Raw genomic sequence first — 42456 nt, forward strand, 5'->3', positions numbered from 1 at the left:
AAAGATGAGAACACAACACAAACTATCGTTGCATAGAGAGACACTTAAACATAGGAATAAAAAAAGAGCCAAGGTGACTGCGTCACCTGGCTCCTCGGTCCACCAACATCAAAAATTCATGAACCAAATTAACTTTCTAACTTAGTCGACAAATTAAAAAGGAAGACCCGCGTCTCCCTTTTAAGTCATTATTTAATTTCTTGAGTTGCTGCAAGTTCTTTGTACCAATAGGCACTCTTCTTAGGATAGCGTTCTTGCGTCTCAAAATCTACGTAGAATAGTCCATAGCGTTTTTCATAGCCATTAGACCAAGAGAAGACATCCATGAGAGACCAGATGAAGTATCCTTCAACCACAGCGCCGTCTCGTATCGCATCTGAAATGGCTTCTAAATGTTGTTTCACATAGTCAATTCGTGCATCATCATAGACAGTTCCATCAACAAAATCATCCTTATAGCCTAATCCATTCTCAGTGATATAGATTTTCTTGTAATTCGGATAATCTTTTTTAACGCGCATAATCTGATCATATAAGCCCTGAGGATAAATCATCCAATCCCAATCAGTACGAGGGACATCAACATCAAATTCTCGCTGGCCGACACCTTTAATCTGATATTTAGATCCACCTTTATCTCCTTTAGAGTTGTGTGTAATCTCTGTCTCACCTTCAAAGGCTTTCATCCAATCACTCATGTAATAATTAATTCCAAGGAAGTCATTCATATCTTTGGCAGCTTTTAAAGCTTCAAAGTCTTCATCTCTTAGGTCTAACTGTCCACCATTCACTGCAAGTATGTGATTCACACCATCCATTGTTTTCTCAGAATACTCTCCAAGATAAGTCGCATCCAGGATGAATTTATTATGGATGATATCCTCTAACTCCGCCGCACGTACATCTTCAGGGTTCTCTGGGTCTAGAGGATACTTAGTTGGCAAGGCATGCACTACACCTATCTCACCGCTATAGTCCGCTTCTTTATATAATTTGACCGCTCTTGCATGGGCAACCATCATATTATGATGTGATTGGAAGACTTTAGCTAGATCATACTTGATACCTGGCGGGAATTTACCAACCAGATATTGCCCATCCCCAATAGGTCCGATTTCATTAAAAGTAGTCCAGTACTTTACTTGAGTGAATTCTTTAAAGCAAAATTCTGCATAATCGACAAAGTGATCGATGTTTTCTCTGTTCAAAAAGTCACCTTTAGAATGAAGTGCTTCCGGTGTATCAAAGTGATGGAGTGTTACAAAAGGCTCCACATGTCGTTTATGACATTCATTGAATAGATTGTGGTAATATTCAACCCCTTTTGCATTCACTTCTCCATAACCCGTTGGAAAGATTCGTGACCAAGCAATAGAGATTCGAATACCATTCACACCAAACTCTTCCGCAAGCTGAAGATCAACGGGATACTTGTGGTAGAAATCACTTGCAGGTTCCGCAGTATACCAGTAATTATCCTCCAGATACTTATCCCAAGCAACAGGCCCTTTGCCATCCGTCTTGGTGGCTCCTTCTGCTTGATAAGCCGCAGTTGCCCCTCCGAAAATAAAGTTCTTTGGTAATGTTTTCATTAATTAGCCTCGATTCCTTATTGTAAATTCTCTTCAACAAATGCTAAAGCACCTTCACCATCACGCGTCAATGCTATATATTCCGCTCCGGCTGTCTTAGCCAGCTTGATGCCTAACTTATCCGTCTCTGCTTTCATATCCTCATAATTAGAAGCTACTTGTGGTGCTAGAATAACAAATTGATATTGAGGAAGTATCTCGCGGTGTGCTCCATAGCTTCCAGCTGTAGCCTTAATAGGTCTATCATATTCTTTGGCAGCCTTGTTCAAGGCATTGGCTAAAAGTCCACTCGTTCCACCACCTGCACATAGTACCAGTACATTAGTTGATTCTGTCGCTTTAACAGCTGTTGAAGGCTCAGCTTTCACTGTTGTAGTCTCTTCAACTTGACTCTTCTCAAGAATCGCTGTAGCTTTACGTGTATCAAAGCTCTGTTCAACTTTGGCTTTTAATTCATCAGACGATGATACTCCTGACTCTTCTTCCGCTAGAATCTGACGGTCATAGACCTTCAAGAACGGGTAGTAGATTAAGACATCCACGATGATTAAGACGGCAACCAGGACAAAGGATAAGAATTGGAAGTTCGTTCCTAACAAGATACCAAGCGGTGCTGGTGTTGTCCAAGGAAGATTCGTTGTAAAGCTATTCATTCCTAAGGCATCGATAAAGAATTTAAAGATCCAAACATTGGCAATCGGTGCAAAGATAAATGGCACAAAGAATACAGGATTCAAGACGATGGGTGCCCCGAACAAGATAGGTTCATTCACCCCAAAGAATGTGGGTATAACAGACGCGCGTCCAATGGCTTTGTTACGCTTAGACTTAGTCATCCACATAAACATGAATGGAACAACAAGCGTTGCACCAGTACCCCCCAGTGTGACAATGAACATCTGAGTTCCAGATGTTAAGATTTTATCCGCATGTTCACCTGCTTGTAGTAATTGTAAGTTCACATCAATGTTGGCATAGGTAATAGCTGCAATAGCTGGCTCAACAATTGAAGGACCATGAATCCCAATGAACCAGAAGAATGCATACGCACCAAAGATAAGGGTAATCCCCAAGTAACCATCTGCTGCTTGGAATAAAGGCGCAAGTAAGGTACCAATAGATTCAGCAACATTTACGCCCAGTGTGCTTCTTACAAATAACGAAACCGCATAAAGGATAACCACTGAGACAGTAAAAGGAATTAAGTCCTTAAACACTTGAGATATATTAGGTGGGACTTCTTCTGGCATTGGAATCGTCACATTATTCTTCACACATACTTTATAGACATTGACCGTCACGAATGCAGCGATAAAGGCTGTGATTAGCCCCTTCGTCCCCATGAATTCCGTTAAGAATCCACCTTCTTGGGCAGGATCGGCTGCCATCAATAAGAAGCCTACCATCGTTGCTAGCATAGTTGAGATATAGTTTATCTGATTAGTTGATTCCATGTCTCGATTCATAGAATCGGTCAATGACTTTGCTGTCGTCCCTGATACAAAGAAAGCTAAGATTCCCATAGAATAGTTATAAGGGACCATTAAGAAATTCTCTACTTCAGGACTCCAGTGGAATCCCCATGCGTTTGGCACATAGGCTAGTAGAATAAATATACTAGAGAATAGAATGACTGGCATACCCGCGATAAAACCATCACGGATAGCACGAATATAGATATTACGAGAAATTTTCTCGAAGAAAGGTTTGGCTTTTTCAATTTGAGCAATTAATGTATTCATAGCTTTTCCCTAGCCTTTCTTATAGAATCCAATTAAGTGATTAATTAGATCTTTAAGTAGTATGGTCGTCATCAGATGGTCTTGACCATGCATCATAATGACACTGTATTCAATCTCTTCGCCAGATGCTTCTTTAGCAAGAAGATCAGTCTGAGCATTATGTGCACCAACTATCCCTTCTTCAGCTTCTGCCACAAGTCTCTCAGCTTCGTCAAAGTCGCCATCTTTTGCTTTGTTCAAAGCATCTAATAGTTTAGATCGTGCTTCTCCTGCATAGGCAACAATTTCGAAGCCAATCATTCCCACTTCATCTTTGTTCATGTTAGTTCCTCCTTTTTCCAGAATACCTTTATTATAACCCAAAGTCGCAGGCTACTGCAGTACGATTAAGGACTTCATTCAGGTCTTCTATATTCTTTCTTCCTTCTGTCTGTAACCATTCACGAGCCGCTTCTTCCCCTTGTTCAATAAAGACTTGAACAGATCCTGCCCATGTTGCACGTCCACATAATACACCATTGAATCTCGCACCGGCTTCATAAGCGAATTCTAAAGTATCTTGGAATAATTTAGCGCTTACACCTGCACTTAGATAGATATAAGGTAGGTCTGTTGACGCATCTTGTTCTTTAAAAGCTGCTTTGGCCTCTTCTTGAGTATGTAATACTTCTCCGCTCGCAAATCCTTCTACATAATTCATATTCACTGGCACTTCCACTTTAAGCACATCAACTCCAAAGCGATCTTGAGAGAATACTTTCATCGCACCATTCACTTTATGCGCTTTCAATTTTGCGAATTCAAGACTTCCGTTATCTTCAATATTTTCATCGTATGTAAGAATTTCAAGGAAGAATGGAATATCCTCTGCCGCACATTCTGAACCAATTCTTTCCATGTAGGCTTGTTTTTGAAGATTAACAAACTCACTACCATCCACATCATAATAAAGTAGGAACTTAACAGCATCTGCTCCTTGTTCTTTAATGCGTTTTACTGACCATTCTACTAAGCAATCTGGTAAACGATCGGTCGTCGTAGCGTCATATCCAGTCTTTTCATAGGCTAGTAATAATCCAGCATTATCATCACGTACTTTCGCAGCTGGTAGACCGTATTCTGGATCAAGTAGAATTGATGACGCATACGGTGTAAGTTCTTCTGATACAATTTCTTTTAATCGTTCAATCTGTTCAACGGTTGGCTCCTCACTTTGATACTTACTCATCATTCTCTTTAGAGCACCACGTTGGTCAAAGGCTAGGGCTGAGATAACGCCCTTATCATCAGTCAATTTGTTTAGGTAATCTAGTTTAGTCATTTTTATACTCCTCTAACTTGAATTTTATTGAATAAGGCCTCATAGTTATTCAAATTAACATGGCCTGTTATTTCTTCTTGAGCATTTAACATTCCTAAGACATTCGCATGTTTCAGCAATGCCACATCGTCATAATTACGAGTGATTCCCGATACGATTCCTGCTACAGTCGAATCACCTGATCCAACCGGATTCACGATATCAATGGTTGGAATGTCTACTTTGTAATACAAATCATTATGTTTAGCAAAAGCACCTTCAGAACCGAGTGAGACAATGGCCCACTCCACACCATTGAATAAGCTGTCTTGCAGTGCTTCTTTTAATAGATTTAAATCTTTATCTAATTCTCTGCCTAGTAATTGTGATAATTCATCCACATTAGGCTTAATGACTTTTGGTTTATGTCCAGATAATAGAACTTGTCTTAAACTTTCTCCGGAGGTGTCTAATACCACTGGGACTTCCTTAGCATTAGCAATCATAATGAGTTCAACATAGTAATCTGTTGCTAAGCCTGAAGGGGTGCTACCCGATATTGACACAACTTCAGCATCCTTCAGCAAGCTTTCAAAATGATTTTTAAAGGCTTCTCCCTCTACATCTGAGATGGTCGGACCTGATTCAAGAATCTCTGTCTGCATTCCTTCATGTAAGATAGCAATGCAGTTTCTTGTATTTCCCTTAATCTGGTAAAAGTCATGATGAATAGCTCCTTGGTCTAATTGAGACTTAATATAATTCCCAAGGTCTCCTCCTACTAATCCAGTTGCTGTAAGATCTTCATCTATTTCTTCTAAGACTCTGGTTACATTCAAGCCTTTACCACCTGCAGACTTATTCACATTACTCACTCGATTGACATCATCCAATTTGAATGTTGGTAATTGATAAGCGATATCCACGGATGGATTCATTGTGACAGTTAAGATTGACATAAGGTCACCTCTTCACCTAATCTTTGTATTCGCCACGGTCCCATTTTTCAAGAAATTCTTTAAAGAAATCTGGGTCTGTCTGGTCTACTTCTGCATGATCTAAATGACTAATCTTGGCAATTAATTCTTTGTTTTCGTCTGTTTCTTTATATTCAGCTGCTATAAAAGCATCAATAATATCACACATGAGTAATTCACCCGTAATCTTGCCACCAAAACCAATTACATTCGCATTCAATTCTTCTTTTGCATAGATAGCTGTTGACATATCACGAACTAAAGCTGAACGGATACCTGCTACCTTATTTACGGCGTTATTAATTCCTACACCAGTACCACAGATACAAATCCCTAGGTCTGCTTGGCCACTCGCTACAGCCTCTCCCACCTTTTTCCCGTAGATAGGATAGTGTGTTCTGACATTGTCATATGTTCCAAAGTCAAGGACCTCATAGCCTTGTTTCTTCAAATAATCAACTACAGCAATCTTTTCATAGGTTACAATATGGTCGCATCCAATAGCAATTTTCATTTTTTCTCCTCCAGTTAATTCAATTAACACATCTTGTTCAACATATCTACACGCACTTGATGGCGTCCACCATCATAGTCTGCAGATAAAAATTCAGTAGCAATATTCTTTGCTAATTCAGGTCCTACCATATTGGCTCCTATGGTAATCATTCTTGAATTATTATGTTCACGCGTCATATAAGCAGATCGTTCATCAGAGACTTCAGCTGCAACCATCCCCTTAATCTTAGTCGCAACCATGAAACTCCCTGCGCCATACCCATCAATGACAATTCCTAAGTGTCCCTCTTCTTCGTTCACTTTCTTCGCAACAGCTAAAGTAGTATCTACAAAGTCAGCTGTTAATTCTTCACTGACGTCAATCACATCATAGTTCTCATCTAATAGATGGGCCTTCACAATCTCTTTTAACTGTTTACCGTCTCTATCCGCACCCAATATAACTTTCATCTTATTGCTCCTTTATGTCTGCTAATTTTGCTTTGCCTTTTTCCGTTCGATAGTAGAAACCGCTTTCTGATTTACTATACATATAATATATCACGAATGTTAAAAAAGTCAACACTTTTTAAACGTTTATTGTTTAAAAAGTGTTTATTAATTGTTTAAACGTTGATTTAATCGCTTTTATTGTCATAAAACTTTTTTATTGGTATGCAAAAAACTCCTTCTAAACTCAATTTACTTGAGTTTAGAAGGAGTTTACTTTAGTATTGTGTGTTTAGTTAAACAATTAATTCTGTGTATACTTGAATTGCTTGTTTTTTATCCTCATTAGATTCTTCCATAACTACCGCTGTTAGGTCAGATAAGTGACATAATTTAGAGAAATCCTCTTTCCCAACCTTTGACGAATCCAATAACAAATAACTCTCTACCGAGTGCTCTAATGCCATCTTTTGAGTGTAGGCTTCTGCGACAGATGACGTCATGACAATCCCGTCTTTAACACCATTACCACCAAAAAACATCTTCCCGAACCGCATATTCTCCAAAGACATATTCGTAATCTCACCTACAAACGACTGTGTGACACTTCTCATCTCACCACCGAGTAGATAGACATGGAATGTCTCGGACTTTTTCTTTAATAGAATATTAAAGATGGGAAGACAGTTTGTTACAACCGACAGGGCTTGGTAATTAATCACCTCTGCTAACAAAGCCGTGGTCGTTCCTGGCCCAATATAGATTACATCCCCTTCATCAATTAATTCAGAGGCTCTTTGAGCTATATATCGTTTCTGGTCCGTATTCTTATCAAATTTATCTTCATGCGCGATTTCCTTATATTGAAACGCACTATTACTACGAGCCCCACCATGGATTTTCTTTAATAGCCCCTGATCATCTAACTCTTCTAAATCTCTTCTCACTGTCATATCTGACACATTATAGCGAGACACAATCTCTGAAACCCTGACAGTTCCTTGTTCATTCACCCATCGAATGATTGCTTCATGTCTTTGATATTTATTCATACCCGTCCTCCTCATTTATAAACTCACTATACAACATTTCTTTAGAGAACTCTACACTTAATGTTTAATTTATAAACATTCACACATTAAAGCGTTCGCTAATGTTTGAATATAATCTATACGGATGTTTCCTTATTTCAATTGAAATAAATAGCTTATTAAGTCAGTGTACTATCTTTATTCAATCCGGATTTATTCACTAAAAAATGATATCCCCGACCAACCGCATCGTTGATGATTGACCGTCACGAACTCGATCACGAACAATTAACAGGTTAAATTTCTCCCTATTCAAACCATCAAAAAGTATTTCTTATCGTTTAGTAAAGTGCTATAAACCGCTTATTGTAGGCTTTGTTAAAAAAGTTGTGTTTTGTTCAATTTCGTTTTGGAGCTTATTGTTACTTAAAACACCAAGTTTCTCGCCATATGAACACTTATAAAAATAAATGTTCTGCAAGGTTTTAGTCTCCTTACAACACATTCTGAAATGCCCTGTGTACCCGATTTTGATACACTTTTATTTTGCAGATTCTCTCTTCATCAACTTCATCTTCGTAAAGAGCTGTAGCAGCCTTCTCAATTCCTATTATTCTTTCTTCAGATACTACTTCGTGTAGTCTTGCCTAGTTATCCTCATAGAAATCATTCAAAAGTATGCACATCAATATTCGGTATAAGCAATGTGTAAAGTCCTGAAAATACTAAGAAGCACTTATTAAGAATCAATAAAAAGAAATACTCAAAGCCAAAAAGATGATGATTTAGAATTAGAAAATATGATTATAGATACGTTTAATTCGAATAGAAAAAGCATTGGTACAAGACGAATTAAGATTAATTTAAATGATAAGGGTTTCACTGTATCCAGACGAAAGATTGGTCGTGTCATAAAGAAATATAATCTAGTTTCTGTTTATACAAAAGATAAATATAAACATCATTCAAAAGAAACTAATGGAAAATCATTTAAATCGCACTTTTAATAGAGAACAACCAATGGAGGGCATTGGTAAATGATTTAACATGTGTAAAAATAGCAAATACATGGCATTACATATGTTTACTTATTGATCTCATCAATAGAGAATTCGATGGTTACAGTGCAGGTAAAAATAAGGATTCAAATTTAGTGGTGAGAGCACATAGTAAAATTATAGGACTAAATAAAAAAAGTCAGTAGACCAAGCCCACTGACTTTTGAAGCCCTTGTTTTTAATGATTAACGGTTAGACATGATGACTTTAATTTCGTCTTCATTAATACCTACCATCGCTTCGCCTAAATCAGTTGAGATTTCGACTAATTTGGCAGCATCTTTGTAATTGGCTACTGCTTCAACTATGGCTTTGGCACGTTTTTCTGGGTTACCTGATTTGAAAATACCTGAACCAACGAAAACTCCTTCAGCACCTAATTGCATCATTAAAGCCGCATCAGCAGGTGTTGCCACCCCGCCAGCCGAAAAGTTCAACACAGGTAATTTACCAGTATCATGGACTCGCTTTAATAAATCATAAGAGACGCCTAATTCCTTAGCTTGGTTAAAGAGCTCATTATCTTGTAACGAAGCCACATAGCGGATTTGTTCATGGATTTTTCTTAAATGCCTAACCGCTTGACTGACATCCCCCGTTCCTGCTTCACCTTTAGTACGAATCATTTTAGCCCCTTCTTGAATACGGCGTAAAGCTTCACCTAAATCTCTAGCTCCACAAACGAAAGGTGTTTCAAATGGTTGTTTATCAATATGATAAACTTGATCAGCTACTGATAAGACTTCTGACTCATCAATATAATTAATTTGTAAACTTTCTAAGATTTGAGCTTCGACAAAGTGACCAATTCTTACTTTCGCCATGACTGGTATAGAAACTGCTGCTTGAATTTCTTTTATCATTTGAGGGTCACTCATTCGACTAATACCACCAGCAGCTCGAATGTCTGCAGGAACTCTTTCTAAAGCCATGACCGCTACGGCACCAGCTGCTTCAGCAATTTTAGCTTGTCCCACATTTACCACGTCCATGATTACACCACCAGCTAATTGTTTATGTACTTCTTCAATTGATCGTTTCATTTTGATTGCTCCTTTATAAATATTGTCTCCACTTTAACAGTCTTTTGGATGTTTCTTAAGATGCAAAAATGGATATTTTTATGGGTCCAAATAATTTTTTTATTGTATAATGGATAACACGAGAGGAGGAAAAGTATGATTACGGTGAACTTTAACGAAGACCAACACCTCTACTTACAAATAGTCGATGAAGTCATCCGGCAAATTGCCCAAGGACATTTAAAAAGTGGTGACCAACTACCCTCACGGCGGGCCTTGGCAGATCATTTAAAAGTCAGCCTTAATACGGTCATTAACGCATATGACCAACTGACAGATGAAGGCTATATAGTGCCGAGGGAAAGATCTGGTTATTATGTGGATTTACTAGAAATTGATATGTTGCCCTCTGAGGAAATTGAGACAAAATCGACAAAACATGAGCATTTTAAAATAAGTGAAGCCAGCCAATATACTTATGATTTTCACTTTGCCAACCGTGATATGTCTACTTTAAATCCCAAACAATTATTGCAGTATGCACCCGAAGCTCTAGCAAGAAGCGTGGTTAATTGTAATTTAAAAGATGACTTGGGTGCTCTCTCTTTACGCTTGGCTATTGCTAATTATTTACGTAAATACCGGGGAGTGATGACTTCAGCTGATAATATCATCATTACAGGTGGTCATACGGCTAGCTTACAGACTCTATTTGCCTTATTAGAAGATGCGATTTATGCCTTAGAAGATCCTGGCTATTATAAAAATTTAGATCTCTTTACAGACTATCAGCAAAAGACTATTCGAATTCCGATTGATAAATATGGTTTCTCAGTTAAAGATTTGGAGACTACCTCAGCTAACATCGTGATTACTACGCCCAACCATCAGTTTCCCACTGGCATTATCATGGGGATGCGTCGACGTCAGCGTTTATTAAAATGGGCCTATCAGGCAGAAAACCGTTATATTATTGAAAATGACTACTATAATGAGTTCCGCCTTAAGGGCCGTCCTGTTCCTGCTTTGACTAGTCTGGACGACCAGGAGCGAGTCATTTTATTAGGGGCCTTTCGTCAAAGTATGGGGTCAATTTTTAAGATGTCTTATTTAGTTTTACCCGATCAATTAATGAAAAAATTCCATCAAGCTAAATTAAAAACCAGTGATATTTCCAGCTTTGAGCAATATTTAATGACTGATTTTCTCAATTCTGCCCATTTTCCTAAATATATTAATAGCCTTCGGACTAATTACCGTCGAAAGGAAAAAGCGGTTCTAGCAGCGCTTAACCAAACCCAACTACCCCTAACCATTAAGGAAGCAGGGGCTGGACTTTTCTTTATTATTAACATTGAGGGTGAGATTCCACCGACTGACGTGATTCAAACTAGGCTAGCTGAAAATAAGATCCGCTTACAACCGGTCAACCATTACGCTAAATTAAAGAACCGGTTCGACCAAAGTTATATTTTAGGTTATGGTGGGCTAGAGCTTGATGAAATTGATCAAGCTATTCAAGCTTTAGTCACTATTTTTAAATAAAGTAAAAGAAATTCAACGAGATAAACGACGATTACTGATACCGTCATAACTGCTAAAGTCACATAAGGAACATAAAACAAACATACGCCTACATGTTCAAAACTATCAATGTAGGCTGTGAAATCAAGCTTATATAAAAGCTCTATAAGTAATGGCAAGTGTACCTGTACTCACGTGTTGACTACTTCCTTCATAAGTATAATAATTTTCCTATTCAACCTAACACCCTTGCACTTATTGACTAGTTCCCACGGTAATGGTTTCAACTTGACGACGATCTTGCACATCAAAGCGACTGAAATAAGCATTTAAAGACCCTTTTCGATGGTCTTCCACGACATCCACTAATTGATGAGAGAGGGCCTCGCAACAGATGAAGCTCATGGCACCTTTGGCAGAAGCGTCACTCTTAAATTCATCAAAACAGAGATTTTGAGGTAAGCCCCATCGAGGGACGCTGAGACAGGGTTAAGGCGACTTGATTGAAGACGCATCGCACGGTCTGGACGGAAACGGAAAAATCTTGGGCGATATCTTTCACACTCATTACACGGTCCGCTGGATTCATGATAAGATGTTTGACTTGATTGGCGATAAAACAATGTTTATCAATCAGTGAAGTCGCTGCTGAAAAGGTTCGTTGACAATGGCAACATAAAAACGTTATTTATTAAGGATTAAATAGGCAGTTAATCCGGATACCGGAGCTAAAGTAATCCGTGAGGAACGGGTTCCATTGATAACAATCCAATCACCCTGATTGATACATCCACAATGCTCACAAGCCTCAGGGACATGGGTTAATAAACCATGATAGAATAGGCTCTGACGACCTTTGAATTCCGTGACTTCAACAAGATTTGGATCAATATGAATACTAAGGTCTTTTATTTGCAAGGTTTTTAAGATAAAAATGATTCATGCGTAGATGCTCCTTTGTTAGGTTGTGGTGACTTTAATATAGTGAACATTTACGTTTTTGTGAATAGAAAGATGCGGTTGATGTTCGTTCATCAACCGCATTTATTATAGAGCCTATATTTTTAACTCTAACTTTGGGGGTCACATCATTTAAGGGGGTTCATTTGGTTTAATTTTTACCTGTTATCTATTAAATAAACAGGTAACAAAAACTAGCTATCTTTTTTATTTTTGTTCTCTAAATATTTACTAACGATGAAAGAAGATGATGTCATGGCTATGACAACCCACCATTTAAATTCTTTATTAGCTAGCAGTGTTAATACATACACCATCGTTAAAGTTAATAAGTTATAACCTACTAATTTTATTAAGTCTTTGCTCATTAAAAATTAATCCTTCCATTGTTAGGAACAGCATCGTTTTCGTCCCATAATTGAGCTAAATAGGTACCTGGTGATAGTAAATTCATTGCAAATTCTAATACAACATCATTCACAACCCAGCTTCCTAAATATTTTGCAATTGCTGAACGTATGGCACTTTTTGCTGCGTGTTTGCCTTTTACTTTTATTAAATTGGCTAGGGTAGCTGTACTTCCTCCTAGAGCTAATGCAATAGCAGTATCTAGGGCCGCTCCCATTTGATCTACAGTTATACCTTGCCATGATGATCTAGTTTGAGCCTGAGACGATGTATATTCTGTTTGTAACGAGTAATCACCTTGAAGTTGTTTGTATATTACTTCTATAATCCACTCTTTAGAAACACTAGGGTGTAATGCTTGAATTTCATTAGCAAGGGAGTTGATTTCTACCTCTGTTAATGAAAGAGATGTAGGCTCTACAATTTCAACTTCAGTGTATTCTTGTGTTTGTTGTTCATTTTCAGTAGCGTAAACAGTTGCAATATTAGGAAATATAGAAGCACTTAGAAGCATTATAGCGAAAGATAACGAAACGATTTTAAGTTTTTGATTCATAATTTCTCCCTTTTTTTAATGTTTATTTGTTTACTGTACAATGTGTTTGAATAATATAATCGATTTAGCCCCAACTTTTCTATTTAAAAAACGTTTCCCCCTACAATTGTATCTTAAAAAAAAATTTATCTTGTTGTCAAATGTCATTAAGATCGCTTTATAGTTAATAAGTTATTAGGTTGTAAACAAAGTGTAAAATTATTTTGTGTAACCCTTTTATCGAATCTACTCTACTAATATCGGTAGATATAACAGCATCATAGCAATCTATAGTTTGAAATAAAGCAGTCTTTTCATCTAAACCAGTTGCCTTTGGCCCTCCCCCTCTACAAATTAAGAAAGCAATTTCTTCAAGACTGGTTTCATCAATAGCTGAAATATTTTTTCCTTCTAGTAGATCTTTAAGTGAAAATCTCTCCAGTCGAATCCTTTGTCTCATATAAGCTCATTGGTTGCATTAACAGCCTAGATATTCTTTCCGTCCCTGTGTGCATAGATTCATCAAATTCATTAGGCACCGCTGAACCTGTTAATATAAATTGATCAAATTCATCCCGATTATCCACTTCATAACGGCTTTTTTGTCATTAAATTGTATCAAGTTGCCAGTTATCATTTTTCCACCTTATCACACCAATCGACCTGTTTCCCCAGACGTACCCCTATTTTTCTCTGGAAAATCAACTTCCAGGTCAAAATGTCCACTTCCCTAGCAAAAAACGAGGCCCTTAAACATCCATCAAACGTCCAGAAACCCGTCCATATACGATTTATCCTTTCATTTTTTCAATCAATACTACACACTCAACATGTGTTAAGAGGAAGTCATAGCTGTCAAAGGTCAATTTCCATTTTCCTTTTTTACTTAATTCTCTTTGAGGGAACATATCCATTGTGGACTTGCGTATGTGGGAAGATATCCAAGATCGAACCTTGTATGCAGGAACATATCCAGATAGGATTGTACTTATGAGAATAGTTTGCCAAGTAACTGAACTTAGTTTCATAGTGCTATCTTTTTCCATTTTCTTATCTTGGTTCTAAAAGTCCCAAAAGGAGCAACAGTATTAACGTGAATAAATTTATATACTTCCCATACTGCTGTTTTTGTAGCTTCATCAGCCCACTTTCTCATATGAGGTAAAAATAATTCTTCATCACTTAGTACATCAATCATTTTATTGATTGAAATAACATTTCTGTTTAGCCTATCCTTTAACTCCTCTAAGGATAAATTTGCATAGGTATCTGAAAACCACTGATATAATTCACCAAGCTGATTCCACCTAAACATATCTGATGGTGTCTTTACTGTTAAGCCATTTTTCTCATCGGCTTCCCATTGCAGGAGCAATGTTGTCCAGCCAACTTGATAAGCAAGGTTTTCAGATGGTGTTCTGTCAACTTCGTCAACGCTTTTGTCTTTCAGTGATTCTGGGATATTATTAAATTCAGAAATATACTTTTCAAAACTTTTATTTATCTCAAATTTTAGCTCTTCTTTATCTTTATATGTTCTCATAATACCTCCTGTTATTAATACAAGGTCTAATTGATAATAATCTTTCTAGAAAAATAGAATAATTACGATGGTAAACCTCTTGAACCTCTATGGCTCAAATTTGTAACATAAATGAAATCGGGGAATTAATCCACTGATGGCTTTCGTATGTGGGAATAGGTCAACATATTTTTAAATATTTATTCTGATTTCTGCATTCATGTCATGATAAGTTAATTATCTAAATCCTTATTTTTATTATAAGATTTCTTTAAAGATACCATTGTAAAGATACCAAAAAATATTGTAAATAATATTGGTACCATAATAATAGAAATATAATCAATTGACCCTTCTCTAAATATGTTAAGTAATAAAAAGAAAATAAAAAACATAATCCCAGTACCAAACGTTTGAATAATACCTTTCTTACGAGTCTTTTTATAACCCTCTTCATCCATCACATCATCATGTTCCATTCCAGATAAAACGTAACGTGTAGCAGGATAAATTATCATAAAGAAAGTTACACATAGTAAAATAATATCAAATCCATCACCTAAATCAAAGAAAAAAAGTTGAAGGACTGTTAGGAATATAAAGGCAAATAAAATAATTAATGCACATTCCGCAAGAAAATAAAGGGTTGACAAACGTTTATATTCATCCTTAGGAATATTTTATTAATAAAAGAATTAATCATTTATATCTTCCTCCCAAAATAAGTCATCTAAAGTTTTTCCAAGCGATTTAGCTATCGATATACAAAGCTGTAGGCTTGGATTATATTTACCCTTCTCAATCAAACCAATTGTTTGCCTGGTAACGCCTATTTTTATTGCCAACTCCTCTTGTGTAAGTTTCTTTTCCATTCTAGCAATTTTTATTTTATTTAACATGTACCACCCTCCTAATTGCAAATTATAAATTACATTTGCAACATAAATCTAACATAAACATTTAATAAAAGCAACATATATGTGTCATTATCCTTTTAATCACTTACTAAAAACACCTATTTCAGTCTATGAAATAGGTGTTTCTTTTATTATAATATTTATTTTATCAAACTGTTTTAGAAATTAATGTAACTAGCTCTTCATTTTTTTCCATTTTACAATTCGATTTCAACAATCATTTCCGATTTAAATTCTAACTCCAACTTTTCAGGATGAACAATATTTTTTTCAACCAGCCGCCTTACAAGTTGCTCATCATATATTTCTAATTCACATGTTTGCTCTTTCAATAAAGCTGCTATTTGTTCCAAACGCTCTCTTCCATTGGCTTGTTCTGCAATCTCTAGTTGAAGTTATTGTTTTTCTTCCCTCTGTTTGTAAACATTATAAACTACGTCATTATAGTCTTTGTTCGAGTTCGCTAGGCCGATTAAAGAATGTTTCAAGGCTTCCAGTTCTTCTTCAACTTTCATCAGTTTATCGTGTAACTGACTTGATAACGTTTGTGCAATATTTTGTTCTAAAGCTTTGAGAAAGTTGCTCCGATTTTAAAACAGTTCATTTATCGATTGGCTAACAGCTTGCTTTAAGCCCTCTTCTCTAACAGCTCGCGCATCACAAAATACTCCTTTATTTTCAAGCCTGCTGACGCATCACCAAACGATTAACCTCTTCCCTCGGTTATTCCAATGGATTCTTCTAAAGATTTCTCCACAATTTTCACAAAATACAATCTGAGCCGAACTGTGGTTGCTGCTGTAATTTCGCAGCTTATGTCTATCTCGTTTCTCTGGTTTGGTAGACTTTGCCAATATATCTGCAAATCGTAATGCATCTTTTACATTAACTCTCGGCTGATATTTTTTTATTTCATCATTCTTGGATAACTTCCCTCAAAGCAAAAATCCGTGATTATCCTTCCGGCTTAGAACCAGACCTCAAACCACGGAAAGCCTTTATTTACTTATCTTATTACACGCTTACTTATCAACCCTTGACATCAATACTACCGCCTCAACATGGGACGAGTTGATAGAATTGATGTATTTGCGATTTTTAATGAAATAGTCGTATGCGGGAACATATCGACTATTTTGTACGTTCGTGGGAACATATCCACCAATCGTACCGTTTACGAAAAGGGCACTCTTGCTAGGAGTGCCCTCAATCATAAAAATCGGTGTAATTAATAGTCTTTTTTCTTTACCGGAATCCAGATTTCGCTTCGATACTTTGGATTTCCAGTGTCTGGACTCTCGTTCCACAAAATTTCTGGGCCTTCAACTAACTCATAACTTGAAGACGGAAACCACTCTGAGTATATTCTACCCCATACATTTTGAAGTGTCTCTGGGAATGGTCCAATCGATTCAAATACTGCCCAGGTACAAGCATCAATTTTTAATACATCAAATTCTGCTGTTTCATCACCTGAAGTTGCTACCCCGATGTAATGATCCAACTCGCCCTTTTCTTCCATTCTTCCTTCTGAAAAATTAGTGGAAGCACTAATAATACCCATTGGTTCTACATTTGAGATTGCTTTTAATTGTTTAATAACCTCTGGTGTTAAAAGTTCGGTCATTTGTGCAATCTCTGGATTGACACCTTCAAAAATAATTGGGACTCTCTTCTTAAATCCTACTAACTTAAACGACTCTTTCTCAACAATACGATAATTCATCTCGCATCCTCCTTTAATTGATAATTGAAAGGTCATTCTAGGATAGGCTTTTAACTGCGTTTTCTCACTTCTTGCTTCTGAAGGAAGAATATCATGCAGGGAATGAAAAGCACGGGAAAACGAATCAGCCGAATTATAGCCATATTTGACAGCCACATCGATTATTCTCAAATTTGTATCTTTCAAATCAAGAGCAGCCAGCGTTAATCTTCTTCTTCGAATATATTCTGACAAACCAATTCCTGATAAAAATGAAAACATCCTTTTAAAATGATACTCTGAACAGTAAGCAATTTTCGACACTTCACTGTAATCAATTTCTTCAGTTAAATGCTCTTCAATATATGCCAAAGCTTTATTCATATTACTTAACGTATCCAACAAACAACCTCCTTTCAATTTCAATATTATCAAAGGATTTAATTACCCATCCGATAATCTGTGCACAATAAAGTCGACTAAATTTAAAAATATTACTTACAATTACAGCTATTTTAATGAACTGAACTTCATCTACAATTAAAGACTTAGGGAGTTCTTTCGCTAAAATGTTACAAACCATAAGCGTCTCAACATGTAACGTTATTAAGCTATTGATTGATTTAGGTGTGTTGCGTATGTGATTTAGATGATTTTAAGTTATCATTCAATCTTTTTTCAAATTGTATTTTAATTTCTTTAAAAATCAATCTTTAATATCTAACTATAATATTTTATTGACAAATAAACCACCAGTGTGTATATTGTATATGTACAGAAAAGGTGGTGAGGAATTGAATATTAATCTTTCTAAATACAGTAAGGAACCTCTTTATGAACAGATTATTAATGAGATTAAGCGGAATATTTTAAGTGGTGATCTTGAACCGGCTGTTCGTTTACCTTCCATTCGCCAATTATCAAAAGATTTAGAAGTCAGTGTGATTACTGTAAAGAAAGCATATGATACACTCGAAAACGAAAACTACATTGCCACCATTCCTAGTAAAGGGACATATATTGCAGAATTAGATGCCAGCATCATTAGGTCTAAGAAATTACTCAATATTGAAAAAGAGATCAATATATTAGTACAAGAAGCAAAATCAATTCAATTATCTAAAAGTGATTTTATAAATATCGTTGACGAAAAATATGAGGAGTGATGAGATGAGCAAATATGCCATAGAATTTAACAATATAAATAAAACTTTTAAGGACTTTTCGATTGATGACCTTAACTTAAAAGTAAACAAAGGATACATTACTGGTTTTATCGGGCCAAATGGAGCTGGAAAAAGCACATGCATTAATTTAATCATGGATTTAATCAAACCAGATAACGGAAGCATTAATATTCTAGGCTATGACCACATTCAAGAAGGTCAAATGGCTCGTGAAAATATCGGGTTTGTCTATGCAGAAAACGTCTTTTATGATCATTTAAGTGTTGAAACAACTGGAAAAACGATTGGAAAATTCTATAAAAATTGGAACCAACATGCATACAATCATTTTATTGAACAATTTAAATTACCTGCTAATAAAAAAGTTAAAAACCTTTCAACAGGAATGAAAGCCAAGTTGTTTCTAAGTGTCGCTTTATCTCATGGAGCTGAACTCATTATACTTGATGAACCCACCTCAGGACTTGATCCAATTGTTCGATCTGAAATCTTAGATATTCTTTACGATATCATTCAAGATGAGGCAAAAACCATCCTATTCTCATCCCATATTACGAATGACTTAGAAAAGATTGCTGATCATATTGTGCTCATCAATGATGGACAAATCATTATTGATTATAACAAAGACGATATCTTAAATACTTATAGATTAGTTAAGGGTTCTATTGAACTATTAGACAATGACTTACGACCATTATTAATTGGTTTGGAAGAAAAAAATACTGGTTTTACAGGACTAACCAAAGAGGGGCAAACATTTGAAGAAATATTCGGAGATAATATAATAATTGAACCAGCTAGTCTAGAGGATATTATGGTGCGTACAATTAAGAATGGAGGTTTATAATATGTTAGCATTATTAAACAAGGAATTTGTAGTTAACTTCTGGACAAACTTTATTGGTACTTTAATTTTAATATTCGCCTCATTAATTACTACTACTTATCAAACCCCTATTTATTTAAGTGTCTTTTTTGTACTGTTATTTGTTCGAAATGGAGATGGGAGGGATGAATTAAATCGTTCTGACCGACTAATATCAAGCCTTCCTGTTTCAAGAACCCAAATTCTAGCTTCAAAGATTATTTATGGTTTTTCTATTGGTCTAGTCTTTCTATTAATTCAAACCGCCTTCAATTATTTTATTCCTGGACTTACTTCTAATAGTTTAAGTGAGATCATTGGGATACTTATCCTTATTGTGTTTCTATTGACAGCTTATCAAATGTTCTATTTAATATTTGGTCCACAAATCATGAATTATATTATTATATTGATTTTCTTTGCCTTCATTACAATCATTCCAATAATGATTAACACCGGGCAATTTAATAGGTTTTTCGAGTTTATTTCTCAGTATAATTTAAACATTATCTTCATGAGCGTTAGCGTCTTAATGTTAATGCTTACTGGATTAATGTTCGCTATTAATATCAAATTATACAATTCAAAAGATTTATAAAAAAACTAAAAGAGAGACGCAGAACTATGCTTCTCCACCGCATAACTCTCCGCCTCTCTTATTTTTCTATGGTAATAAAATCTCCTGTCCTCAATTCCACTTCAATGACTTTTTCTTTAATGACTATGCCAGCTACCAACCGGTTAACTAAACTTTCATCATAATCTTCGAGTTGAATATGTTGGGGTTTTAGAAAAGCTTTAATATCGGATAACCTTCTTCTTTTTTCTTCATTCGTTGCATTGACAATCAACAACTGCTGTTTCTTCTCTCTTAACTGAAATATCTTTTCCGCGATCCGTTCGTAGTCTGTTTTTTGATTCGCAAACTGATACAATTTCTTCTGTAGACCGTGGAGTTGATCATCCACTTCTTCCACTGTTTCATCATACTGATCGTTGAGGACTTCGGTGATGTTTTCCTCCATGACTTTCAAGTAGTCGCCCTTCTCTCCTATAAAATTATTAATCGCCTCCACTACTGCTTCATGAAGGAGCTCTTCCTTAACCGTTCTCGCCTGACATTGCGTATGGTCAATAAGGCGAGTCACAAACCGCCAGACAGTCGCTTTACTTCCTCGACTGTTCCATTTTACTCGTCTAAAAATATCCCCACAGTGTTCGCAAATTACTTTGCCTGATAAGGCATACTTCCCTTGGTACACTCGCTTCTGCTTTCATTTGCCTGAATATAAATTACTTCTTCTAGCCTTTTCTTGTTGAGCCAAATGTAATAATATGAACAGGTGGATTTCTCCCCCTTTTACTTTTGTAATATCTCCTAAATGATGGATGTTAGGAAAATGTCGTTTCGTTATAGATATGGGAGCTTTTTCAATTTCACTTGCCCATATTGGTTGAATCCCATAACGAGAAGCAGCTAATGGAAATACACCAATCCCATCAAATAAACTTCCTAAAGTTAGTTTTGTCATATTTCACCTTCTAATCCCCGTTTTTAGGCGTAAAAAAAGATGCTCTTTTAATTGAGCATCGGATGTGATTCTTATAATTATCATGGTCTATTTTCCTTAATAAATTTTTCGCAAGCACCGAGATATTCTTTTAAAATTGTGGGTTCAGGTATTTCCTCACCTAATCCCGAAGCACGATCATGAACCCAATTAGAACAATTTCTCATACCTGTTTCAATCTCTAAAGATAATTCGGTAGTAAATGGTGCTCTTATTAATCTTTGAGTTTGTATCGCAGGGTTGAACCTTTGTACCGAGTCGTTAAATAAAATTTCTTCTATACTCCTTTCCCATGTTTCTCTCAATTTTTCGCACCATAACTTAGCCCCATCTTCATATTCTTTTAATTTTTCTGGCATATCCGGTGTTATATTTTTGTGCATAGATTCTAAACCTTGTAGTTTCTGTTTCAAAAGTGAAATTCTACCTTTGACAGGTAAACCTATCCACGGAAGAGATTTTTCGATTATCCCAGTAGTCGTTTGTATTTTTCTAATTGTAGTAGCGAGATAATTTACGCCTTGTTCTTGACACTTATTCTGAAGTGCTAATAAAAATGTTAAATCATGCGTAAATATTACTACCTGTTTTCGCTGTGCTTCTTCTATCAGTCTATTAGCAATAATATCTCTTCTTTTATAATCCAAAGAAGACACTGGATCATCAAAGACAATGCAAACGTTATTGTTGTGTATGGATGTTTCTGCTAAAAAGTTTGCTAAAGCGATAGATCTTTGTTCGCCTTCACTCAATATTTCTAAAGGTCTTTTTTCTTTAACAGTAAGTTTATTTAAAGTAGTACCTCTACTTCCTCTTTGTTTTATTTCAGCTGAAAACTCAGCTTTAAGTTTTTTACACTCCTGATTGAATATTTTTACATACTCATCCGTTACGTATTTTGCAAATAATTGATTTTGAATAGATGTTATTGAACGGGTATTAATTTTATTCCTTTCAGCTTGTTTTATCCATTTGCTATTAATAATAAATTTTTCAATCTCGGGTAATAGCTTTTCGGCTTTTAGTTTGTCAGTATATTCATTTTCATAGGTTTGAAGTTGTTTTAATTCCTTTTCTACATTTTCAGAATTTAGCTCCGATATTTTTATTTTAATATATTCAATGACCATATCTATATTTTTTATATCTAGACTATAACCCTTTATCCTATCATTCCATTCATATGATTTAAGTGATAGTACAACTTTTTCACGTAAGTTTTTAAATTCAGATTCTCCATTGGTTAGTTCACTATAAAGTTCAGATTTATTTTCTTTAATCCACTCATCTATCATAGATCCCTTAATAAAAATTTTACAATCTTCAACATTAAAATTGGTTTTAATTTTTTCAATATCGCTATTTTTAGTAGTTAAGTTTTTTTCTGCATCACTTTTTAAGTACTTCCAATACTTATCAATTAATGCAATTCCACGGATATCTTGCTTACAAAAGATACAATAATCAATTTCTTTTTTGATAGTTTGATAGTAATCTTGAGCAGCCTCAATAAACTCTTTCCATTCTTTGGAACCTAAATTGTCTATATGCTCACTTTTAAATTGAGTTAATCCTTCTTCTAATGAGATTTTTTCATAGTAATTTCTTTGTTCGATTAAATCTTTTGTCTTAGATAATCTTTCCAAACTGAATTTTTGATTAAGATTAATAACTTTAGTTTTTATACTATTAAGATTAGAAATTACTTTTTGGTATTCGGTTTTCTTCCCATCCAAGTTCATTGATTGTAGATAGGATCTACGAAGTGTATTTTCTTTATTCTTTATAATATCTTTTTCTGTAACTTTAATTTGATTTTTAAATTGGTTAATATCTGTTTCACTACTTAATTGAGATACTGCATGTTTTATAGAAGTTTCTTTATCAAAATAATTTATAAAATTATTTTGAATTTTCTTTTTTGAAATTTCTTCCTCAAATTTAATCTTTATTTTTTCTATGTTAAGTAGGAAATCGTCAAAGAAATTAAACTCCGTTGGCGAAAAAGATAATTCGGCTTCTTTCGTTAAATCGTGTATAGCACTGTGAGAATCGAACACTGTAATTCGGTTGGTATAAGGATGATCCTTATCAATAGGATAATGTATCTCCTCTATATTTCCACTATCATCTTCGAAAATAACTTTTGAACTAGGTTGTTCAGAACTTTTTTCGAATAAATTAGGTAGTATATTTTTATCACCTCTTGAAATAAAGATATTGTTTAAAATTCTTGTGTATCCAGATTTACCTGTACCATTCTCACCATATACTAAAGTAACTTCATCACCAACAGGAAATACTTCATTGTTTTTAATAGCATTTACACCACTAACATTTGATAAACCTCTCCATTTTATATTTGGTATCTTACTAGTATCAGTTTTACTATTTGAAAAATTCAATCCATTCTTTTCTAATGGTTCGCTAACAAGGCTATTCTCCTTTTTGAAAATAAGAAAAATTTCTTCTATATCCTCATCTGTAATTGTGCGATTGCTTAATAACTTTTCTGCTATTACTTGTTGCCAATATGGTTGCCTTTCTACCCAACTTATAATATCAGTTATAATCATTTCCTTCTTCTCCCTCCACATAAGTTCATTATGATAAGCTTACCATATTTATGTAGGTAATTTGACATAACCTTATCTTATGTGACAAATAGTTCACAAGTGAAAGAAATTTAAAATTGCAATAGAAAAAAACCAATATTAATCTAAAAACAATTAATTAGAATTTCCAAATGATTATTTTGCAAATCTATTCGAATCGATAAATAGATTGTAATATACAAAAAGACGACCACAATTATTTTAAACTGTAGTCGTCTTATTATTCTATTGTATTGTGTTCCCACACCCCAGATCAATTACCACTGAAACGGTAATATGGTTTTTCAGTACCTTATTTCTAGTTTTTTCACCTTCTCCTATAAACACGAAATGCTTGTGAAAGTGTTTAAAACTAAGGATTTCTATATAGTTTTTCTTTGTAGCAACGATACACACTCCACATGTCATGTCGACCACGTATTAATTGATAATTATGTGATTGAAGTGTAGTTTGAATGCAAACAACTAATCATATTTACCCTTTGAATTTCTCCAATGCTTTATCTGCGAGAGGTTTTAGGATTACAGCAGCGCCTGCACTGAGTAATGGCCCTAGCATTTTTTTCCTTTACCAATTAGTTTTGAAGTTGTCTCTAGGTGGTCATAAATATTCTTTTTTTCTTTTTTGTTTTTATTCTTCATCAATTATTTTCCTTTCTAATGTTAGGAGTTCTTCTCCACTTATTTTCAATTCGTAATTCGCTCTATCGTTATTATAAGATTCAATTAATTGTTTCTCTATCATCTTTGGAACTCTATACCAGGTATTAGTAAAATCCATATTTATTGACAATAACGGTTCAATATTTATAAGACGTTTTAAATTGCTGTTCTCAAATAAGTCAGACGTGTTTTCCAAAATATTTTCAATAGTTTGAGCTTCGTCCATTAAAGTATACACTTTAGCTAGTAGTCTAATACCCTCAAAATAATAAAAAAAATACTCTTGAATTTCTTGATATGAATTACTTATTTTTTGACGATTATCTGGTTTTTTTAATATATATACTGCTCGACTAATGAACTTTTCTGAGATATCTGGAAGGCTGTCTAATTTTGAAATTAGAGTTTTCTTCACTTCTTGTACGCCTAAATTTAATTCTTGTCTTGAATCATCAAGAAATTTATCTCTATTTTTTTTATTACTAGCGTTCATCGCATTTTTTAGTGACAGTTTACCCGCGTTAATCTTAGCAAACCTATCATTATCCTGTCCTTTTTCGATATTCTTGACAGTACGCTGAACGTCCTCTATTTGGGATGCTAATTTCTCATATTGAGCTTGTTGGATGATATTACTCATCGAATTAGAAAAATTATTCCAATGCTGGTTGCTAACTTTATCTCTTAATTCAAGTCTAATTTGGCCACCGATACCTTTGTCAGTATAGTCGTATAACGTGGGTAAGAGATCACCTGTTACTTTATCTTTCAAAAACTGTAAGTCATGATCTTCCATCTTTTTTAGCAATCCTTCAGGAAACTTAACAATATATTCAGAATTAGGTTTAATTACTTTTTGAAAATCATCCATATACTTAAAAACTTGGAAAAGCTTTTCAAAAAGCATAGACTCTTCATTAAATATTTCGTCATCTTTCGAAAATTCAATTTGAACTTTAGAAAGGTTTTCTAAATCTTCATGCAAGTCAAAAATCTGATTGTTTTTTTTTGCTATTTTATTTTTTGAGTTAATACTAACCACCTCGTTTTCTTCATAATTTCTAAATCACTAAAAATGTATTCTAAGTTTAGTGGCTTAAAAAATAAATTCATAAAAATAATGGATACTCAATTTCACCAAAATTTGATTTAATAATTTCAAGTAAGTCAGGGTTATCATGTTCAATTTCATAATGAATGTGACTATCTACAGCTTCTCTAATTGGTGTGAGATTCTTTAACTCATCATTTGTAGTCATTACAATTATTTTCGTTGACGTTGTGTTCCTTATTTTATTCAAGAGACTTTCTAGGGATTTTTCTTTCCCATTCATTAGAACTGTCTCAACAGGAAAAAATAATACGAAGTCAACGTTATTCCCGATTTCAGTTGTGTTTCTAGAATAAATATACTTCGAAAAACTTACTTTCATATTATCTAATTTCAAAACATCTTTAACGTTTACCTTCTGCGGCAGTGGAGGAGTATCGAATGCACCGTTTATAATTTCTGCGATGCGCCCTATTTCTTAACAGTAAATAATTCCAGTTTTAAAATGTTGATTTAGTATATTTAGGACTGCTCTAATTTTCGCATCATCATCAAGTCCAGTTATTAATGTTTTCTGCTCCGCTGCCTTTAAAAACATTCTAAATTCTTTCACAAATTTATTTTGGTCTTTTATTCCACTCACTCCTAACCAAGTTGGGTATCCTATAATTTCCTGATCAACTATCTTAATCGTTTCTTCTGGAATCTCATCTACCTGAATACGATAGACTTTATTTTTGCGAGGATTATAGATCCCTAAATGCTGAATATTCTTAAACTCAGGTTGGTCTGTCCTCAGCCCCATTCGCCAATAAATTAATAACTGTAAAGTATGGTTTTTGTTAATATATCCTTTTAATACTTTCAAATCCCATAACGTATCTTCAGTTAAGAAATCACCATCCCCAGATGCAATATTTCTGGTATAAGCACCTTTAAAATCAAAACCATCTAAAATCACAGGACCATATATATTAAAGAAATCAAGCGTCCTTTGAATCATTGTCCTTACATTTTCTATCGTATTCTGGTCCGGTTTAATTTCACTCACTAGCACATAACCAAACCCATTATTTCGATAAACAACATCAAACCCACTAAGTTTTATGGCATTAACAATCGATTCACCATCCAAACCCGTAATATTTCTTTTTAACTTATTAGCGGTTCTAATTTTGTTCTTCATCTTAGCCCCAATTAAACTAATCTTAAAAGCCTCATCAACTGAACTACCCATCATAAATCTCGCCATGTAGTCAACTGCCATACCAATCAAGCTCGCATTAACATTTTCATTTTCATGAAGTTTTTCTTGACCATCTCCCAGGCTGACTTCATCAAAATCGGCACGCTTGAGGTAGCCTCCCCAAGGTTGCTTTACCCCTTTTACTCTTTGAGTTACAGAAAGTTGTGGCCCATTCTTTATCACATCTTCAATTAATTTATCAATTATAGTTTTTAATATATCATCCATGCTCCAACCTCTTTTCTTAATGAAGTGGGTACACTTAGTAAATTAGCCATTACAGTGACTAATAATATTCTTTTAACTCCTCAAAAGTAATTCCTAGTCCTACTCGCTCTAAAGCTTCTTTTCTTTCATCATATAATTTATCCAAAACAGGAATTTTATCTTCTAGCTTCCCATAATGTAGTAAGTTATGACAGTGGCTACATAAAGAAACAATGTTCTCCATAGTATCCAAACTACACTTTTCATAATCAAAGTCACGATATTTACTAATTGGAATTAAGTGATGTGGTTCGGTATAACCTTTTCCATTTTTTCTTTCAAATATTCGATCATTGGTATTATATTCACATCTAAAGTCTGCTCTTTGTAATACATCAACAGCTACTTTAGGATTTCTCTTAGGTCTCTCTCTTTCTTTAGAAGAAGCTGTAGTCATTTCTTGAGGCTTTTTCTCACCAGTCCATTCTGGTACTGTTCCAGTCTCTTTTTCTACTAAATTATCAATAGCTTGTTTTTCGACAGAATCATACTCTGAATCTATTTCTCCGATAATATCCTCTAGGGCATCTCGGAGTACCCTAACTGTATCCTCAGAAGTCTGAATATTAATCGCTTGGTCTAATAAATAAATTGCATGTTCGTCATCTAACGGACACATATATTGCTGTTTTCCCGTCCCAGCTTTAGTAAAGGCACTATTTTGTTTCGGTTTCTCTGCTAACCATTCTCTATGTTCTCGAATAGACAACGGCTGATCTAGATTTGTATAAACAGTGTCAACTTGATAACCATCCTCCGCCCATGGAGCATCTTCTACACTTAAATAATCGGGTCTGGCACCATCAAAACAGTCGGTCTGAGCAATGCTTATAGATTTCACTTGGCCATTTACACAATGAAGAATAAAATCATCTTTTCGTATCAAGGTCATGGTAGTAAAACCTTGATTCTTATGTCCAGCTTTATTTAACTTAGGTGACCACACAAATCCACCAGCCCGTTGATCATCATAAGTTATTCCTTGATATACAAAATATACACTCATAACTAACTCCCATTATTATTTCATTCTTTTATTATTCTATTAAATTATAACAAAAAGAAAGACAGAGAACTATACGTCATTCCCCATAGCTCTCTGTCTATCTTATTTTTTCGATAGTGAAAATATCGTCTGTTTTCAACTCAACATTGATGACCTCTTCTTTAATAACGACACCCGCCACTAATCGATTAACTAAACTTTCATCATAATCTTCAAGTTTTATATGCTGAGTTTTTAGTAAAGCTTTGATATCCGATAGTCGCCTACGTTTCTCCTCATTCGTCGCATTCTCAATTAAAAGTTGCTGTTTCCTTTCTCGAAGTTTAAATATTCGCTCTGCTATGCGTTCATAGTCTTCTTTCTGATTTGCAAATTGATATAATTGCTTTTGTAAATCGTGTAACTGATTATCAACATCTTCTACTGTCTCATCATATTTGTTATTAAGAACTTGGGTAATATTTTTCTCCAAAACTTTCAAGTAGTTACCTTTATCTCCTATGAACTCATTAATCGCCTCTAACACTGCTTACACTCTTACTTATCGACCCTTGACATCAATACTACACACTCAACATGTCATGTTGGGCACGTATTAATTGATAATTATTAGATTGGGGTGTGGTTTAGATATTATCTAGACAATATGTTCAGATACCAACATTGTATAGACATAACTGTCCGTCCATTCACCTTTACTCCAGAAATCTTGAATGAAGTGAGCTTCTTGTGGCATATTCAATCGCTTACAAAGCTTCGTAGAGGCTAAATTCCTTGCATCTAGTACCGCTTGGATTCGATGAACAAGATGTTCTGAAAATAAATATACCATACTGCTTCACCTACATTGTCTCTACCTGAGTATACTGGATTGAAAACAAACCCAATCTCTACCGTATTTCTCATAACAGTATACCAAACAGAGATTTCTCCTATAACTTTCCCCTTAAGTTCACATGCTATATTCAACATCTTTTCTTCGTTTAGTTCATTATTATTCAGTTTCTCATTAAATAACTCTATTGAAGTACCCTCTTCTCATGGTTCATGCAATAAATATTTGCATTCCTCTTTATCTTTATAGAAGTCGAATACATCTTTTAGATTTTGTTTTTGGAAGAATCTCTAGGTCATTCTTTCAGTATTTAATTTAATAAACCATTCCCCTTAATAGTAAAATTATAATAATTTTAATTACTTTGATTGGTCTGATTAGATCGTACTTATGAATTTTTATAATTCAAATTTTACTTACAAAAAAACAACCGAATAGATTAATGCATGATTTAGTAAACATTTTCATCCTAATTTAGAACAAAGATACATTCTTATTAAAGAATGAAAGAGACATTTAGTTTTGCAGCACCCAGCATAACTAAATGTCTCTCTTAATTTTGAGTCTTAACTACGTTTCCAAGTTCCTGCTCTATCTCAAAACTCACGAATTGCGTAATTATTACTTCAAGCAATTTTTATATATTTATTAACATCAAAACTTCACGACTTTAGCCACTCAGCTCACTCCAATATGCTTAGCTTCTTCGGATTCGTTTATTGGCAGAACTAATTGTTAATTGCGCCGCTGAAAATTTTTGTTAATAAACATACTGCTTCACTGTATTTAAGGTGAAAAATATCGAATTAAATTAATATCTCGACTATATAACATTAGTTAATTTCATCATTCATTAATAGGAATCATTATATCTAAAATATTCTTAGATTTATAGTGTTCTATCATTGGAAGTGACCAATTAATATGACCCCCATATTGACTGAAAAGAAAATCATATGCAGGGCTAATCTTCTCATAAAGTTCGGGCACATCATATTTAAGTCTTAACCTTAAATAATTTCCGCCCTCAAACTCAAATTGGTTTAAACCATATGTATCATCTCGATCACTTTCAAGGACTACGGAACAAACTCTATATACTTTATTTTCATCATAATCTAAACCAAACATTTTTCTGCCGGTTAAGGAAGGGAAATGTGCTTCAAATAATGGCCAGGCTTTTTTTTGGGTCTCAGGGTTATTTGGTACCTCCATATAAAATAAGTTCATTTTATCTATGACGACTCTTTGTAAAGTCCCTATATCAATTTTCATGTTATTATCCATACTAATCTTCTCCTTCAATTTGTAAACATAATGCCTTAAATTCTTCATCAAGTTGAGCAATTTCTTCAAGTGTATGTGCTAAATTAAAATAATCTTCTTTAAGTGTAGATAAGTGTGCTTGTCCAAATAATTCAGCCAATTGTTCTTTAATTTTTGATTTATTTGAATCATGACTTTTCAAGAACTTACTTATATACAAATTCCTGGCAGAAGCCAATCGAAAACTAAAAAACTGAAGAATTTGTTTTTATTCTTGATTCAGTCCATTATCTCTTACTGCATGGGCGAATTTTTCTATAACATTGTTTTCACCTTTTTGGTATCGCTTTTTCATTATTAAGGATACTTCATGAAATATTTTTTCAGAGTTGGGAGTTTTAACTTTTTTGAACTTACCCCACATTGAAAACGAACCGCGTTTGTAATCTATCAAATTAGCTTTCCAAGCTTCAATAAATTCTTTGAATACTATTTTCATACATGGATAACCGGCAGGATCATGTAAATAAACGAACTCTTCGTCCACATCATAAATTGATACAAAATGGTCAACACCACTTAGATTAATTGAGTTAGGGTTATACGTTAAATATCCCATATCTATTGGGCCAGCAACAACTGATCCATAAGTTAAAAGGTATTTTAGTTTTTCCTTTATTTCATTCACCTGGATATTATTCAGGCTATTTGTGAAAAACTCCTTGTAAGTAAAACCCAAGATTCTTAAACTATTACTTATTGACACATCTGGCAATCCATTATCAAAGAATACCAGAGGGTGTTTAGAATCGTTGCTAACGATACTCGCACCATTGCCCATGACCATTATACCTTCTAAGTATTCTGGATAGATATTGTACCCATAAGAACTCAAAGCCATTGCAAGTGATTTCGTGTAACATAAGGGTATATCTCCGTAAAATAAATCCATACTCTTACCTCCTTGTTTTGATATATCATAGTTTAATAGTATGCATAAATTTTTTCTTATCATTCTTTGTACGAGATTTTAGGGATTTACAAGAAATTTTGACAGTGATAAAATTATTAAGAAGGGAGTGTTTTTATGAATGATTTGGTACAAGTCATCAACCGAATTGAAGAAAATCTAGATTACGAAATCGATTACAATCAGCTCTGTAAAGGTTTATCTTTAACAAATAGTACTTTGCAGCGTATTTTCCCAGTAATCTTTAATATGACGACTTCAGAATACATCAGAAAACGAAAATTATCTAAAGCTGCCTTTGACCTACAACATTCTAAGTTTAGCGTACTTGAAATCGCTCTGAAGTATGGCTATGAAACTCACGAAGCTTTCACGACTGCATTTAAGAAATTTCACGAAAATACGCCTTCAGCAGTACGTAAAGGTGCATCCTTTAGGTTTATTGATAAATTGGAGTTGTCAATAACAATCCAAGGTGGGAAAGAGTTACCTTTAGAAATCATCACATTACCCGATTTTTATGTCGCTGGTCTTTCAATTAATACATCGGCTAATAGTCCTGAAATTTCAAAGCTATGGAGACAGTTAACTGAATCTAATTTGGTAAATAAATTAATTAAAGTTAGCACTGGTAATAGCTTCGGAGTATCCTACGGGATTAATAACAATGGTACATTAACTTATATGGCCGGATGGGAAATCAAAAATCCAGAGTTAGTTAATCACCTACCTCTACAAGTGACCTTAATCCCATCCACAACTTTTGCCATCATACCATGTTTTGGCCGATTTCCAGAGTCACTATATCATGCTTGGAATTATATATTGAACAAGTTTTTACCTGAGAGTGGTTACACCTATATAGGAAAGTTTGATTTAGAATATTACCCGAATAAATTCACAGATGATACGAACTTTCCGATGCAACTTTGGATTCCAATTGAAAAAATTAATTTATAGCGTTTTGTTCTTATATGAGGAAACGAAACGCTATTTTGCTCCATTTATTCTTATAGTTAACTTCCAAATACAAATGAAATAAAATTCCATTACCACTTTCTATTATTAGAGTCCCCCATCTCATTAATTTTTTCACAATAATTTCATACTCATTCTCTTTATTTCTGTCTCTCATATTTTTCTTTGGTAATACAATCCCCGGTTTTCAACTCCACTTCAATAACTCTATCTTTAATAACGACACCCGCCACTAATCGATTAACTAAACTTTCATCGTAATCTTCAAGTTTGATATGCTGTGTTTTTAGTAAAGCTTTAATATCCGATAGTCGCCTGCGTTTCTCCTCATTCGTCGCATTCTCAATTAAAAGTTGCTGTTTCCTTTCTCGAAGTTTAAATATTCGCTCTGCTATGCGTTCATAATCTTCTTTCTGATTTGCAAATTGATATAACTGCTTTTGTAAATCGTGTAACTGATTATCAACATCTTCCGCTGTTTCATCGTATTTGTTATTAAGAACTTGGGTAATATTTTTCTCCAAAACTTTCAAGTAGTTACCTTTATCTCCTATGAACTCATTAATCGCCTCTAATACCGCTTACACTCTTACTTATCGACCCTTGACATCAATACTACACACTCCACATGGCATGTCGACAACGTATCAATTGATAATTATGTGCTGGAAGTGTGGTTTGAATGACTAATTATAACCAAACAAAAACATTAAGATACGTTCGAGCCTCTAAATATTTTCTGTTCACCAAATAATATAATATTGACTTCTTTCAAGAAAATTTCAAAACAATAATCTACATGTTTTTCAAACTCACTATTCTCTATTCCTAAGTAATGCTCTACTAAAGTGTCAATAACATTTTCTCTATATTGTGCATTTTTAGGGATATCATAATGAAATATATTATTTCTAAAATTTTTCCTATTCTTATCATCTTTGAACAAATTGTCTGAAGAGTTAATTAATTCTTTAATAGATATGGTTAAATTATTCTCTTGGTTATAAATCCATATTCCTTTCACTAGTGTTAAGTAGACTATATATTTAAATCTGAGCATTGTATTTCCTTTTAATTTTAATACTTCAGGATAAATAAACTTCACAGTATTTACTTGACAAAGTAAATTAAATAAAAAAGTATTCTGTTCTCTACTTAGCTTATTCAGAAATAAATCTGATCTAGTTTCTTCATATAAGAAATAGTCATTCATGTCAAAATGAATTTCAGGTTCTTCAATAACACTTTTACAACTATCAAGAATTTCATCGGTAGAAATTATAGTTTTTAAAAATAAAGTCATTATATTTGTAACACTAGACGAAAAGTTAATAATATCTTCGCTAGATATTTCATTTTGCTGAGCTCTAAATTGATTGATAAACTGCTCATGTTGAATATTATTTAAAAAAGGGATGCCATTATAAGAAAAAACTGCTAAATCTTTCTGTCCGACTATTTTAATACCAAGTCTCTGAATAAAATTATAATCCTTTGTCAGATTTTCGTAATTAGTTTTAATACTATGCTCTAAATTTTTTAATACTTTATTATATTTATGATTATCTGTTCCTGTTTTTAATACATTTCTGCTTGCATGAAGTAGTTGAGAAAATTTTGCATTTCTTAGATCGTAATGTTTATCTACATCATTTAATTTAAACTCTCCAATCATATCAAGTACATTTAGACTAAGATATGGAAGATACTGCAGAGAAACCATTGAGACTATTTTGGGACTACTTTTTACTATTCTTAAACAAACCTTATAGTTTTCTACAGTATCTCTTATCAAATCTTTTTTTAAATTTTCCCTATTATTCATTTTCCACCCTCCATTAGCCTTCACTTGCTCCAGAAATTTTAAACGTAGAGAATCAGTTATAATTAACATTAATAAAATACATCTGTTTATGATGTAATAAAAATGTGTATTACCGGACATTAGTCCATTCCCATTCTCCATTTGTTATAGATTTCAACAAAATAATTTCCAGTATTTAATCTAAGTTTATAAATCTCATCCAAATGAGTATCTCCTGTTGCAATATAATCATAAGTATCCATTTTAGCAACATGTTCTATTATAGACTGTTGATTAAAGAATATATATTGTTCAAAGCGGTGTTTTTCTTCTTCTGTCTCAAAAAATATCACTATATTCTTTAAATCATCAAAAGCAATCAGTTCTTCTTCATCCGATTCATCAATTAAAAATTTTATAAGAGCATACCGATTGCTAGATTTTATAAAATATTTGTACCTAATTGTTACATTTGTTTTATATTCTTGACTATGTATATATCCCCATTCAGGAATAGGTATTCTCAATTGGCCACTATCTAAAATAGCAAGTTGATAATAATCGAGCACAGTACCATTATATCTAAGTTCTAAATCACTGAATCCACCACTGGGATTAGTCATTACATAAAAATAGAATTCATCTTTACCGTCATAATCCCCATCATTAACTACAACCGTGTATTCTGGCCGATAAATATTATAAAAAAAATTATCCATTCCATTCCATTCTTCTTTAAAAGTTAACCTATCATAGAAATAATCTAATGGAGGTTTGGTCAATCCCAATCTTTTCTTCCACAATCCTTCAATTGAATTAATATCCGAATTTCCTTTATTTGGTGTATTTCTATCTCCTTCTCTGGAGTAAATACAACCTCGCAACATTTCTCCATCATTTTGCTTTAAATAGATTGGTGTATAAACATTATCCTTAATTATTAATATATCAATTTCTTTATATTCTAAAAAAATTGTCTCTAGTTCAACTGAAGGGACATTATCTCCAGCAAAATGCATTTTAGATAATTTATCAATGATATCGGCTTGCTTAACTCTATTCTTTCCTTCTACACCTACTACTTCTAACTCGTCTGAGACCCCAAAAATAATATAGCAGTCAAGATTATGAACAGTGTTAGCAAAACAAACTATATCCTTTACTAGGTCAGAAATCTTCCCAGAATACTCTTCTTTAAAATCCCAATAACTTCCTTCTTTACCTCTCCCAAGTAAACCTTTTAGAAGTTTTGATAAACCCTTTTTTTCCAAAACTTTTTACCCCATTCAATAATTTTATACCATTATACTATAAAAAAAGAGAGAACTATACGTCACTTCCCCATAGCTCTCTGTCTCTCATATTTTTCTTTGGTAATACAATCCCCGGTTTTCAACTCCACTTCAATAACTCTATCTTTAATAACGACACCCGCCACTAATCGATTAACTAAACTTTCATCGTAATCTTCAAGTTTGATATGCTGTGTTTTTAGTAAAGCTTTAATATCCGATAGTCGCCTGCGTTTCTCCTCATTCGTCGCATTTTCTATTAAAAGTTGCTGCTTCCGTTCTCGAAGTTTAAATATTCGCTCTGCTATGCGTCATAATCTTCTTTCTGATTCGCAAATTGATATAACTGCTTTTGTATATCGTGTAACTGATTATCAACATCTTCCGCTGTTTCATCGTATTTGTTATTAAGAACTTGGGTAATATTTTTCTCCAAAACTTTCAAGTAGTTACCTTTATCTCCTATGAACTCATTAATCGTCTCTAATACCGCTTACACTCTTACTTATCGACCCTTGACATCAATACTACACACTCCACATGAGGTGTATGCGGAAACTGGTCAATCGGTTGAACCGTCTTCAATTCATAACCAAAGTCTCTTAACCAAACTAAGTCTTCAGCTAAGCTTTTTGGATTACATGAGACATAGATAACTTTATCCGTTCCAAGTCTTCCAATGCTTCGCATCACTTTCCCGCCGGCACCACTTCTTGGTGGATCTAACAGTAATAAGTCTGGTTGGCCCCAAATTTCTGGGAGTTCTTTCATTCCGCGTCGAGCGTCACTCGCCATGAAGAAAGTATTGTCTAAGCCATTATCTTTCGCATTACGTTTCGCTGACTCAATTGAAGTTTCAACAATTTCAATTCCAGCTAATTCTTTACTGCGTTTCGCAAAAGGTAAACTGAATGTTCCTACCCCACAGAATAGGTCAAGGACGCGCATATCATCATTCACATCAGCCATCTCAAGGGCATAGTCCACCATTTTCTCAGCTTGAACTGGGTTCGGTTGGAAGAATGTATCATGCCAGATACGGTAGCGGTAGCCACCTAATTCATCGTAGATATAATCGCGTCCATATAAAGTAAAGGACTCTTCTGATTGAATACGCCCAGAGATATTTGTATACTCAATCCAAACTAGACTGGCTAAGCTTGGGAAAGCTTCGCTTAAGCGGTCTGTTAAGTCTTTTACAGCTTCTGGATGTGCTTCGGGTTTTTCTGTCGCATAGACTACCACCATTAATTCACCCGTTTCAAAAGAAGTTCGCATCATCAAGTTACGTAAAAGCCCTGTATGTGCGTCTTTATCGTAGCCTTTAAAATCATAATCTTTCTGCCATTGGCTCACAATGTGCTTTACTTCAATCATCACCTTTGGAGCAATAACTGAATCATTTAAATCAATAACTTTACGGTAATTTCCTTGTTGGTGCATACCTAGTTCTCCGGTTTGTCCGAAAGATAATTCCATCTTATTACGGTAACGGTTTGGTTCATCCATACCAATAATTGGTTGGATTAACGCTGTATCAAAGCCAGCCTGCTCTAGAGATTCTTTGACAATATTCGCCTTAAACTCCAATTGATCAGGGTATTTCATATATTGCAGTGGCGCTGCACCTGACACATCAAAGTGAGTTGGCATATCTAAGTTACGTGTTGGACCTGGTTTCAATAACTTATCATAGGGAACAACTGCCTTGTAACGACCTTTCGCATTATCAACTGTTACTCGAACCACATCACCTGGAACTACATTCGACGTTATGATTTTTAACGTTTTACCGTTTGAGCCTCTATCTGGTGCATGGGTATAGTGAACGAAGCCACGTCCTTTTGAATCTACATAATCGATTTCTACATCCAACACTTCTGTTGGGTAATCGCCTTTTCTCATTGAATCACCTCAATATTATTATTTATACAAAAGCCTGTGTATTATTACAATATTCCCTAGTTTATCATATGTAGCCGTTGTGTCTATCTTTTAAGTAAATTTAAGTGCATATTTTTTAGTAGTTTATCCATACAAAAAGCATCCCGTTAAGGATGCCTCATTTAAAATTATTCACTTGGTAATTGGTTCACCAAACCATGAACTTCACTTAAAGGTTCTACAAATAGAATTCCGTTACCTTCTTTGTCTAAGTCCATATCTTGGAATATGATTTGGCTGACTTCTTTATATTTATCTTTTTCAACAATAATCCAAATAATTTCTCGCATCGGTTCCACCTCAAAATTTAAGAAACGCTTAGGCTTTCTTCCGATCCCTTTTCCGTGAATCACAGTTCCACCTTGTGAACCTTCTTGCTCTGCAAGTCGAATGACTTCTCCAGCCTTCCCGCTAGGAACGACTGCATAGATTAAATACCACATATTATCCCCTCCTAAAAGCGATACAGATAAACGATGTCACGGGTAAAAGCAATCGCTCCGGCTTCACCGAATTGAATACCTTCATATGCTTTCGCAAATTCGTGCACCCCTTGGACATTTTCACTTTGTACAATTTGCATGACAATGTCTTTTTCCGGTTGGAAATAACGTCCTTCAAAGTTATCAGATAATCTAGCGGAACCATGTCCTTTAATTAAAGCATGTTGTAAGATATCAGTTCTTTGAGTCGCATCGATATAATCCTCACCCTCACCATGGTCACAAATCACTGTTACCATTTTATAAGGGGATTTTACTGCGGCTTCGACATCATTAAATGATGAATTCTCTTCAATATCACCGTAGTCTTCTAGACCTGCTAAGCCGGCTAGACGCGTAACAAATAGGAAGCTTTCGCCGTTCTCTTTTTGAGGATAGCGACTTTCAACATGTTCAATTACTTTATCTAAATTGTCTTTATGCGTTGCTTTTATAATAATTTCTTTTCGCTGACCTTGTATATCTAGAATACTTTGGCGATCATCTTCATCATAACAAGCAGCTAAGTAAGTCGTTGCTCCACTCGTCCCCTGTTTATGAAATATATCATCAATTCTGTCTGCCAGTTTAACTTTGGCAATAATCGTAATAAGGTAAAACTCACTACTAAATTCTTCAGTATTAACCAATGTTCGTCCTCCTATTTTTGTTTCACTTGATAGTCATAAAATATTCCAACAAGTTGTACGATAACAATCGGTGTTAAAGATACAATCGCAATCACCCCAAAACCGTCTGTGACACTATCAGCTGTCGGTACAAAGTTGGCTACCCCTTGGGTAAATGGCAAGATAAAAGTTGCGGTCATTGTCCCAGCCGCGACTCCTCCCGAGTCAAAGGCAATCCCAACAAATAAATCTGATGCGATATATTGTAAGATAAGAACTGTCACAACGAGTGGTAATAAAATATGCCAAATTTCTAACCCTGGTAGTGTAACACGAAGTAGAGATAATACAACCGATAATCCGACACCAATAGAAAGACAGAAAGTCACTAAACTTTGTGGAATCATTCCTGCTGTTTCATCAAGAATTTGGACATTTAGGACATGGACGGATGGCTCAGCTAATATACTTACCATCCCAACGATTCCACCAACAAGCAAGATGATCCAAACATTATATTGTTCTGCTAAGGCGTATCCCATTTCAGAAGCAACACTTAGGAAGCCTTGGTTCACTCCCGTTAAGAAAAGACTTAAGCCAACTAAAATTAATCCGACACCAAGCAACATACTCTGTAAGCGTCGCTTAGATACTTTCACTTGCTTTGTCGAAACTAGAATGAGGAATACAATGACTAAAGGTCCAATCGCAATTAGTGAATTAACTATCGACGGCCATAATTCTAAGACAAAATCCATCGCCATCGTTGAATTATCAATCGCTACTTGGGTATCCGCACCACCTGCGGACAGCGAATAAACCCAGCTAAAGCCCCATATAATATAACTGCGAAGATCGCTCCGGTTGACACAATTCCAAGTAAACCGAAACTGTCCGCACCAGTATCATCTGCTTGACGAGACTGGCTTGCGGCACCCGCACCAAACGCTAGGATAAACGGTACGGTAATCGAACCAGTTGTAGAACCTGAAGCGTCAAAGGCAATCGCAATAAATTCAGACGTTGAGAATAAGCATAAGATACCTATTAATATGTAGATAATTGTAAAGCTATGACGTAAGTTAAAGTCTTTTATAATTCGGTACACCCCAAAAGCAAGCATCGCCCCTACACCTACAGATACTGCCATAACAAAGATTTGTTCAGCAATCGCTCCACTAGTCATCGTATCGACTTGAATCCCTAAGATAGTTAGATCCGGTTCAGCAATACTTGAAATGAATCCTAAACCAAATATACCAATCATCGCAATCACTTTCTTCGGATGTTTAATTAAGTAGTGACTGAATAAGTCACCCATCTTCTCAATACTCATATCGACACCAACTAAGAACAGCGGTAACCCTATTAATAAAAAAACGACACCAATAATAAATCGAAGTATCGTTAACCAAGCTACCGGCTGCAATATAAATTGAATTAAAAGTACGACACCAACCATTGGTAGTAAGGAAGATGACGTTTCTTTAAAGTTATCTATTAATCGACCCAGTATAATCTCCTCCTTTTCAAAAAATTATCGAAATAATTTGTACTAATAATATAGTAACATTTTAAGCGTTATTTAGCATTTTTTTCAAATGATGCCAAATAAAAAGAAGCCCGTTCTCACAGACTTCTTTCAAATATAAATTATGCTTTTGTAAATAAGGCAACGGCTTCAACGTGTGTCGTTTGTCCAAATAAATCAACCGGTTGGACAAATTGTAAGTCATAACCCGCATCTGCGAATAATCGTGCATCTCTCGCTTGAGTTGCTGGATTACAGCTAACATAAACAATCTTTTCAGGTTGTTGTTCAATCACTGCATCCACAAAGACTTGATCTAAACCTTTACGTGGTGGGTCCACAACGATAACATCAAATTTAATGCCTGCTTCGTTCCATTTTGGTAGCCATTCTTCTGCACTTCCGACTTCGAAGGCTGCATTTTTAATGCCGTTTAACTTCGCATTTTGCTTAGCCATTTCAACGGCTTCATCCACAATATCCATCCCATACACTTGTTTCGCATGTTGAGCGAGTGATAAACCGATTGTTCCGATTCCAGAATACGCATCCAGAACAGTCTCATTCCCTTGTAAGTCCGCTGCATCAATCGCAGTTTTGTATAGAACTTCTGCTTGGGGTGTATTCACTTGGTAGAAAGATTTAGATGAGATTCTAAAAGTTAAACCTAACATTGAATCTTCAATATAAGGTTGGCCCCATAATACTAAACTTTGACGACCTAGAATGACATTCGTACGTTTCGTTTGCACGTTTTGTACAATACTTGCGATATTTGGTACTTCTTCCGCAATCGCATCGACGATGATTTCTTCGTTAGGCATCTTACGTTTATTCGTTACAAGTGTCACCATCACTTGACCGCTATAATGTCCCCGTCTTACAACTACATGACGGATAATTCCTGTATGATTCTTTTCATTATAAGCAGGCACATGGAATCGTCTTAAGATATCTCTCACAATTAAGATAGCTTCATCAATTTCTTTATGTTGAATAAAGAAGTTTTCAACTGGCACTAAATCATGTGAGTTTCTTCTAAAGAAGCCTGTTTCTAGTTGGCCATTGATTTCTCTCACTGGGATTTGTGCTTTGTTACGGTATTCCCATGGATTTTCCATACCTAGTACGGGACGGATCTCTGCATCTTCAAAGTGGCCAATACGTTCGTAAGCTGATTTAACTTGTTGTTCTTTGTATGCTAATTGAGCGTCGTAGCTCATATGTTGCAGTGTCATTGTCCCGATTTGACGTCCGATAGCATCAGTCATCTCCACGCGCTCTGGACTCTCTTCAATAATTTCAAGTAAGCGTCCAAACCCGTAAGTCTTACCGACTTTCATCGCTTTGAATTTAACAACTTCGCCTGTAATCGCCCCTTCGATAAAGAATGGATAATGATCAAGTTTTACAACGCCTTGCCCTTGTGATGTTATGTCTTCGACCGTTCCGGTGAACGTGTCATTTTTCTTAAATGGTACTTTGTTTGCCATTTTTTATTTCCTCCAATTTCAATGTCTTACCCATTTTATCAAAACCTAGCCATTATTCCTAATTAGTATTAAATGAGGAAGAATTCAAGTCATTAAATTATTTTATTCGAAATGTTAAAAAATACGTGCATGTAATCACAAGACGTGCTACTATATACTCAAAGAAACAAGGGGGATTTAAAATGAAAAAGAAATCATTACTACCATTAGTGTTATTAACAGCAAGTTCGCTTGCATTAGCTATTAGTTCACCGGTGAACAATGCAACACCTTTTGCTGAGATAGTTGCCGTTCAAGCTCAAGAAACAACAACTTTAAAAGTGGCTTACTTAGCTCCTCACGGTGACAAATCATTTGCTTCTGTTGTTGTGGCAATGCAAGGTGATGTCGTTGTTGACGCACAAATCGATGAATTCCAATTTGTTGAAGGTGATCAATGGACTGGTGTTCCAAACGCAGATGCTACATTTGGTGAAGGTTTCGCTGACGGTGTAACTTTAATCAGTAAACGTGCGGACAGTGAAGGCTACTCTGCTATGATGGCTGATAAGGCTGATTCAACTGTTACTTATGAAGATAACTTAAACGCTATCGAAGACTTTGCTAAAGGCAAAACTGTTGCTGAAATCGAAGAAGGCATTACTGCTTTAAATGATTTAGGTGAAGATGGAAATGTTTCTGACGTAGTATCAGGTGCAACTTTAGCTGACTCAGCTGGTTACTTACAAGCCATCATTGACGCTGCTAACGAAGGTACTGAATTCACTGGTGCTGAAGCAGATGCTGCTAATTTAGAATTAAAACAAGCCGTAGCTGCACCACATGGTGACCAATCATTCGCAATCGTTACTACAGCAGTAGATGGTGATAAAGTTGTTGCTGCTGCTTTAGACGAGTTCCAATTTGTTGAAGGTGATCAATGGTCAGGTGTTCCAAACGCGGACGCTCCATTTGGTGAAGGTATCGCTGAAGGAGTGACTTTAGTTTCTAAATTAGAAAACTCTGAAGCATACTCTCAATTAATGACTGACATTGCTGGATCAACTGTTCCATACGCAGAAAACTTACAAGCAATTACTCAATTCGCTGCTGGTAAAACTACGGCTGAATTAGAAGAAGCGGTTGCTGAGTTACAAGACTTAGGCGAAGAAGGAAACGTTGCTGATGTTGTATCAGGTTCAACTTTAGCTGATACTTCAGGTTACTTACAAGCGATTGTAGACGTAGCTAACCAATAATTATTAGCCATAAGATTAACTTCCTAATTAGACAAGCCCAGGTGGGCTTGTTTTTTTGTTGAGGTTTCTGATTTTTTGGAGGAATTATGTAGAAAGCGATACTTTGAGTTCCCATAGTGTCGCTTTAAACGGTAAAGTGTCGAAATTATCATTTTCCTGAATAATTCATACTTTTAAATATTGAGTTATTCTAGTCGTTATTTTTCAATTTTGGATCACTTTATCGAAATTAAAATATTTTAATCGATTTTCTAAGCTAAAGAAAAACTTTTTAGTCTCATC

The 42456-nt window shown here is 34.8% G+C and carries 43 protein-coding genes and 2 pseudogenes; 7 read left to right on the forward strand and 38 right to left on the reverse strand.

The window, feature by feature from the left end; all coding sequences use genetic code 11:
- Positions 1-188: 188 nt before the first annotated feature.
- From lacG to ACEN4N_RS05620, 8 genes are all read right to left on the reverse strand, one after another.
- Positions 189-1592 carry a 6-phospho-beta-galactosidase gene (gene lacG / locus ACEN4N_RS05585; protein WP_086950606.1) on the reverse strand — a complete coding sequence of 468 codons (1404 nt, stop codon included), beginning with the start codon at positions 1590-1592 and terminating at the stop codon, positions 189-191.
- A gap of 17 nt (positions 1593-1609) precedes the next feature.
- Entirely contained in the window at positions 1610-3334 is a 1725-nt protein-coding gene (locus ACEN4N_RS05590) for a lactose-specific PTS transporter subunit EIIC (RefSeq protein WP_407093842.1), read from the reverse strand.
- 9 nt (positions 3335-3343) lie between these two features.
- Entirely contained in the window at positions 3344-3655 is a 312-nt protein-coding gene (locus ACEN4N_RS05595) for a PTS lactose/cellobiose transporter subunit IIA (protein ID WP_407093843.1), read from the reverse strand.
- A gap of 31 nt (positions 3656-3686) precedes the next feature.
- Positions 3687-4655, reverse strand: a complete 969-nt coding sequence (lacD, locus tag ACEN4N_RS05600) for a tagatose-bisphosphate aldolase (RefSeq protein WP_197115166.1) — start codon at positions 4653-4655, stop codon at positions 3687-3689.
- Positions 4656-4657: 2 nt separating this feature from the next.
- Complete coding sequence (locus ACEN4N_RS05605; protein ID WP_407093844.1) at positions 4658-5593, reverse strand: tagatose-6-phosphate kinase; 936 nt, start codon at positions 5591-5593, stop codon at positions 4658-4660.
- A gap of 16 nt (positions 5594-5609) precedes the next feature.
- Positions 5610-6125, reverse strand: a complete 516-nt coding sequence (lacB, locus tag ACEN4N_RS05610; RefSeq protein ID WP_373738174.1) for a galactose-6-phosphate isomerase subunit LacB — start codon at positions 6123-6125, stop codon at positions 5610-5612.
- A 23-nt stretch (positions 6126-6148) separates the two neighbouring features.
- On the reverse strand, positions 6149-6577 hold the full coding sequence (lacA, locus tag ACEN4N_RS05615; RefSeq protein ID WP_407093845.1) for a galactose-6-phosphate isomerase subunit LacA: 429 nt from the start codon (positions 6575-6577) through the stop codon (positions 6149-6151).
- Positions 6578-6852: 275 nt separating this feature from the next.
- A complete protein-coding gene (locus ACEN4N_RS05620) occupies positions 6853-7608 on the reverse strand; it encodes a DeoR/GlpR family DNA-binding transcription regulator (protein ID WP_407093846.1) in 756 nt (251 codons plus the stop codon).
- Positions 7609-8336: 728 nt separating this feature from the next.
- On the opposite strand from ACEN4N_RS05620, the gene ACEN4N_RS05625 reads away from it, so the two are divergent.
- The gene (locus tag ACEN4N_RS05625) at positions 8337-8594 is read left to right on the forward strand and encodes an IS3 family transposase (protein WP_407093875.1); all 258 of its coding nucleotides are present in this window, start codon (positions 8337-8339) and stop codon (positions 8592-8594) included.
- A gap of 236 nt (positions 8595-8830) precedes the next feature.
- Here ACEN4N_RS05625 and pdxS read toward each other — a convergent pair whose 3' ends face one another.
- Positions 8831-9688 carry a pyridoxal 5'-phosphate synthase lyase subunit PdxS gene (gene pdxS / locus ACEN4N_RS05630; protein WP_407093847.1) on the reverse strand — a complete coding sequence of 286 codons (858 nt, stop codon included), beginning with the start codon at positions 9686-9688 and terminating at the stop codon, positions 8831-8833.
- Positions 9689-9823: 135 nt separating this feature from the next.
- Here pdxS and ACEN4N_RS05635 point away from each other — a divergent pair, with 135 nt between their 5' ends.
- Positions 9824-11212 (forward strand): PLP-dependent aminotransferase family protein, encoded by a 1389-nt coding sequence (locus ACEN4N_RS05635; RefSeq protein WP_407093848.1) that lies wholly within the window; start codon positions 9824-9826, stop codon positions 11210-11212.
- A gap of 1133 nt (positions 11213-12345) precedes the next feature.
- Here ACEN4N_RS05635 and ACEN4N_RS05640 read toward each other — a convergent pair.
- From ACEN4N_RS05640 to ACEN4N_RS05675, 8 genes are all read right to left on the reverse strand, one after another.
- Positions 12346-12519 (reverse strand): hypothetical protein, encoded by a 174-nt coding sequence (locus ACEN4N_RS05640; RefSeq protein ID WP_171031307.1) that lies wholly within the window; start codon positions 12517-12519, stop codon positions 12346-12348.
- On the reverse strand, positions 12519-13115 hold the full coding sequence (locus ACEN4N_RS05645) for a hypothetical protein (protein ID WP_407093849.1): 597 nt from the start codon (positions 13113-13115) through the stop codon (positions 12519-12521). The genes ACEN4N_RS05640 and ACEN4N_RS05645 overlap by 1 nt, the downstream gene beginning before the upstream one ends.
- 163 nt (positions 13116-13278) lie before the next feature.
- Positions 13279-13554, reverse strand: a complete 276-nt coding sequence (locus tag ACEN4N_RS05650; RefSeq protein WP_407093850.1) for a hypothetical protein — start codon at positions 13552-13554, stop codon at positions 13279-13281.
- Between the two features lie 564 nt (positions 13555-14118).
- Complete coding sequence (locus tag ACEN4N_RS05655) at positions 14119-14637, reverse strand: ClbS/DfsB family four-helix bundle protein (RefSeq protein WP_071131225.1); 519 nt, start codon at positions 14635-14637, stop codon at positions 14119-14121.
- 212 nt (positions 14638-14849) lie between these two features.
- On the reverse strand, positions 14850-15269 hold the full coding sequence (locus ACEN4N_RS05660; protein WP_407093851.1) for a hypothetical protein: 420 nt from the start codon (positions 15267-15269) through the stop codon (positions 14850-14852).
- Positions 15270-15311: 42 nt separating this feature from the next.
- Positions 15312-15515 carry a helix-turn-helix transcriptional regulator gene (locus ACEN4N_RS05665; RefSeq protein WP_407093852.1) on the reverse strand — a complete coding sequence of 68 codons (204 nt, stop codon included), beginning with the start codon at positions 15513-15515 and terminating at the stop codon, positions 15312-15314.
- Positions 15516-15730: 215 nt separating this feature from the next.
- Positions 15731-15886, reverse strand: a complete 156-nt coding sequence (locus ACEN4N_RS05670; protein ID WP_407093853.1) for an integrase — start codon at positions 15884-15886, stop codon at positions 15731-15733.
- Between the two features lie 875 nt (positions 15887-16761).
- On the reverse strand, positions 16762-17640 hold the full coding sequence (locus ACEN4N_RS05675) for a GyrI-like domain-containing protein (protein ID WP_407093854.1): 879 nt from the start codon (positions 17638-17640) through the stop codon (positions 16762-16764).
- A gap of 392 nt (positions 17641-18032) precedes the next feature.
- Between ACEN4N_RS05675 and ACEN4N_RS05680 the strand changes: the two genes are divergently transcribed.
- The 3 genes from ACEN4N_RS05680 to ACEN4N_RS05690 are packed head-to-tail and all read left to right on the forward strand — an operon-like array spanning position 18033 to position 19891.
- Positions 18033-18404 (forward strand): GntR family transcriptional regulator, encoded by a 372-nt coding sequence (locus tag ACEN4N_RS05680; protein WP_407093855.1) that lies wholly within the window; start codon positions 18033-18035, stop codon positions 18402-18404.
- Positions 18405-18408: 4 nt separating this feature from the next.
- The gene (locus tag ACEN4N_RS05685; protein WP_407093856.1) at positions 18409-19275 is read left to right on the forward strand and encodes an ABC transporter ATP-binding protein; all 867 of its coding nucleotides are present in this window, start codon (positions 18409-18411) and stop codon (positions 19273-19275) included.
- Between the two features lies 1 nt (position 19276).
- Positions 19277-19891: an ABC-2 transporter permease gene (locus tag ACEN4N_RS05690; protein ID WP_407093857.1), complete on the forward strand. Its 615-nt coding sequence runs from the start codon at positions 19277-19279 to the stop codon at positions 19889-19891.
- Positions 19892-19949: 58 nt separating this feature from the next.
- Here ACEN4N_RS05690 and ACEN4N_RS05695 read toward each other — a convergent pair whose 3' ends face one another.
- The 11 genes and pseudogenes from ACEN4N_RS05695 to ACEN4N_RS05745 all read right to left on the reverse strand — a co-directional run bounded on the left by ACEN4N_RS05695 (position 19950) and on the right by ACEN4N_RS05745 (position 30765).
- Positions 19950-20555 (reverse strand): zinc ribbon domain-containing protein, encoded by a 606-nt coding sequence (locus tag ACEN4N_RS05695; protein WP_407093858.1) that lies wholly within the window; start codon positions 20553-20555, stop codon positions 19950-19952.
- 55 nt (positions 20556-20610) lie between these two features.
- Positions 20611-20825: pseudogene (locus ACEN4N_RS05700) on the reverse strand (DNA cytosine methyltransferase); the annotation flags it as partial.
- Between the two features lie 80 nt (positions 20826-20905).
- Complete coding sequence (locus ACEN4N_RS05705; RefSeq protein WP_407093859.1) at positions 20906-23440, reverse strand: AAA family ATPase; 2535 nt, start codon at positions 23438-23440, stop codon at positions 20906-20908.
- Between the two features lie 670 nt (positions 23441-24110).
- Complete coding sequence (locus ACEN4N_RS05710) at positions 24111-25184, reverse strand: hypothetical protein (protein WP_407093860.1); 1074 nt, start codon at positions 25182-25184, stop codon at positions 24111-24113.
- Positions 25185-25251: 67 nt separating this feature from the next.
- Complete coding sequence (locus ACEN4N_RS05715) at positions 25252-25590, reverse strand: hypothetical protein (RefSeq protein ID WP_407093861.1); 339 nt, start codon at positions 25588-25590, stop codon at positions 25252-25254.
- 81 nt (positions 25591-25671) lie between these two features.
- A complete protein-coding gene (locus tag ACEN4N_RS05720; protein WP_407093862.1) occupies positions 25672-26667 on the reverse strand; it encodes a hypothetical protein in 996 nt (331 codons plus the stop codon).
- Positions 26668-26725: 58 nt separating this feature from the next.
- Entirely contained in the window at positions 26726-27712 is a 987-nt protein-coding gene (locus tag ACEN4N_RS05725) for a hypothetical protein (protein ID WP_407093863.1), read from the reverse strand.
- A gap of 97 nt (positions 27713-27809) precedes the next feature.
- Positions 27810-28238 (reverse strand): DNA recombinase, encoded by a 429-nt coding sequence (locus tag ACEN4N_RS05730; RefSeq protein ID WP_407093864.1) that lies wholly within the window; start codon positions 28236-28238, stop codon positions 27810-27812.
- Positions 28239-28349: 111 nt separating this feature from the next.
- Positions 28350-28544, reverse strand: coding sequence for a GNAT family N-acetyltransferase (locus tag ACEN4N_RS05735; RefSeq protein WP_407093865.1), 195 nt, complete (start codon positions 28542-28544; stop codon positions 28350-28352).
- Between the two features lie 849 nt (positions 28545-29393).
- On the reverse strand, positions 29394-29834 hold the full coding sequence (locus ACEN4N_RS05740) for a hypothetical protein (protein ID WP_407093866.1): 441 nt from the start codon (positions 29832-29834) through the stop codon (positions 29394-29396).
- Between the two features lies 1 nt (position 29835).
- Positions 29836-30765: pseudogene (locus ACEN4N_RS05745) on the reverse strand (DNA repair protein RadC).
- Between the two features lie 135 nt (positions 30766-30900).
- On the opposite strand from ACEN4N_RS05745, the gene ACEN4N_RS05750 reads away from it, so the two are divergent.
- Complete coding sequence (locus ACEN4N_RS05750; RefSeq protein ID WP_407093867.1) at positions 30901-31743, forward strand: effector binding domain-containing protein; 843 nt, start codon at positions 30901-30903, stop codon at positions 31741-31743.
- A gap of 158 nt (positions 31744-31901) precedes the next feature.
- Here the strand turns inward: ACEN4N_RS05750 and ACEN4N_RS05755 are convergent, their stop codons facing one another.
- The 10 genes from ACEN4N_RS05755 to rlmD (ACEN4N_RS05800) form a co-directional block, all read right to left on the reverse strand.
- Positions 31902-32285, reverse strand: coding sequence for a DNA recombinase (locus ACEN4N_RS05755; protein WP_407093868.1), 384 nt, complete (start codon positions 32283-32285; stop codon positions 31902-31904).
- 185 nt (positions 32286-32470) lie between these two features.
- On the reverse strand, positions 32471-33586 hold the full coding sequence (locus ACEN4N_RS05760) for a hypothetical protein (protein WP_407093869.1): 1116 nt from the start codon (positions 33584-33586) through the stop codon (positions 32471-32473).
- 119 nt (positions 33587-33705) lie between these two features.
- Entirely contained in the window at positions 33706-34836 is a 1131-nt protein-coding gene (locus ACEN4N_RS05765) for an ATP-binding protein (protein WP_407093870.1), read from the reverse strand.
- A gap of 325 nt (positions 34837-35161) precedes the next feature.
- Positions 35162-35293 (reverse strand): hypothetical protein, encoded by a 132-nt coding sequence (locus ACEN4N_RS05770; RefSeq protein WP_407093871.1) that lies wholly within the window; start codon positions 35291-35293, stop codon positions 35162-35164.
- 65 nt (positions 35294-35358) lie between these two features.
- Positions 35359-36762 (reverse strand): 23S rRNA (uracil(1939)-C(5))-methyltransferase RlmD, encoded by a 1404-nt coding sequence (rlmD, locus tag ACEN4N_RS05775; RefSeq protein ID WP_407093872.1) that lies wholly within the window; start codon positions 36760-36762, stop codon positions 35359-35361.
- 167 nt (positions 36763-36929) lie between these two features.
- Positions 36930-37244, reverse strand: coding sequence for a P-II family nitrogen regulator (locus ACEN4N_RS05780; protein WP_407093873.1), 315 nt, complete (start codon positions 37242-37244; stop codon positions 36930-36932).
- 11 nt (positions 37245-37255) lie between these two features.
- Positions 37256-37933: a hypothetical protein gene (locus ACEN4N_RS05785; RefSeq protein ID WP_138404552.1), complete on the reverse strand. Its 678-nt coding sequence runs from the start codon at positions 37931-37933 to the stop codon at positions 37256-37258.
- Between the two features lie 11 nt (positions 37934-37944).
- Positions 37945-38676, reverse strand: a complete 732-nt coding sequence (locus ACEN4N_RS05790) for a DUF1538 domain-containing protein (protein WP_138404553.1) — start codon at positions 38674-38676, stop codon at positions 37945-37947.
- Between the two features lie 17 nt (positions 38677-38693).
- Positions 38694-39374, reverse strand: a complete 681-nt coding sequence (locus ACEN4N_RS05795) for a DUF1538 domain-containing protein (RefSeq protein WP_138404554.1) — start codon at positions 39372-39374, stop codon at positions 38694-38696.
- A 191-nt stretch (positions 39375-39565) separates the two neighbouring features.
- On the reverse strand, positions 39566-40936 hold the full coding sequence (gene rlmD, locus ACEN4N_RS05800; protein WP_407093874.1) for a 23S rRNA (uracil(1939)-C(5))-methyltransferase RlmD: 1371 nt from the start codon (positions 40934-40936) through the stop codon (positions 39566-39568).
- A 182-nt stretch (positions 40937-41118) separates the two neighbouring features.
- Between rlmD (ACEN4N_RS05800) and ACEN4N_RS05805 the strand changes: the two genes are divergently transcribed.
- Complete coding sequence (locus ACEN4N_RS05805) at positions 41119-42174, forward strand: peptidoglycan-binding protein (protein ID WP_407090861.1); 1056 nt, start codon at positions 41119-41121, stop codon at positions 42172-42174.
- Positions 42175-42456: the final 282 nt, after the last annotated feature.

Origin of the sequence: Ruoffia sp. FAM 20857 (assembly GCF_045528645.1) — a bacterium.
GTDB classification, from domain to species: Bacteria; Bacillota; Bacilli; order Lactobacillales; family Aerococcaceae; genus Ruoffia; species Ruoffia halotolerans.

Coding starts and splice junctions, on each gene's coding strand:
- ACEN4N_RS05645 (WP_407093849.1), bottom strand. CDS start 13,115: ATGAATCAAAAACTTAAAATCGTTTCGTTATCTTTCGCTATAATGCTT.
- ACEN4N_RS05650 (WP_407093850.1), bottom strand. CDS start 13,554: ATGAGACAAAGGATTCGACTGGAGAGATTTTCACTTAAAGATCTACTA.
- ACEN4N_RS05780 (WP_407093873.1), bottom strand. CDS start 37,244: ATGTGGTATTTAATCTATGCAGTCGTTCCTAGCGGGAAGGCTGGAGAA.
- pdxS (WP_407093847.1), bottom strand. CDS start 9,688: ATGAAACGATCAATTGAAGAAGTACATAAACAATTAGCTGGTGGTGTA.
- ACEN4N_RS05750 (WP_407093867.1), top strand. CDS start 30,901: ATGAATGATTTGGTACAAGTCATCAACCGAATTGAAGAAAATCTAGAT.
- ACEN4N_RS05735 (WP_407093865.1), bottom strand. CDS start 28,544: ATGGTATATTTATTTTCAGAACATCTTGTTCATCGAATCCAAGCGGTA.
- ACEN4N_RS05795 (WP_138404554.1), bottom strand. CDS start 39,374: ATGGTTGGTGTCGTACTTTTAATTCAATTTATATTGCAGCCGGTAGCT.
- ACEN4N_RS05655 (WP_071131225.1), bottom strand. CDS start 14,637: ATGAGAACATATAAAGATAAAGAAGAGCTAAAATTTGAGATAAATAAA.
- ACEN4N_RS05590 (WP_407093842.1), bottom strand. CDS start 3,334: ATGAATACATTAATTGCTCAAATTGAAAAAGCCAAACCTTTCTTCGAG.
- ACEN4N_RS05740 (WP_407093866.1), bottom strand. CDS start 29,834: ATGGATAATAACATGAAAATTGATATAGGGACTTTACAAAGAGTCGTC.
- ACEN4N_RS05640 (WP_171031307.1), bottom strand. CDS start 12,519: ATGAGCAAAGACTTAATAAAATTAGTAGGTTATAACTTATTAACTTTA.
- ACEN4N_RS05705 (WP_407093859.1), bottom strand. CDS start 23,440: ATGATTATAACTGATATTATAAGTTGGGTAGAAAGGCAACCATATTGG.
- ACEN4N_RS05760 (WP_407093869.1), bottom strand. CDS start 33,586: ATGAATAATAGGGAAAATTTAAAAAAAGATTTGATAAGAGATACTGTA.
- lacD (WP_197115166.1), bottom strand. CDS start 4,655: ATGACTAAACTAGATTACCTAAACAAATTGACTGATGATAAGGGCGTT.
- ACEN4N_RS05605 (WP_407093844.1), bottom strand. CDS start 5,593: ATGTCAATCTTAACTGTCACAATGAATCCATCCGTGGATATCGCTTAT.
- lacG (WP_086950606.1), bottom strand. CDS start 1,592: ATGAAAACATTACCAAAGAACTTTATTTTCGGAGGGGCAACTGCGGCT.
- ACEN4N_RS05665 (WP_407093852.1), bottom strand. CDS start 15,515: ATGTTAAATAAAATAAAAATTGCTAGAATGGAAAAGAAACTTACACAA.
- lacA (WP_407093845.1), bottom strand. CDS start 6,577: ATGAAAGTTATATTGGGTGCGGATAGAGACGGTAAACAGTTAAAAGAG.
- lacB (WP_373738174.1), bottom strand. CDS start 6,125: ATGAAAATTGCTATTGGATGCGACCATATTGTAACCTATGAAAAGATT.
- rlmD (WP_407093874.1), bottom strand. CDS start 40,936: ATGGCAAACAAAGTACCATTTAAGAAAAATGACACGTTCACCGGAACG.
- ACEN4N_RS05805 (WP_407090861.1), top strand. CDS start 41,119: ATGAAAAAGAAATCATTACTACCATTAGTGTTATTAACAGCAAGTTCG.
- ACEN4N_RS05790 (WP_138404553.1), bottom strand. CDS start 38,676: ATGGCGATGGATTTTGTCTTAGAATTATGGCCGTCGATAGTTAATTCA.
- ACEN4N_RS05620 (WP_407093846.1), bottom strand. CDS start 7,608: ATGAATAAATATCAAAGACATGAAGCAATCATTCGATGGGTGAATGAA.
- ACEN4N_RS05690 (WP_407093857.1), top strand. CDS start 19,277: ATGTTAGCATTATTAAACAAGGAATTTGTAGTTAACTTCTGGACAAAC.
- rlmD (WP_407093872.1), bottom strand. CDS start 36,762: ATGAGAAAAGGCGATTACCCAACAGAAGTGTTGGATGTAGAAATCGAT.
- ACEN4N_RS05720 (WP_407093862.1), bottom strand. CDS start 26,667: ATGGATGATATATTAAAAACTATAATTGATAAATTAATTGAAGATGTG.
- ACEN4N_RS05635 (WP_407093848.1), top strand. CDS start 9,824: ATGATTACGGTGAACTTTAACGAAGACCAACACCTCTACTTACAAATA.
- ACEN4N_RS05595 (WP_407093843.1), bottom strand. CDS start 3,655: ATGAACAAAGATGAAGTGGGAATGATTGGCTTCGAAATTGTTGCCTAT.
- ACEN4N_RS05685 (WP_407093856.1), top strand. CDS start 18,409: ATGAGCAAATATGCCATAGAATTTAACAATATAAATAAAACTTTTAAG.
- ACEN4N_RS05725 (WP_407093863.1), bottom strand. CDS start 27,712: ATGAGTGTATATTTTGTATATCAAGGAATAACTTATGATGATCAACGG.